The organism is Streptomyces sp. NPDC036815, from assembly GCF_055609205.1.
The window spans coordinates 1-57,109 of the sequence record NZ_JBVJPW010000015.1 but is presented as its reverse complement, the minus strand read 5'-3'; the positions used below and the strand labels follow the sequence as shown (position 1 = coordinate 57,109).

The window sequence follows — 57,109 nt, the reverse complement described above, 5'->3', positions numbered from 1 at the left end:
GCGGCGGTAGAAGCCCTGCGGCCCGTACAGGGCGGCCTCCGTGGCCTCGCGCCAGCCGCGTGGGGCGCCCCGCCGCGGTTCGTCGTTGTCGTTCGTCACAGCCCGCAGGCTAAGGGGGCCTCCACCTTGGGGAGTACATGTGCTCGACAGGGATCGGACCTTCGGTTGACCCGGGCGTACCGGTGGGTTGCCTACGCTGGGTTACGTGCAGCGCCTCTACGACTTCCTCCGCAGACACCCGACCTGGGTCGACGGCTTCTGGGCCTTCGTCCTCCTCGGGATGTCCGGGATCGGTCTGGTGGCCATGGCCGAGGGCGGGGGCCGGGATCCGAGCGTCGTGGCGATCCCGGTCACCGTCGGCCTCTCCCTGGTGGTGGCGCTGCGTCGGCGGGCACCGGAGAAGATGCTGGTGCTCGCCGCGGTACTCGGCTTCTTCCAGCTCGTCTTCGACGTGGAGAAGATGCCCGCGGACTTCGCGATGCTGGTGATCATCTACACGGCGGCGGCCGTCGGGGAGACGTGGGCCTCGCGGTTCGCCCTGGTGGGCGGCTTGTGTGCGGCGCCGCTCGCGACGATGCGCTGGCCATCGGAGGACATAGACGCCTTCGGCAACGTGCTCATCACGATCTTCCAGATCGTCCCGTTCGCGCTCGCCTGGGTCCTCGGCGACTCCATCCGCACCCGCCGCGCCTACCTTGCCCAGCTGGAGGAGCGCGCCGACCGTCTGGAGCGGGAGCGCGAGGCCCAGTCGAAGGTCGCGGTGGCGGCCGAGCGGGCGCGCATCGCCCGCGAGCTGCACGACGTCGTCGCGCACAACGTGTCGGTGATGGTGGTGCAGGCGGACGGCGCCGCGTACGTCCTGGACGCGGCGCCCGACCAGGCGAGGAAGGCCCTGGAGACCATCTCGGGCACCGGCAGGCAGGCGCTGGCCGAGATGCGCAGGCTGCTCGGCGTGCTGCGCACCGGTGAGCCCGAGGAGAGCGGCGAGTACGTGCCGCAGCCCGACGTCGAGCAGCTCGACGAGCTCATCGAGCAGGTGCGCACGGCCGGTCTGCCCGTCGACTACAAGGTGGAGGGCACCCCGCGCCCGCTGCCCAGCGGCGTGGAGCTCACCGCGTACCGCATCGTGCAGGAGGCGCTCACCAACACCCGCAAGCACGGCGGGGAGAACGCCGGGGCGAGCGTGCGCCTGGTCTACTTCGACGACGGCCTCGGGCTGCTGGTCGAGGACGACGGCAAGGGCGCCCCGCACGAGCTGTACGAGGACGGCGGGGCCGACGGCAGCGGGCACGGTCTGATCGGCATGCGGGAGCGTGTCGGCATGGTCGGCGGCACGCTGGACGCGGGACCCCGCCCGGGGGGCGGCTTCCGCATCAGTGCGCTGCTGCCGCTCAAGCCTGCACACTGACACTCTCACCGAACTTCCCGAAGGGACCCCTTGATGTCGATCCGCGTGATGCTCGTCGACGACCAGGTGCTGCTGCGCACCGGGTTCCGGATGGTGCTCGCCGCCCAGCCGGACATGGACGTCGTCGCGGAGGCGGGCGACGGCGTGGAGGCCCTGGAGGTGCTGCGCGCGACCGAGGTCGACGTGGTGCTCATGGATGTGCGCATGCCGAAGCTGGACGGCGTGGAGGCGACCCGGCGCATCTGCCAGGACGCGAACCCGCCGAAGGTGCTGATCCTGACCACCTTCGACCTCGACGAGTACGCCTTCTCGGGGCTGAAGGCCGGTGCGTCCGGCTTCATGCTCAAGGACGTGCCGCCGGGGGAGCTGCTGGCCGCGATCCGCTCCGTGCACAGCGGCGACGCGGTGGTCGCGCCGTCCACCACGCGACGCCTCCTCGACCGCTTCGCCCCGATGCTGCCGAACACCGGCGGGCAGCCCCAGCTCAAGCAGCTGGAGCGCCTCACCGGTCGGGAGCGCGAGGTGATGATCCTGGTCGCCCAGGGCCTGTCGAACGGCGAGATCGCGGCGCGGCTCGTCCTCTCGGAGGCGACCGTCAAGACGCACGTCGGACGCATCCTGACCAAGCTGGACCTGCGGGACCGGGTGCAGGTGGTGGTCCTCGCGTACGAGACGGGTCTGGTGCGGGCCGGGGGCGTCTAGGCCCTTCGCCGCCGGTCGGAGCTCTCCTAGCGCAGCACGCCCTCGATGAAGTCGCTGCCCAGGCGGGACACGACGCCGATGTCCAGCTGGTGCTGGACGTAGCGGCCGCGGCGGCGCGTGGTGATCAGACCGGCCTTCTTCAGGACGCTCAGGTGCCGGGATATCTCCGGGGCCGTCATGCCGTGCGCGTCGGCCAGCTCGCTCGTCGTGTACGCCCCGCGCGCGAGGTGGCGGCACAGCCGCATCCGCACCGGGTGGGCGAGCGCGGACATGCGGCGGGTCAGCTGCTCCACGGTGGGCGGGTCGGTGAGGCCGGGGGAACTGATGGGGTACGTGATCGACGCCTGCCAGCCCTTGCGGTGCAGCACCCACAGGTGCGGCCAGCCGAGGCTGGTCGGGACGATCGTCAGGCCGCCCGAGCCCGTGGTGGTGCGGCCGTCGCTGATCTTGTCGACGGTGATGAGCCGCTCGTCCTCGTCGAGGGAGACCGCCGTGGACATGGCCTTCAGGGCCTCGGCGAGCCCCTTGCGCCGCAGCAGCTCGGTCTTGTGCCGGGCGTCCGCGGCCAGTTGATGGCTCACCCGGGCCCAGGTGTCGGCGAAGAAGGCCTCTTCGCAGTCCTCCAGGAGTGAGCGGAACCACGCGCGGACGACCGGCGGATCGTCGAGCAGCCGCTTGGTGAAGCGCACCTGGTGCGGGCCGCGGGCGGCCGCCAGGTCCAGCGCGCGCCGCTGCACGGCGGGGTCGGCGAGGATCCTGCGGTCCGGCTCCGCGTACGTCGACTGGCAGGTGAACTCCAGGGCCGCGTCCACGAACTGTTCGTCGGTCAGCTTGTCGAGCTGGTCGAGCTCCTCCGCGAGCGTGGCCCCCGGCCTCTCGTTCCGCCCGGGGAGCCCCGCGAACGGCGTGAAGACGTCCGAGAACGTCGTGCGCCACAGGAAGTCGGCCTCGCACATGCGGTCCGCCAGGCACGGGTCCAGGCGCGTGGAGACGGCTGTCGCCCAGCCCTGGAGCCCGGGGTGGTGGCCCGGTTCGGACAGCGCGTGCAGCGCCATGCCGAGCTCGGCCAGGGGCGAGGGAACGACGTGGATCCGCTCCTGGGGAAGCCCGGTGATGTCGATGCTCACGCTCATGGCCCCATGGTGCACCGCGCCACCGACAGCGCGGCCGTCGATTGACGAGCGCCGTCAATCGACGCGACGCGGGCGGTGCGGCGGGAGCAGGCTGTGGTCATCGAGAGGCACGGCAGCGCCGCCGTGACCGTCACCCCCTACCGGTGGCCACCCCGTTCCGCACTCCGTCTCCACACCCCGTCCCGCACTCCTTTCAGTAGTCCCTCCAGCAGGCCTCCTACGCCCCTTTCGTGGCTCATCGATGTCCGTTAAGTACCATTTATTCCGAGAGGTGTTCCGTCATGAGCGTCACCCAGCAGTTCCTCCTCGACAGCTACCGCGCCGCGCAGCACGGCCAGCCGACGCCGCCCGCGCCCGGCCGGGACGACTGGCAGGCCGTCCGCGAGGTCCGCGAATACGAACGCTTCCGCGCCGTCGTGGCGGAACGCCCCGCCCACGGCAGGTTCCGCGCCGCCCTGGCCCGGTTCTTCCGCGGCGACAGGCTCAGCGCGGGATCCGTCGCACGAACTCCGCGACCGCTTCCCTGACGTCGTCGGCCGTCCACTTCAGGCCCTCCTCGGTCACGGTGACCTCCGTGACCGAGAGGCCGGGCGGCCCGTCCGGGAACCAGCGCCCGAACAGCAGGGTGCCGGTCTCCTCGGCCTGCCCCAGGCAGGCCTCGCTCAGTACGTCGGAGGCGTACGGCAGCCACACCTGGAACTGATGCGTGTGCGGGCGCCCGGGGTGCACGCGCGACCAGGGCACCCCCGCCGCCGCGAACCCCTCGCGCAGCCCGTCGGCGACCACGCGCGCGTGGGCGACATACGCGGGCAGCCGGGGCAGCGTGCGCTCCAGGCCGAGCAGGGCCGACACCGCGGCGGGGAACTGCTGGAACACCTGGCCCCCGTAGCGGTGGCGCCACGCCCTCGCCTCCTCGACGAGCGTGCGCGGACCGGCCAGCGCGGCGCCGCTGAGCCCTTCGAGGGACTTGTAGAAGGACACGTACACGGAGTCGGCGAGCCCGGCGATCTCCGCGAGGCCCCGGCCGAAGTGCGTCGTGCACTCCCAGAGCCGGGCACCGTCGAAGTGCACGACGGCGTCCCGTTCGCGGGCCGCCGCCACGACCTCCTCCAGCTCCTCCCACTCCGGCAGGACGAAACCGGCGTCCCGGAGCGGCAGTTCGAGCATCAGTGCCCCGAAGGGCTCCCCGAAGTCCCGCACCTCGTCCGCCGTGGGCAGCCGCGGCTCGTCCGTCGGATGCACCGTGCGCAACCCGCTGACCACGGAGAAGGCGCCCCCCTCGTGCAGCTCGGGGTGCGCCTTCGGATGCAGGGCCACCGTCGCGTTCCCCGTACGGCCCGCCCAGCTGCGCAACGCGACCTGCTGGGCCATGGTGCCGGTCGGGAAGAACGCGGCGTCCTCCTTGCCGAGCAGCCGCGCGACCTCGCCCTCCAGAGTGGCGACGACGCCGTCGCCGTAGACATCGACGGGCTCGTCCGGGCCGACGACCTCGCACGCCGCGGCCGCCCGGGCCGACAGGCGCTCGGTGAGCGGGACGTGCAGCGGGGCGCGGTGCAGGGTCCTGGCCGCGCCCAGGGCGGCGGCTCGGCGGCGGGCCGACTGCTGGTCGTACGCGTCCGCATCCCGCGGTTCCGGCTGCTCTTGGGGTGCGCTGTGGGAGGGCATCCTCCGAGCATGGACCGTCCCGCCGGAACCGGTCACATGAATGACCACAGCCTGTGGACAGTGCAGGACGCGCCCCCGACCGATCGCGTTAACATGACGAGAAATCGTCCGGTACCCCGAGCGGACTGGAACGGAAGGCGCCGCCGCGTGAACGCATCGCATCAGCCAGACCCGCGGGACCGCCCCGCGAGGCTCACCGTGGGAGTCGTGGGAGCGGGCCGCGTCGGCCCCGCGCTCGCCGCGGCGCTGCAGCTCGCCGGGCACCGCCCGGTGGCCGCGTCCGGGGTGTCCGACTCCTCCGTACGACGAGCGGCGGCCCTGCTGCCCGACGTCCCCCTCGTGCCGCCCGCCGAGGTCCTCGACCGCGCCGACCTGGTGCTCCTGACCGTCCCCGACGACGCCCTGCCCGGCCTCGTCGAGGGCCTCGCGGAGACCGGGGCCGTGCGCCCGGGCCAGCTGCTCGTGCACACCTCCGGGCGGTACGGCACCAAGGTCCTGGAGCCCGCCCTGCGCGCGGGCGCCCTGCCGCTCGCGCTGCACCCCGCCATGACGTTCACCGGCACCGCCGTCGACGTGCAGCGCCTCGCCGGGTGCTCCTTCGGCGTGACCGCGCCCGAGGAGCTGCGGCTCGCCGCGGAGGCCCTGGTCATCGAGATGGGCGGCGAGCCCGAGTGGATCGCCGAGGAGAACCGCCCGCTCTACCACGCGGCCCTCGCCCTGGGCGCGAACCACCTGGTCACCCTGGTCGCCGAGTCCATGGACCTGCTGCGCGACGCGGGCGTCGCCGCCCCGGACCGGATGCTGGGCCCGCTGCTCGGCGCCGCCCTGGACAACGCGCTGCGGTCGGGCGACGCGGCCCTCACGGGCCCCGTCGCGCGCGGCGACGCGGGCACCGTCGCCGCGCACGTCACCGAGTTGCGCAAGCACGCCCCGCAGACCGTCGCCGGGTACCTGGCGATGGCCCGCGCCACCGCCGACCGCGCCCTCGCCCACGGCCTGCTCAAGCCCGAGCTCGCCGAGGACCTCCTCGGCGTCCTGGCCAACGGTGGGACCGGCACCGAAGGGGGCGAGCGATGACCGCCGCCCTGCTGCACACCGCCGAATCCCTCCGCACGCGCGCGCGTGCGGGCCGCCGCGCCGTCGTCATGACCATGGGCGCCCTGCACGAGGGACACGCCTCACTGGTCCGCGCCGCGCGCCGCCTCGCCGGGCCGGAGGGCGAGGTCGTCGTCACGGTCTTCGTGAACCCCCTGCAGTTCGGGGCGGGCGAGGACCTGGACCGCTATCCCCGCACCCTCGACGCCGACGTCAAGATCGCCGAACAGGCGGGCGCGGACGTCGTGTTCGCTCCCTCCGTGGACGAGGTCTATCCGGGTGGCGAGCCCCAGGTCCGGATCGCCGCGGGCCCCATGGGCACCGTCCTGGAAGGCGCCACGCGCCCCGGCCACTTCGACGGCATGCTCACCGTCGTCGCCAAGCTGCTCCACCTGACCGGCCCCGACGTGGCGCTGTTCGGGCAGAAGGACGCCCAGCAGCTCGCCCTGATCCGCCGCATGGTGCGCGACCTCGACTTCCCCGTGGAGATCGTCGGCGTCCCCACCGCCCGCGAGGACGACGGCCTGGCCCTCTCCAGCCGCAACCGCTACCTCTCCCCGGCCGAGCGGCGCACCGCCCTCGCCCTCTCCCAGGCCCTCTTCGCGGGCCGCGACCGGCACGCCGCGCAGGAGGCCCTGCGCGCGCGGGCCGCCAGCGCCCCCGCCACCCGCGCGCGTGCGGTCGCCCTCAGCGAGCTCGGCGAGTCCCGCGCGGCGGCCGACGCGCACGCCGTGGCGCACTCCGCGGAGCCCTCCGCGACGGGCGGCCCCGCCGCCGTCGTCGCGGCCGCCCGGCTGGTCCTCGACGAGGCGGCCCGCCTGCGGCCCCCGCTGGAGCTGGACTACGTGGCGCTCGTGGACCCGGCCGACTTCAGCGAGGTCCGCCCCGGACACCGCGGCGAGGCCGTCCTCGCCGTGGCCGCCAGGGTCGGCTCGACGCGACTGATCGACAACATCCCGCTGACGTTCGGAGCCGCCGTATGAGCGCGCACCGCACGCGTCCGAGCGCAGCTCTCGTACGCCCGAACGGAGTCACCGCATGACCACCACCGGAATACGGCTGTACGCGCCCGCCCCCGGCTGGTCCCTCGAAGCCGACGTCGTGGTCGTCGGCTCCGGAGTGGCCGGACTGACGGCCGCCCTGCGCTGCTCGGCCGCCGGCCTGAAGACGGTCGTGGTGACCAAGGCCCGCCTGGACGCCGGCTCCACCCGCTGGGCGCAGGGCGGCGTCGCCGCGGCGCTCGGCGAGGGCGACACCCCCGAACAGCACCTGGACGACACCCTCGTGGCGGGCGTGGGCCTGTGCGACGAGGAGGCCGTGCGCATCCTCGTCACCGAGGGACCCGGTGCCGTACGCCGCCTCATCGAGACCGGCGCCCACTTCGACACGGACTCCGAGGGCGCCATCGAGCTGGCCCGCGAGGGCGGTCACCACCGCCGCCGCATCGCGCACGCGGGCGGCGACGCGACCGGCGCGGAGATCTCCCGCGCCCTCGTCGAAGCCGTCCGCGCGCGGGGCATACCCACCGTGGAGAACGCGCTCGTCCTCGACCTCCTGACGGACGCCGAGGGCCGCACCGCGGGCGTCTCCCTGCACGTCATGGGGGAGGGCCAGCACGACGGCGTGGGCGCCGTCCACGCCCCCGCCGTGGTCCTCGCGACCGGCGGCATGGGGCAGGTCTTCTCGGCGACCAGCAACCCCTCCGTGTCCACGGGTGACGGCGTCGCGCTCGCCCTGCGCGCGGGCGCCGAGGTCTCCGACCTGGAGTTCGTGCAGTTCCACCCCACCGTGCTCTTCCTCGGCGCGGACGCGGAGGGCCAGCAGCCGCTGGTCTCCGAAGCGGTCCGGGGCGAGGGCGCGCACCTCGTGGACGCCGACGGCGTGCGCTTCATGGTCGGACAGCACGAGCTGGCCGAGCTCGCGCCGCGCGACGTCGTCGCCAAGGGCATCACGCGCCGCATGCAGGAAAAGGGCACCGAGCACATGTACCTGGACGGCAGGCACTTCGGCGCCGAGATGTGGGAGAACCGCTTCCCCACGATCCTCGCCGCCTGCCGCGCCCACGGCATCGACCCGGTCACCGAGCCCATCCCCGTCGCCCCGGCCGCGCACTACGCCTCCGGCGGGGTCCGCACCGACCCGCACGGCCGCACCACCGTCCCCGGCCTGTACGCCTGCGGAGAGGTCGCCTGCACCGGCGTCCACGGCGCCAACCGGCTCGCCTCCAACTCCCTCCTCGAAGGCCTGGTCTACGCCGAGCGCATCGCCGACGACATCGCCGCCCAGCACGCGGAGAACGCCCTCCACGCGCGCGTGCCCGCCCCCGTGACCCAGGCCGAGTCCCCGGCGCACCCCCTGCTGCCGCCCGAGGCCCGCTTCACCATCCAGCGCGTCATGACCGAGGGCGCCGGAGTCCTGCGCTCCGCCGAGTCCCTCAGCCGGGCCGCGGCCGAGCTGGCGCGCACCCACGCCGAGGCCGCGGGCGCCCTCGCCGAGCACGGCAAGACCGCCGAGCCCGGCGTCGACACCTGGGAGACCACCAACCTCCTGTGTGTGGCCCGCGTCCTGGTGGCCGCCGCCCAGCGCCGCGAGGAGACCCGCGGCTGCCACTGGCGCCAGGACCACGCCGACCGCGACGACGCGGCCTGGCGGCGCCACATCGTCGTACGCCTGAATCCCGACCGGACGCTGGCGGCCACCACGACCGCGACCTCCGACTTCCCTCCGACCCGTCCCAGTCCCCAGGAGCAGTGACCGTGAGCACCCCCGACGACCTCCCCCTCGCCACTCCCTCAGCCGCAGGCGGTGGCTGCGGCGACGCCTGCGGCTGTGGCGGTGGCGACACGTTCGACCCCCTGGAGTGCGGCCTCGACCCCGCCCTCGCGCTGCTCCTGACCGAGGCGGGCCTCGACCCCCTGCAGATCGAGGACATCGCGCACATGGCCATCGAGGAGGACCTGGCCGGTGGCGTGGACGTCACCACGGCCGCGACCATCCCCGAGGACGCCGTCGCCACCGCGGACTTCGCCGCGCGCCAGGCGGGCACCGTCGCGGGCCTGCGCGTCGCCGAAGCGGTCCTCTCCGTGGTGTGCGAGGAGGAGTTCGAGGTCGAGCGGCACGTGGAGGACGGCGACCGCGTCGAGGCGGGCGACGTCCTCCTGAGCGTCACCACCCGCACCCGCGACCTGCTCACCGCCGAGCGCAGCGCGCTCAACATCCTGTGCCGCCTCTCCGGCATCGCGACCGCCACGCGCGCGTGGGCCGACGCGCTCGACGGCACGAAGGCGAAGGTCCGCGACACCCGCAAGACGACCCCGGGCTACCGAGCCCTGGAGAAGTACGCGGTACGCATGGGCGGCGGCGTCAACCACCGCATGTCGCTCTCCGACGCGGCCCTGGTCAAGGACAACCACGTCGTCGCGGCGGGCGGCGTCAGCCAGGCCTTCAAGGCCGTGCGCGAGCAGTTCCCGGGCCTGGCCATCGAGGTCGAGGTCGACACGCTGCACCAGCTGCGCGAGGTGGTCGAGGCGGGCGCCGACCTGATCCTCCTGGACAACTTCACACCCGGCGAGACGGCGGAGGCCGTCGCCCTCGTCGACGGCCGCGCCTTCCTGGAGTCCTCGGGCCGCCTCACCCTGGAGAACGCCCGCGCGTACGCCGAGACGGGCGTCGACTACCTCGCCGTCGGCGCGCTCACCCACTCCTCCCCGATCCTCGACATCGGCCTCGACCTGCGGGAAGCGGTGCGGGACTGATGCTGCTGACCATCGACGTAGGCAACACCCACACCGTCCTCGGGCTCTTCGACGGCGAGGACATCGTCGAGCACTGGCGCATCTCCACGGACGCGCGCCGCACCGCCGACGAACTGGCCGTGCTGCTCAACGGCCTGATGGGCATGCACCCGCTGCTCGGCGACGACCTCGGCGACGGCATCGACGGCATCGCCATCTGCTCGACGGTCCCCTCCGTCCTGCACGAGCTGCGCGAAGTCACCCGCCGCTACTACGGGGACGTCCCCGCGGTCCTGGTCGAACCCGGCATCAAGACCGGCGTCCCGATCCTCATGGACAACCCCAAGGAAGTCGGCGCCGACCGCATCATCAACGCGGTCGCGGCGGTCGAGCTGTACGGCGGACCGGCGATCGTCGTCGACTTCGGTACGGCGACGACGTTCGACGCGGTCTCCGCTCGCGGGGAGTACGCGGGCGGGGTCATCGCCCCCGGCATCGAGATCTCCGTGGAGGCCCTCGGCGTACGCGGCGCACAGCTCCGCAAGATCGAACTGGCCCGTCCGCGCAGCGTCATCGGCAAGAACACGGTGGAGGCCATGCAGGCGGGCATCCTGTACGGCTTCGCGGGCCAGGTCGACGGCGTCGTGAACCGGATGGCGCGCGAGCTGGCCGGCGCGGGCGGCGACCCCGACGACGTGACGGTGATCGCCACGGGTGGGCTCGCGCCCATGGTGCTCGGCGAGGCGTCGGTCATCGACGAGCACGAACCGTGGCTGACACTGATCGGTCTCCGCCTCGTCTACGAACGGAACATCTCCCGTACCTGACCGATTGACGATGGCCATGTGTGCATAACCCTCCGCCTTCTGCAAGAGTCTGCGCAGGGACGGGACTTGAGCGGGTGTAGGGCGGGTTGGGGCGGATGAGGCGCACGAGACGGTGGGGCTCTGCGGTTGTCGCGATGGCGCTGATGGCAGTGATCGGCGGCCCGGCGACCGCGGCGCGGGCCGCCCAGCCGGCCGATCCGGCGCTGGCCGGGGCGAGTGCGGGGATCCTGCCGTGGCTCGCGGTGGCGGCGGTCGCCGCGCTCGGCGTGGGTGCGGTGGCGTACGCCTTGGCGCGGCGCCGTGCGGATTAGCCCTCCCGGGTGGGGTGGGTGTGGGCCGGGCCGTCGCTCCGCGGCGGAGAGGGGTGGGCTGGGTGCTTCCCCCGCTTTTCCGTGGCGGTTCCAACAGGGCCGCCGCTTCGCGGCGGGTGTAGCCCGCCCACCCACCCGTTTGCCCCGCGACGTTCAGCGGGAGTAGGGGCCAGCCCCTTCCGTCCGTCAACGCGCCGTGAATTGGCGTTAAGCCGATTTTGTCCGTTTGGCGCGTATCGTCAGTCCATGCCCACGCCATACGGATCCCGGGGCGGGATGGCCTTCAGCGCGGAGGAGCTGCGTGTGCTCCGTCGCGCTCTGGCGCTCGCCCTGCACCCCAGTCCCGCCCGCGACGAGGACGTCAAGGACTGCCTTCGTCTCGCCGAATCGGTCGACGAAGCGGCGCGCGAGGGGGCCAGGCTGCGCGCCTTCCTCGTGGCCGACCTCGCCCGCTACCGCGCGGCCCTGCCGGGCACCGCGACCGGCTACCTCGCCCTCCTCGACGACGTCCTCGCCACCGGCTACGAGCCGGGCGCCGACGACCTCGCGGCGCTGCGCGCCCTGCGCGGCAACCCCGTCGCGGCCGCCCTCCTGGAGCGCTGCCGCGTCCTCGCCGAACGGTCCGTGCGCGCCCGTCTCGCGGGCCGCGCCGTCCCCGTACGGGAGCGCGCCGCCGTCCCGGCCCCCGCCTCCCGCACGACCCGCCTCCTCGCCCTGCCCGGCGGCCGCGGTGGCCACGGCGGGTCCGGTGCCAAGAGCGACCCGGCGGAGCGCCGCCCGGCCCCCGCCCCGACGCCACCCCGCCCGGTCCCGACACCGGCGGAGGTGTTCCCGCCCAAGCGCCGCCCCGAGACGCCCGCGGACCCGCCGCACCGGCTCGCCGCGGGCTAGCTACCCTGGGGGCATGGACTACGTTTCCGCGCTCGTGCCCCCCGTAGTGATGGCCGTGTTCTTCACCGGGCTCATCGTGACGATCGTGAAGACCCAGGGCGGCGCCAACAAGGCCAAGGAGGACGCGGCCGTCGACGCCGCGATCACCCGCGCCGAGGCCGTCCGGCAGACCCCGAAGACCGGCAGCGCCTGACCCGCCGCGCACCACCGCGCACCCCCGGGCCCGCCCGCCCCGCACCGGCGGTCACCCGGCGTGCCCACCCCTGCACCAAGGCGTACGACTCACGTGCCTTTCGAGTCGTACGCCCTTTTTGTTGCATAAATTAGGGGTACGCCACGTCCCTCACGCATCACGCCAATAGTGACGTCTCCCACTATTGTTCAGCTGTGCCTCGTCCATTGGGAGAACTCGAAGACTCAGTCATGACGCGGGTGTGGAAGTGGAACCGCCCCGTGACCGTTCGAGAAGTCCTGGAAGACCTTCAGGAGGAACGGTCCATCGCGTACACGACCGTGATGACCGTTTTGGACAATCTCCATCAGAAGGGCTGGGTGCGCCGCGAAGCGGAAGGCCGTGCCTATCGATATGAGGCGGTCTCCACTCGCGCCGCCTACGCAGCCGCACTGATGAACGAAGCCTGGTCGCAGAGCGACAACCCGGCCGCGGCTCTCGTCGCCTTCTTCGGCATGATGTCGGCGGAACAGCGGGAAGCGCTGAGCGACGCCATGCGTATCGTCCAAGGCCCGGAGAACCCCGGCTCGGCGGAGCGCGCCGCAGAGCGATAGCGTCCGCTCATGCCAGCAGAGGTCCCCGAACGCAACGAACTCAGCGAACTCAGCGCAAAAGCGGTCTCGGTCCGCAGGGCGCGAACCTCCGATGTCCCGGCCGTCCGCCGGCTCCTCGACTCCTACGTCCGCGAGCGCATCCTCCTGGACAAAGCGACGGTGACGCTTTACGAGGACATCCAGGAGTTCTGGGTGGCGGAACGCGACGACAACGCGGAGTTGGTCGGCTGCGGCGCACTGCACGTGATGTGGGAAGACCTCGCAGAAGTACGCACACTGGCCGTGAACCCCGTGGTCAAGGGGGCCGGAGTGGGGCACCAGCTGTTGGGCAAGTTGCTGCAGACAGCCCGCTGGCTCGGCGTCCGCAAGGTTTTCTGTCTCACCTTCGAAGTCGACTTCTTCGCGAAGCACGGCTTCGTGGAGATCGGTGAGACTCCGGTCGACGGAGATGTCTACAGCGAGCTCCTGCGTTCCTATGACGAGGGTGTCGCGGAGTTCCTCGGCCTCGAACGAGTGAAACCGAACACCTTGGGCAACAGCCGGATGCTTCTGCATCTGTGATCGTCGCGCGGTATTCCTGGCGGCAGTCTGCCCCGGTGGCCTATGTCCGAAACGCGCATGTTTCCAGGCTCCTAGGGGTGCCTGGTCTCTCCCAGGGGTTTGTGTTTTTCCGGCAAAAGCGGTTTGCTTTCCGACGTACTGCAGTACTGCATATAACAGGGGCCGGTGAATCGGCGGCGTACGTCGTGCGGACCGGCCTCACAGTTATCGATGAAAGGAAATCCGGTGGCACAGAAGGTTCAGGTCCTTCTTGTCGATGACCTCGACGGTGGCGAGGCGGACGAGACCGTGACGTTTGCGCTGGACGGCAAGTCCTACGAGATCGACCTCACCACGGCCAACGCGGACAAGCTCCGTGGCGCCCTTGAGGACTTCGTCAAGGCAGGTCGGCGCACCGGAGGCCGCGGTTCGAGCGGTCGCGGCAAGGCGCGCGCCGCCGCGTCCGGCGGGAGCCAGGACACCGCCGCGATCCGCGCCTGGGCAAAGGAGAACGGTTTCGAGGTCAATGACCGCGGCCGCGTTCCCGCGTCCATTCGCGAGGCTTACGAGAAGGCCAACGGCTGACGGCTGCGACGCCGCAACCGGACCCGGTGACAGTGTGTTGCCGCCGTGTCCACGAGTCGCACGAGACCGGAGCCCACGGCGGGGTCGCTGTGGAGCGCAGTCCCGCCGCTGCCCATCGCGGGCAGGGACGGAAGCGCGGGCAGCGTCGGCTCCACCTCACAGCCGGGCTCCGGGGGTCGCAGCCACACGGCGGCCCCCCGCGAGCCGGACCACCCCGGGGGCGTGGGCGCGATCATCCGCCCGCCCACCCCGAGCGCGGTGAGGCCGAGGGGGATGTCCCCCCACTCCAGCCAGTCGAGCAGCCCCGGCAGTTCGTCCGCGCTCCCCGCGCCCACCAGGAGCCGCATCGTCTCCCCGCGCAGTGCCACCGGAGCCCTCGGTCCGAGGTGGCGCAGCGCCGCGAAGCCCGCCTCCGCCGGCAGCTCCAGGACGTCGAAGCGCAGTCCCGTCAGGAGGCGCACCGGTCCGGGCCCGGGCGCGGTCGCCCAGCCGAGCTCGTTCTCGTACCACTGCCGCACCGTGTCGCTCTGCTCGACCGGTACACGGGGCTGAGGAACTGTGGGGGCCATGTCCGAGCAACAGCCGTGAGCGCGCGAGGGTTACGGAAGGTAGCGACTCGAATGCGTTACGTGTCCGGAAAGGGGGCGTAAGGGCGTGTTCCGCGGCGCAAGGGTGTTCGCCCGTAGCTGAGGGAACCGGGGCGCGCCGCATGGACTGTCGGTCCCGACGGGTAAGACATCCCTAGTGGGAAGGGGCGACACGCAGTCCGGGGCATGTCACGTTCGCCATCGGCGTAGTGATGGTGGGGGTAACTGCCTGGCCTGCGGGAACATCGTCTCGCACCATCGGGTTGGAGCAGTTGTCGGCGTTCGAGGTCAGGACTTCCCCTGTGAAGGGGGCCGGGTGTCGGCAGTTGGAATGAGCGGTCCCCGCTTGCGGGACTAAGCTGCGGAAGGACAGGGAGGGGACCGACCCCTTACTGCCTGACCGCTCTGAGGAGCGATTAACGATGTTCGAGAGGTTCACCGACCGCGCGCGGCGGGTTGTCGTCCTGGCTCAGGAAGAAGCCCGGATGCTCAACCACAACTACATCGGCACCGAGCACATCCTCCTGGGCTTGATCCACGAGGGCGAGGGTGTCGCCGCTAAGGCCCTGGAGAGCCTCGGGATTTCGCTCGAGGCGGTCCGCCAGCAGGTGGAGGAGATCATCGGCCAGGGCCAGCAGGCCCCGTCCGGGCACATCCCCTTCACCCCCCGTGCCAAGAAGGTCCTGGAGCTGTCGCTCCGCGAGGCCCTTCAGCTGGGCCACAACTACATCGGCACGGAGCACATCCTGCTCGGCCTGATCCGCGAGGGCGAGGGCGTCGCGGCCCAGGTCCTGGTCAAGCTGGGCGCCGATCTCAACCGGGTGCGGCAGCAGGTCATCCAGCTGCTCTCCGGCTACCAGGGCAAGGAGACCGCCACCGCCGGCGGTCCTGCCGAGGGCACGCCCTCCACGTCCCTGGTCCTCGACCAGTTCGGCCGGAACCTCACCCAGGCCGCTCGTGAGTCCAAGCTCGACCCGGTCATCGGGCGCGAGAAGGAGATCGAGCGGGTCATGCAGGTGCTGTCCCGCCGCACCAAGAACAACCCGGTCCTGATCGGTGAGCCCGGCGTCGGCAAGACCGCCGTCGTCGAGGGCCTCGCCCAGGCCATCGTCAAGGGCGAGGTGCCCGAGACCCTCAAGGACAAGCACCTCTACACCCTCGACCTCGGCGCGCTGGTGGCCGGCTCGCGCTACCGCGGTGACTTCGAGGAGCGCCTGAAGAAGGTCCTCAAGGAGATCCGCACCCGCGGCGACATCATCCTGTTCATCGACGAGCTCCACACCCTGGTGGGTGCGGGTGCCGCCGAGGGCGCGATCGACGCCGCGAGCATCCTCAAGCCGATGCTGGCCCGCGGCGAGCTGCAGACCATCGGTGCGACCACGCTCGACGAGTACCGCAAGCACCTGGAGAAGGACGCGGCCCTCGAGCGCCGCTTCCAGCCCATCCAGGTCGCGGAGCCGTCGCTGCCGCACACCATCGAGATCCTGAAGGGCCTCCGGGACCGGTACGAGGCGCACCACCGTGTGTCCATCACCGACGAGGCCCTCGTGCAGGCCGCCACCCTGGCCGACCGGTACATCTCGGACCGCTTCCTGCCGGACAAGGCGATCGACCTGATCGACGAGGCCGGTTCCCGGATGCGCATCCGCCGGATGACCGCGCCGCCGGACCTCCGCGAGTTCGACGAGAAGATCGCGGGCGTCCGCCGCGACAAGGAGTCCGCGATCGACTCGCAGGACTTCGAGAAGGCCGCTTCCCTGCGCGACAAGGAGAAGCAGCTCCTGGCCGCCAAGGCCAAGCGCGAGAAGGAGTGGAAGGCCGGCGACATGGACGTCGTCGCCGAGGTCGACGGCGAGCTCATCGCCGAGGTCCTCGCCACGGCGACGGGCATCCCGGTCTTCAAGCTGACCGAGGAGGAGTCGAGCCGCCTGCTGCGCATGGAGGACGAGCTCCACAAGCGCGTCATCGGCCAGAAGGACGCCGTCAAGGCGCTCTCGAAGGCGATCCGGCGTACGCGTGCGGGTCTGAAGGACCCGAAGCGCCCCGGCGGCTCGTTCATCTTCGCGGGCCCGTCCGGTGTCGGTAAGACCGAGCTCTCCAAGGCGCTCGCCGAGTTCCTCTTCGGCGACGAGGACGCGCTGATCTCCCTCGACATGTCGGAGTTCAGCGAGAAGCACACGGTCTCGCGCCTCTTCGGTTCGCCCCCCGGTTACGTGGGCTACGAAGAGGGCGGCCAGCTGACCGAGAAGGTCCGCCGCAAGCCGTTCTCCGTCGTCCTGTTCGACGAGGTCGAGAAGGCCCACCCGGACATCTTCAACTCGCTCCTGCAGATCCTGGAGGACGGTCGCCTGACCGACTCCCAGGGCCGGGTCGTCGACTTCAAGAACACGGTCATCATCATGACGACCAACCTCGGCACCCGGGACATCTCGAAGGGCTTCAACCTCGGCTTCGCGGCCCAGGGCGACACGAAGTCCAACTACGAGCGGATGAAGAACAAGGTTAGCGACGAGCTGAAGCAGCACTTCCGCCCGGAGTTCCTGAACCGCGTGGACGACGTCGTCGTCTTCCCGCAGCTCAGCCAGGACGACATCCTCCAGATCGTCGACCTGATGATCACCAAGGTGGACGAGCGCCTGAAGGACCGGGACATGGGCATCGAGCTCTCCGCGTCCGCGAAGGAGCTGCTCTCGAAGAAGGGCTACGACCCGGTGCTCGGCGCGCGTCCGCTGCGGCGCACGATCCAGCGCGAGGTCGAGGACACCCTCTCCGAGAAGATCCTCTTCGGCGAGCTGCGCCCCGGCCACATCGTGGTCGTCGACACGGAGGGCGAGGGCGAGACCGCCACGTTCACCTTCCGTGGCGAGGAGAAGGCGGCGCTGCCCGACGTGCCGCCGATCGAGTCGGCCGCCGGTGGCGGTGCGGGCCCGAACCTGAGCAAGGACGCCTAGCCTCTCAGGGCACGCTTCACTGGGGCTGCTCCGGAACCGTTCCGTACGGTTCCGGGGCAGCCCCTTTTTGCGCGCAGGGCGCAGGCGGTGGCGTGGCACTCAGGCCGTGATCGTGACGCCCTCCGGCACGTTCCGTACGCGCGGCAGGCGCGGGTTGACGCGCAGGACCCGCAGGTGGGGGAAGTGCGCAAGCCACGCCATGTCCGGGTCGGGCAGCTCGGCGTTGACCCACAGGTGCGTGAGCCGGTCGGGGACCAGGCCGGACAGGAGCTCGTCGGTGCGCATGATGCCGGCCACCTGGATGCGCGGCCGCCCGCCGAGCCCCCGTAGCGCCGCGAGTTCGGCCGCGTCGGAGACGGGGAAGTACAGGCCCTCGGGACCGAGGTGGGCGATGATCTCGCGCGCGTACCGCTCGGTGTCGAAGTGCCGCCAGGGGCGGGCCAGTTCCGTGCGGATGGCAAGCGACGAGCGGGTGCGCAGCCGGGCGAGGTAGTCGATCGCCGCGTCGTCCTGGACGCGGGTCGCGGTGATGGCGAGGAGCAGCGCCTGCTGGTCGCCGGGGACCTGCTCGGGGTCCGGCAGCTGTTCCAGGACGATGGGGCCCACCCAGCCGAGGCTGCGGGCGCCCTGCTCGGTGGTGGGGCGCAGGAGGTTCTTCGTGCGCCGGTGCACGAGCTCCTGCATCGCCGGGTCCAGCTCGCTGACGTGTTCCAGGCAGGCGGCGGCCATCAGGCGCCGGTGGTTGACGTGCGGCCTGCGCAGGCCGGGGGCGGCGGCGAGCAGGCGCTCCAGGAATCCGGCGCACTCGTCGGGGCGGGCGTGGGCGGCGGCCATGCGGATGACCTCCTCCCACTCCGGCTGGTGGGCGTGGTCCACCAGGGTGTGCAGGTGGCCGCGGGCCACGATCTCCTTGGCGGCCAGGTAGTCCTGGAAGGTCCGGTGGATGAAGTCGACGGAGACGCCCGCCTGTTCGCGCAGCAGGCCGGTGCGGTGCAGCAGGTGGCGGAAGATCTTCTCGCCGTCGCCCGCGGCGCGGGCCGACGGTATGGCGGGCAGCGCCCTGTCGAGGACCTCGACGACGCGGCGGCGCGGCAGCTCCGAGAGCCCTTCCGCGAGCATGGCGTGCGCGAGCTTGCGAAGGAGCAGTTCGCGGGCGCCCTGCTGCAGGCGCACGTCGTCCGCGTACAGCACGTCGCGTTCGGGGTCGCGGCGCTGCAGGAGCATCTCCAGGGCGGCGTCATAGAGCTCCTTGCGGCCCTTGGGCAGCGAGCCGGAGCGGTCGCGGTTGAGGGCGCATATCAGCCCGCACATCAGCGGGTTGGTGGCGAGCTGGCGCAGCTCGCGGTAGATCCGTACGGAGTGCAGGAGGCGCTGTTCGTACTCCTTGAGGTCCTCGCGGTCCGGCTGCTCCCCGTACTGGTCGTCGCCCATCGCGGCGGTGTGCCAGTCGCGGATGAAGCGGGTGACCTGGTCGCGGGACATGGGGGCCAGGGACAGTTCGGTGAAGCCCTCCTCGGCGAGGCGCTCCTGGGAGAGCCAGCCGTCCTCCACGGCGGAGGGGCGCGAGGTGACCAGGCAGGCGGTGCCGGAGAAGATGCGCAGGAGCCTGCGGAGCTGGTCGCGCAGGGCGCCGCGGGTCTCCTCGGGGGCCTCGTCGATGCCGTCCACGAGGAGCAGGGCCCGGCCCGCGAGGAGCGTGCGCACGACCCATCCCTCGGGCGCCTGGTCCGCCAGCGGGTGCCGTACGGCGCGCAGGAAGTCGTCCGGGGCGGGGAAACCCTCGCGGGCGAAGCGGCGGACCGGCAGGACGAAGGGCACCCGGGCGCCCTCGTGTGCGGCGGCCACGGCGAGCCACTGCACGAGGGTCGTCTTGCCGGAGCCCGCGACGCCGCGCAGCAGGACCCGCTCGTGGCCCTCCAGGGCCCGGTCGGCGAGGAGCACCGTGCGCTGCTGCCCGCCCGTCACGGGCGGCCCGCCGGTGTTCTCCTCGGCCTGGAGGCTGAGGTAGGTGTCCTCCAGGGGCCAGCGGTCGGGCGCGTTCGCGAAGTCGACGCCGACGATGGTCAGCCAGCCGTGCTGGCGCACGACTTCTTGCGCGTACGCGGCCTCGAAGTCGGCGTCCTCCCGGGAGGGTTCGGGCCGGCGGACCGCCGCGGCCGCCTCGGCGTCGCTCAGGTCGACGAGCTGCCGGATGCGGCTGGCGCGCTCGGCCAGGTGCCGCTGGATGTACGGGGAGCGGCGCACGAGGTGGTGCAGGACGTGCAGGCAGACGGCGACGAGCAGTTCGTCGTGGAACCAGGCGGCGCCGGGGCTCAGGCGCCGGTCGGCGCCCTGGACGGCGCCGCGCAGCCGCCGGGCGTAGTCCTGCGGGCCCAGGCGCACGGCGTCTGCGTCGGTGAGGTCGAGCTCCCCGACGGCGAGCAGCGTGCGGGTCAGGACGTCGGCCACCTCGGGCAGCTCGCGGGTGGGCGTGGAGTGCGTCTCGGCGGCGAGCTGGATGAACTCGGCGGCGGTGCGGTGCACTTCGTCCGGGTCGGCCGGGGCGTCGGGACCCCGCCAGGTGGCGATGGCGGCGATCAGGTCGGGGCCCTTGGGAGGCCGGGGCGGGACGCGGAACAGCCGTCGCACGAGGGGTGCGGACAGGGCCGAAGGGGTGCGTACTACGGGCTCCATGGGCATCGGGGTCCCTGGGTCGGGTCGTGCCGTAGTCGGGTCTTGCCTCAGAGGCCAAGCGTAGGTCAAGTGTCGGTGGCGGCAGGGCAGTTGAGCCGTACGCCCGGCGGTATCTGCTGCGCGACCGTGACGCTCACCTCGGTTTCCACCTCGACCTCGGCGAGGCGGGGGAAGCCGGAGAGCCAGCCGAGCCCTTCGACGGGGTGGGGCGCGTCCAGGGCGATGCGGGTGAGCTGCTCGGGCACGAGGAGCTCGACGAGGTCCTCGACACGGTAGGCGCCGACGACCTGGATGCTCGGCCAGCCGCCGATGGAACGCAGCGCGCGGAGGTCCTCGGGGCCGTGCACGGGGACCATGGGCCGCCGGGTGAGGTGCGTCAGGACCTCCCGCAGGTAGAGCTCGCGGTCGAAGACCGACCAGGCCGCCGCGAGGACCAGCTGGACCTTGTGGTCCGGGTGGCCGCGGAAGCACGTCAGGTAGTTCAGCGCGGCCGGGGTGCCGACCTTGGCGGCGACCAGCGGTACCAGATAGGCGCGGTCGCCGTTGACCTGCTCGGGCTCGGGCAGCAGGTCGAGCGCCAGATCGCGGCCCACCTCGGCCAGGTCGAAGGCCTCGCGCTCCGACTGCGGCGGCACCAGGGCCCGCAGACCCTCCTCCACCATCTCCCGCACCGCCGGTGCCACCTCCGCCGCGTAGGGCAGCGAGGCCGCCGCGAGCAGTCTGCCCCGCGCGGTGTCCCGCTCCATGAGGCGCCGCAGCATCTGCTCCGCCTCCCTCGGCCGCGCGTGCGCGACGGCCAGCAGGATGACGTCCTCCCACTCCGCCCGGTCCGCGTGGTCGAGGAGCAGGTCGAAGTCCAGCTCCTGCACGGCGAGACGGGAGCCCAGATAGTCCTGGAAGGTGCGGTGCAGGAAGTCCACGCGGCCGTCGGCGGGCTCGCGCAGCAGGCCCGAGCGCAGCAGCAGCGAGTCGTAGATGTCCTCGCCGCCGCCGTCGAGGCCCATCGAGGGCGCGGCGTCACCGAGGATGTGCACGGCGTCCGAACGGTCCATCTCCGCACGGCTGTTGCGGATCAGCCACCACGCGAGCTTCTGGAGCAGATGCACCTGGGTGGCGAAGGAGAGGCGCGCGTCGTACGAGGGGTGGAGTCCCCGCTCGACGTCCCGGCGCTCCAGGAGCATCGTCAGGGCGGCCTGGTACAGCGACTTCCTGTCCTGCGGAAGGAAACCGCGCCGGTCCCGGTGCAGGGCGCAGAGCATGCCGCACATCAGCGGGTTCGTGGCGAGCCGGTTCAGTTCGGCGGCCTTGCGCACCGTGCGCAGCATGGCGGCGCCGACCTGCTCGTCGGCCCCGGCGGCGTGGTGCCAGCGCCGGACGAACGTGGCGACGTCGTCGTGGGCCATCGGGGAGAGCGTGAGCTCCGCGAAGCCGGTCGCGTCCAGCCACTTGTCCGGGACGGCGGAGGGGCGCGTCGTGACGAGCCACAGATTGCCCGGGAACGTACGCGTGAGGTCCCGCAGCCACCGCCGGGCCGCCGTACGCCGGTCCTCGGAGATCTCGTCCATCCCGTCGACGAGCAGCACGCCGCGCTGCGCCCGCAGCACCCGCTCCACCCAGCCCGCGGGCTGCTCCCCGGCGACGAGGCACCCGACCGCCGTCAGGAACTCGCTCGGCAGGGGCAGTTCGACGCCCGGCCGCACGATCCGCCGCATCGGCAGCACGAACGGCACGCGTCCGATGAGATGACTCAGCCCGTGCGCGTACGTCCGGTCGGCCGCCGTGACCGCGAGCCACTGCACGAGCGTGGTCTTCCCCGACCCCGCGACGCCGCGCAGCAGCACGTGGTCGTGCTGGGCGAGAACCCGCTCGGCGGCGACCCGGGCCCCGCCCTCCTCCGGCCGCTCCCGGGTCGCCTCCAGGCTCAGATAGGCGGCGTCCAGCGGCCACTCGCTGGTCCCGGCGTAGACGTCGAGCCCGTAGATGGTGAGCGTGCCGTGCCGCTCCGCGATGTAGTCCGCGTACCGCGCCTCGAACCCGGCGTCCTCGCTCGACTGCGAAGGCAGCCGTTCGAGCAGCACGTCGACGGCGTTGACGAGCCGCGCGAGCTGCTGGCTCTGCGCGGTCTGCTGCCGGGCGATGTAGGTGGAGCGCTGCGTGAAGAAGTTCAGGATGTGCAGGGACGCGGTGTGCAGCAGCCGCTCGTAGAACAGCTCGGCGTCGGCACTGAGCCGGATGATGGAGACCGAGATGCTGGCCCGCTCCCGCAGCTTGCGGGCGAATTCCTCGGGCCCGAGGGCGACGGCTTCGAAGTCGTCGATGGTGAGGGTGCCGAGGGCGCTCAGCGAGAGCGCGAGAGCGTTCCTGACGGCCACGGCCTCGACGGCCTCCACGGGCCGCTCGCCGGGCCCGGCCGCCTTCAACGCCCTGCGGACGAGCTCGTCCGCGACCTTCTCGACGTCCTTCGGGGTGACGTCGCGCTTCTCGCCCTTGAACGACACGAGCGCGGAGATCCGCACGGGCTTGGCGACGAGCCCCGCGCCGGGCTGCTCCTTCACGAAGAGCTTCTTCACGAGCGGCGCGACGGCGCTGGACGCGAGTCGGGCACCTAGGGCTGCGGGGTCGACCATGTGTTGAGGGTAGGGCAACGGGCGCTTTTTCAGGGGGAGTTACGTGGTGAGCGGGGAGTGCCGTCGGACGGCGGTGGGGCCGTAGACGTGTACGTCGATGTGGGTGGGCATGGTGTCCAGGCCTACCGCCACGGCGGGGACCGTCAGTTCCGACAGGGCCGGGTGGTGGGCCAGGGCGGAGACATCGAGGGGGGCGTGCCGGTCGGGGCTGCCCTGGGGAGGTTTCTGCAGGAACAGACGCTTGAGCCCCGGTGCGAGCGTGCACAGGCGGGAGGCGGCCGCCGGCCACGACGGGTCGGGGACGAGTTGCAGGTCGACCAGGCCGGGCAGGGCCAGGTCCGACGGGGCGAGCGTGAGGGCGTGCGCCGGCAGGTGCAGGGCGAGGGGTCCTGGGAGGGCGGCGAACACCTCCCAGTCCGTCGCGGACAGCGGGTCGTCGTCGCCGAAGGTCACCCGCTCCAGCGTCGGCCACCGGGTCGCGAGGTACAGGTCGGCGAGGGAGGCCCGGGAGTCCACGAGGCCGAGGAACCGCAGGGGGGCCTCGGCGGGGAACGGCGCCAGGCTCCACGGCTCGTACGCGCCGACGACGCTGAGCCCGTCGAGGTGGTCCAGGGCGCTCAGGGCCTCCGCTGTCAGCAGGGCCGGCGGGAACCTGTTGAGCAGGAGGAAGGTGGGCGCGCAGGCCGCTATGAAGCGGGAGGCGACCTCGGGGGTGACTCCCGGCCTGATGTCCAGTCTCCGCGGGCGCAGGCCCAGCCGTTCGAGCTCGGCGATGTGCTCGTCGGTGCGCAGGGTGAAGTGCATGTCGGTGCCGTCGAGCCGGGCGATGATCTGCTCGGCGTACGCACGGCGGTCGTACCGTTGCCACCCCCACATCAGCTGGCTGCGGACCCCGAGACTCCGGTGCCGGGCGAACCGGGTGAGGAAGGGGATCGCCGCGTCGGAGTCCACGCGCGTCCCGGTGATCGTCACGTGCGTGGCCTCGTCGTCGGTCAGGCCGTCCGGGCCCGGCAGCAGGTCGAGCACCATCGGACCGACCTTCGCCAGCGCCTTCGCGTCCGTCACGTCATGCGGCGGGATCAGCGCCGCCGTCCGCCGCTCCACCTCCTCCCGCACCGCGGGCGCCAGCTCCGCCGCATGTTCCAGACAGGCCGCCGCCAGGAGATGGATTCGCCTGCGGGCCCGCTCCTGCGGGTGACGGTCCCCGTGCGCGAGCAAGTCGCCCAGGATCTCCGCCCGTTCGCGCGGCCGCGCCTGCGCCACCGCCATGCGGATGACGTCCTCCCACTGGTCGTCCGCCGCATGCCGGGCCAGGACTCCGAAGTCGCCCTCGTCGACCGCCGCCCGCGCCCCCAGGAAGTCCTGAAACGTGCGGTGGACGAAGTCGACCGTGTCCGGGCCCGGTTCGCGGAGCAGGCCGCTGCGCTGCAGGAAATGGGTGTAGACCGCCCCCGCGTCCCCGAGCGGGGCGAGCTCCGGCACCGCGGGGAGCGCGTGCGCGATGATGGACTCCGCCCGCGAACGGTCCATCACCGTACGGCCGTTGCGGATCATCCAGTACGCGAGCCGCTGCAGGAGCTGCACCTGCGGCTCCTCCCGCAACTCCGGCACCGCCATATGGCGTTCCCTGTCCCGGCGTACGAGCAGCATGGAGAGGGCCGCCGTGTAGAGGTCCTTGCGGCCCAGCGGCAGGAAGCCCCGCCGGTCCCTGTGCAGCGCGCAGATCAGGCCGCACAGGAGGGGGTTGGTGGCCAGCCGTCCCAGATCCGGCTTCGAGCGGACCGCCTCCAGGAGCTGCGCCTCGTACCCGGCGAGCGCGGCGTCCTCCTCCGGGACCCCGGTGGCCGCCGCCGTGTGCCACCGCTCGATGAACGCCGCCACCTCCGCCTTCCGCATCGCGGAGAGCGTCAGTTCCGTGAAGCCCTCCTCGGTGAGCCAGTCCCCCCGTACGGCCGAAGGGCGCGACGTCACCAGCCACCGGTTGCCGGGGAACGCGTCGATGAGGTCGCTCAGCCAGGCCCGGGTCCGCTCGCGTTCGGCGTCCGGGACTTCGTCGATGCCGTCGATCAGGACGAGGGCGCGGCCCGCCGTCAGGACCCGCGCCTCCCACCCGCGGGGCTGGGTGCCCGCCAGCGGACAGCCGACGGCGGCGAGGAAGTCCGCAGGCGCGGGCAGCCGCTCGCCGTGGCGGGTGAGGGTGCGCAGGGGGAGTACGTAGGGGACGCGGTCGGCCAGGTAGGCCATGGGCAGGGGCGGGGCGGAGGGGTCGGTGACGTCGCGGCGGGTCGCGCTCACCGCCAGCCACTGCACGAGCGTGGTCTTGCCGGAGCCCGCCTCGCCCCGCAGGAGGACCCGGTCGTGGGAGGCGAGGGCCTGGTCCGCGGGGAGCGGGGGCGTGCGCTCGGCGACCTCCACCTGTCCCGCGGAGTCGAAGCGGATCGTCTCCCCGCCTCCCGGCGCCTCCGCCTCCAGCGACATGTACGCCGCGTCCAGCGGCCACTTCCCCGGCGAGCCCGCCAGATCGATGCCGAAGATCGTCAGCTTGCTGTGCTTCTTCGCGACGTACGAGAGGTAGCGCCGCTCGAAGGCGAGGTCCTCCGCACCCGCGGTCGGCCTGCGGGCGATCAACTCGTCGACCTTCGCGATCAGTTCGTCCTGGCCCCGGCCCTGCGCGACCAGGGTCGCCGCCACGAACGTGGACCGCTGGGTGAAGAACTGCAGGATGTGCAGGCAGGCCCACTCGGTGACCGAGTCGAGGTAGCGGGCGGCGTCCTGGGACAGCCCGGCGGCGAGGGGTGAGCCCGCGGCGCGCAGGAGGTCGCGGGCCAGCTTCCGGTGGCCGAGGCGGACCGCCTGGACGTCGTCCATGTCCAGGTCGCCGAGCGCGAGCAGGACCCGGGCCAGGGCGTCGATGACCGCCTCGTCCTCGTCCGGCGGGAAGGCGCGCTCACCGGGGGAGGCGAGGGACTGCCCCACAAGCCGCTCCGCGAGACGGCGCACGTCCCGCTTGCCGAGCGTGCGCTTCTCGCCCTTGAACGACACCAGCGCCGACAGCCGGACCGGCTTCTCCACCAGCCCCGCCCCCGGCCCCTCCCGCACGAACAGCCTCTTGATCAACGGGGTGATGGCGCCGGACGCCAGGCGGGTGCCGATGACCGCGGGATCCATGGGCGTGAGCGTAGCCCCGGTCACATTCGCGGCGGGGCGGATCCCGTGAGCCGGTGACATGGCGCACAGGACCTACGTCACGTACTAGCCGGAATAGTCGACGCCGGGGGACGCGCGCTCGGGACCTTCGGCCCGCGGGTCCCGGGACTTACGTCGCGTCCCGGCGGGGGCGGCCCGTACCCGGTGGGGTGCGGAGTCCGGGGTCCGCCCGACGTGCGGTTAAACCGGCGCTACGGCCGAACATGCCGCTATCGGGCCAAGGAGGAATTGTCCGGATTTCGACGTCTCAAGGGGACTAAATGCTGCCGGACTTCTACTGCTTCGGGTAGTAGAAGGGGGGTTTGAGCATCCGTGGGGGCGGGGGTTACCAAGGGATGGCCGACCCGGCGAAGCGCGGTCCACGGGGCCGTGGGTGACCCACCCGCCCCCTTCCGCCCGCCGGGTCCGTTCATGCCCCCCTCGGTCGTCGCGTCAGGCGTCGCCGTCGTACACCCCGGAGGACATCCTCATGCTCAAGCGCACCCAGTCTCCCCGCCCCGGCTCCTCGTTCCTCGGCGCCCGTGTGGCCGTGCTCGCCCTCGGCATCGGAGCGTCGGCGGTCCTCGGCGGTGGGGTCTCGGTCGCCGCAGGGGAGACGAAGAGCGGCGGCGCGCTGCCCGGCGTCACCGTGAACCCGGTCAAGGCGCAGGCCGACGCGCAGGCCAAGAAGGCCGACGCCCAGGCGAAGAAGGCCGCCGACGCCAAGAAGGCCGCGGCCGCGCAGGCCGCCGCCTGGATCGACCCGGTCAAGAACTACACGCTCTCCGCGAGCTTCGGCCTCGGCGGCAGCATGTGGTCCCACAAGCACTCCGGCCAGGACTTCGCCGTGCCGGTCGGCACCCCGGTCTCCTCCGTGCACGGCGGCACCGTCGTCAAGGCCGGCCCGAACGGCGCCGGTGACGGCCCCGCGTACGGCAACGCCGTCGTGATCAAGCACAGCAACGGCACGTTCTCGCAGTACGCGCACCTCTCGAAGATCGACGTCCGGGTCGGCCAGAACGTCGGCACCGGCCAGCACATCGCCGCCTCCGGCAACACCGGCAACTCCAGCGGCCCGCACCTGCACTTCGAGATCCGCACGACCCCGAACTACGGCACGGCCGTCGACCCGGTCGCCTTCCTCCACTCGGTGGGCGTGAAGGTCTGACCCCAGCGGCGGACTAGGCGCCGGTGTGCGCCCGCGTCACCAGATCGATGGCGACCTCCAGGATGGCCTTGCGCTTCTCCTCGGGGTCGCCTTCGGCGTCCTTGAGCACGAACATCCCGCCGTGCATGGTGAAGAGCGCGCTGAAGCAGCGCACCTGGTCGGCCATCGGGGCGTCCGGGTCCTTGAGGATCTCGTAGAGCCCGAGCATGCGGTCCTTGAAGCTCTCGCCCGTCTTCAGGTCGCGCATCGTGGCCTGGTTCTCCTGCATGAAGCGGAAGAGCGGTGCCGCGTCGACGAGGATCGCGCTGTAGCGGCGCAGGGTCTGCTGCTTGACCTCCAGGGAGACCGGCCGCGGCTGCTCGTGGCCCCAGGCGATCAGCTCGTCGATGGGCCTCGTGAGGTCATCGAAGATGCTGGTCAGGATGTCTTCCTTGGTCTTGAAGTGGTAGTACAGCGCCGCCTTCGTGACCTCCAGGCGCTCCGAGATCTCCCGCAGGGACGTCTTCTCGTACCCCTGCTCGGCGAAGAGTTCGAGGGCCACGTCCTGGATGCGCTGGCGGGTGTTCCCGCGGCGCTGCTGCTTGCCCGTGCCTGTGCCCGTGCCCGTGCCCATCGGGTTGCTCCTCGACTCCACTGAACTTCCGTTGAACTTACTTGACGCCCGGCTAGTTACGGGTCTACCTTCCCTCAGTGTAGACAGCTAGCCGGGCGGCAAGTAAGTGCCAGGGGTCCCGGAGGTCCGGAACTGTGCGGGGAGTACGGGGAGTGGGGAACATGTCAGAGAAGACCAAGGGGAAGCCGGGGGCTCCGGTGAAGGCCGAGCCACAGCCGCGCAGCGTGCGCGTCGTGCTGATGGCCCTGATGATCACGATGCTGCTCGCGATGCTCGACAACATGATCGTGGGCCCCGCGATGCCGACCATCGTCGGCGACCTCGGCGGCATGGAACACCTGTCGTGGGTCGTGACCGCCTACACCCTGGCCACCGCCGCCTCCACCCCCATCTGGGGCAAGATCGGCGACATGTACGGGCGCAAGGGCTCCTTCCTCACCGCCATCGTCATCTTCCTCGCAGGATCCGTGCTCAGCGGCATGGCGCAGGGCATGGGACAGCTCATCGGCTTCCGCGCGATCCAGGGGCTCGGCGCGGGCGGACTGATGGTCGGCGTCATGGCGATCATCGGTGACCTGGTGCCGCCGCGGGACCGCGGCAAGTACATGGGCATGATGACCGGCGTCATGGCGGTCGCGATGATCGGCGGCCCGCTGGTCGGCGGCTCCATCACCGACCACCTCGGCTGGCGCTGGGCCTTCTACATCAACCTGCCGCTCGGCGCCGTCGCCCTCGCCATGGTGACCTCCGTCCTGCACCTGCCGAAGAAGAAGGCGCAGGGACGCATCGACTACCTCGGCGCGGCCCTGCTCACCGTGGGCATCAGCGCGCTCGTGCTGGTCACCACGTGGGGCGGCTCGGAGTACGCCTGGGACTCGGCCGTGATCATGGAGCTCATCGGCATCGGCGTCGCCTCGCTCGTCGGCTTCCTCTTCGTACAGAAGAAGGCTGCCGAACCGATTCTGCCGCTGCACATCTTCCACAGCCGCAACTTCTCGCTGATGGCCGTGATCGGCTTCATCACCGGCTTCGTGATGTTCGGCGCGATGCTCTTCCTGCCGCTCTACCAGCAGTCGGTGCAGGGGGCCTCGGCGACCAACTCCGGTCTGCTGCTCCTGCCGATGCTGCTCTCGATGATGGCCGTCTCGATGGTCGCGGGCCGGGTCACCACCGCCACCGGCAAGTACCGGGTCTTCCCGATCGTCGGCACCGTCCTGATGGTCACCGGCTTCTTCCTGCTGTCGCAGATGGACACCGGCACCTCGCGCCTCACCTCGGGCCTCTACATGGCCGTGCTCGGCGCCGGCATGGGCTTCCTGATGCAGATCACCATGCTGGTCGCGCAGAACAGCGTCGAGATGAAGGACATGGGCGTCGCCTCGTCCTCGGCCACGCTCTTCCGCACGCTCGGCTCCTCCTTCGGTGTCGCGATCATGGGCGCGCTCTTCAACAACCGCGTCCACGACGTGATGGCCGACCGCGCCGGAGCCCTCGGCGGCAAGGTCACCGAGACGTCGGCGCAGCTGGACGCGGCGAGCCTCGCCAAGCTGCCGGCACCCGTCGTGGACGCCTACCAGCACGCGGTGTCCGCCGGTACGCACTCGGCCTTCCTGCTGGGCGCCGTCATCAGCGTCGTGGCGCTGCTCGCCTCCTTCTTCGTGAAGGAGATCCCGCTGCGCGGCTCGGGACCCGCGGACAAGACCGCGGACAAGGGCCCCGGCGAGACGGCCGGGAACGCGGCAGGGGACTCCGCGCGGGCAGCGGGCAAGACGGTCGTGGAGCCCGTCTGACCCCCTGCCCCGCCCCGGCGGACAACGGCCCCCGGCGCGTCGCGCGCCGGGGGCCGTTGTCGTGGGCGGTACGGGGACGTACCGCAGGCGAGGGGGCGAAGACAGGCTTTCAGAAGCTGTCCGGCAGCTTGAGCACCGGATAGCTGCCCGTGTTCGTGGGCGCGTGCTCCGGCAGCCACAGCACGGCCACCGCGCCCTCGGAGGGCTCGTCGGGCGCCGCACCCGCCGGTCGTACGTTGCGGAAGGTGAGCCGCGCGCCGAGTACCCGCGCCTGGCCCGCCGCGATCGTCAGACCGAGGCCGTGCCCGTGCCCCGCCCGGTCCGTGCTGCCCGTACGGAAGCGGCTCGGCCCCTCGTCCAGGAGCGCCTCGGGGAAACCGGGGCCGTGGTCGCGCACCCGGACCACCCGGCCCTCGACGCTGACCTCGATGGGCGGCTTGCCGTGCTTGGCGGCGTTGGCGACCAGGTTGCCGAGGATGCGCTCCAGACGGCGCGGGTCGGTGGTGACCTCCGACTCGTGCACGACCGTCACCGTGATGTCGGCGGTCAGGATCGCCATGCGCCGGGACACGAACTCGCCGAGCGTGATGTCCTGCAGCTCGGCCCGCTCGGCCGCGGAGTCCAGCCGCGCCACTTCGAGCACGTCCTCGACGAGCGTCCGCATCGCCTGCGCCCGGTCCCTGACCAGCTCGGTCGGACGGCCGGGCGGCAGCAGCTCGGCGGCCGTCAGCAACCCGGTCACCGGCGTGCGCAGCTCGTGCGCGATGTCCGCGGTCACCCGGCGCTCGGCCTCCAGACGCTGCTTGAGCGCGTCGGCCATGGCGTCCACGGCGCGCGCCACGTCGTCGGTCTCGTCCTTCACGACACCGCCGATGGCTTCGCTGACACTCACGTCCGTCCGGCCCTGGGCGACCTCGCTCGCCGCCGTGGCCGCCTTGCGCAGGCGCCGCGACAGCTGGCCGCCGATCAGCACGCCGAGCGCGCAGCCGCCGAAGACGACCGCGATCGAGCCGATGAGCAGGGCCTGGTCGAGGTCCTTCATGACGGTGGCGCTGCGGTCGGTGAAACGGGAGTGCAGGGAGAGGACATGCCCGTCGGCGAGCGGTACGGCGGCCCAGATGTCGGGCGTGCCGTCGGGCTTCTCCTCGACGAAGGTGGCGCGGCGGCCCTTGAGGACCTTCTGCCGCAGCTCCTGCGGCAGCTCGGGATCGTCGACCTTCGTATCGAGCGGCCGGGAGTGCCGCTGGGACGGGGAGGAGTAGAGCCGCAGGGCGATCTGGATGCGCTCGTCCTGGACGTCACGCGAGTTGTCGAGCATCGAGACCCGCGCGGCGTTGTGCACGACCAGGCTCAGCGCGATCGCGACCAGGGCTCCGACCAGCGCGATCGCCGCGGCGATCTTCCAGCGCACGCCCGTGCGCAGGCTCACCCCCGTGCGCAGGCCCAGCCTCGTACGCGGGCCGAGACCCGTACGCGGGCCGAGCCCGGACCCGGACCCGAACCTCTCGCGGATGCGCTCGACCGCCCTGCGCCCCCCGTTCATATGCGCCGTCCCCCGCGTCGTCCCCTGAGTGCCACGCGTCCGTTCACGCCTTGAGCTTGTAGCCGAAGCCACGGACCGTCTCGATGCGGTCCTGGCCCACCTTCGTGCGCAACCGCTGCACGTGGACGTCGACGACACGGGTGTCGCCGCCCCAGCCGTAGTCCCACACGCGCTCCAGGAGCTTGTCGCGGGAGAGGACCGTGCCGGGCGCGGACGAGAATTCCAGCAGCAGGCGCATCTCGGTCGGCGTCAGCGCCACCGGCGCACCGCCTTTGCGCACCTCCATGCCGACCGTGTCGATCTCCAGGTCGCCGAAGTGCAGCACCCCGCCGTCCGTGTCGGCGCCGTCCTCGTGACCGGACCCCGTGGAGCCGGGGCCGCTGGCGTGGCCGAAGCGGCGCAGGACGGCACGGATGCGGGCGACCAGGACGGCGCCGTCGAACGGCTTGGTCACGTAGTCGTCGGCGCCCGCTTCCAGGCCGAGCACGACGTCGATGGAGTCGGCACGCGCCGAGAGCATGATCACCGGGACCGTCGACTCGTCGCGGATGCGGCGGCAGAGCGAGACCCCGTCCAGGCCCGGCACCATCACGTCGAGCAGCGCGATGTCCGGCTGGTCGGCGCGGAACGCCGCCAGGCCCGCGAGGCCGTCGGGCATCGCGGTCACCGCGAAGCCGTCGCGCTCCAGAGCGAGCTGGGTGGCCTCGCGGATGACGTCGTCGTCCTCGACGAACAGGACGTGGGTCTGCTCTGCCATCGGGTGCTCTCAGTCCTTTTCGGTACGGCGTGCGGTGCGGTGCGGCGGGCGGTCGGGCGTCGGCCGTCCGTCAGTCCGCGGACGGCTCGGTCGGCTCGCCACCCACCGCATTGCCGAAGTCGTTGCGCGTACGCCCCGACTCCGTGAAGCGGTTCGACGACCACCGGTAGGTGATCACTTCCTCGCCGGAGGGATAGGCCACCGAATCGCCCGACTCGTACAGCTGCTGCGTCACGACCAGCTCGCCCCGGTCGATCTCGGCGTAGACGGAGGCGGGCTCCTCGGCCTTGAAGACATTCTTGTACTCATCGCCCTGAGCGCGATACACGTAACTGCCGATGCCCACCGCGTCACCGCAGGTCAGCACATTCACGACGACATCGGAGGCCGATCCTCCGGTCAGGTTCCCGTACGACACGTCGACCGGGTACGCCTTCCCCACGCACGGCTTCAGATCACGCTTGATCGCCGGGCTGACCTTCGGGTCCTCCTTGACGAGCCGCACCGCGTCGATCTTCTTCGCCGGCACGGAGGCGGAAGGCGAGGGGGAGGGGGCCGTGGACACCACGGGCTCGCTGCCGGCCGGGCCCTCGTCGCGCGCGCCGGAGCCACCCGTCGCGCAGGCGGAGAGCAAAAGGCCGAGGGCGGCGACCGCAGCCGTCGCCGCGGTCGCCGCCTGGGCGCTTCGTCTGACCCGAGGGCCTAGGCCGCGCAACTCTCCCGCTCCTCACGTTCGAGCGCGCGGGCGTCCAGGTCGCGGCTCTCCAGCTCCTGGCGGAGCCGGGCGAGCGCCCGGTGCAGCGTGCTCTTGACCGTTCCGGCCGACATGCCGAGGGCGGCGGCCGTCTCCTCTGTGGACATCTGCTCCCAGTGTCGCAGCACGACGACGCTGCGTTGCTTGGGAGCGAGCACCTTCATGATGTCCATCAGCAGCGCGCGGTCCGCGTGCTGCTCGGTGGAGTCTTCCACGCTCGCGTCGGGCAGCTGCTCGGTGGGCACTTCCTCCAGCTTGCGGGCCCGCCACCACTCCGTACGCGTGTTGATCATGACGCGGCGCAGATAGGCGTCCGCGAGCCGCTTGTCGGCTATGCCGTCCCAGCGTCCGTACGTCCGCACGAGCGCGGTCTGCAGCAGGTCCTGGGCGTCCACGGGGTCCGGGACCAGGCGCCGGGCACTGCGCAGCAGGGCATCCTGCCGAGTGCGGACGTACTCTTCGAACTCGAGCACCTCGCCGTGCGCCATACCAAACCGCCTCCGTTCCATCCCCATTGCCGACCGCTGTCCCTGCTCCGCGGTACGGGTATGAAGTTACGGAGGCGTTGTCACGAGGTTGTGCGGAGCAGCCAGCGGCGGGCGCACGGCTGTACGTCGGTTGTGTAACAGCCGTCGCACTCCGGTGGATACCTGCGTTTTCCAGGGTCCCCGGCGCCTCGGCCGTGCGGTCGAAGGCGGCCCGGCCGCGCGGTCGGAGGCGAGCGACGGCGGACCGTCAGGTCAGCGGCAGCCGGTACAGACCGTCCGCCATCGGCTCCACCAGACCGTCCGCGACGAGCCCGTCCAGCGCGCGGGCCCGCTGCACGGGCTCACCCCACACCCGGTCGAGCGTGGCCTGCGGCACGGGCTCCACGGCCTCGCGCAGCACGGCGAGCAGCTTGCCCCGCACCTGCCGGTCCGTCCCCGCGTACGTCTGACCGCGGCGGGCGGGCCCCTCGTGCGCGGGCTTGCCCGCCGTGCGCCAGGCGCACTGCGCGGCGATCGGGCACTGCGCGCAGTTCTCGTTCTTGGCGGTGCAGACCAGGGCGCCGAGCTCCATCGAGGCGGCCGCCCAGCGGGACGCGGTGTGCTCGTCCTGCGGCAGCAGGGCGCGGGCGAGCTTGCGCTCGGCCGCGGTCGTCGCGTTCGGCGGGTACTGCACGCCGGTCACGGCCCGCGCGAACACGCGCCGCACGTTCGTGTCGAGCACGGCGTGCCGCTGCCCGTACGCGAACGACGCCACGGCCGCCGCGGTGTACTCCCCGATGCCGGGCAGCGCGAGCAACTGGCCGTGCTGGGTGGGGACGTCGCCGCCGTGCCGCTCCGTTATGGCGACGGCGGCGCCGTGCAGCCGCAGGGCGCGGCGCGGATAGCCGAGCCGGCCCCAGGCGCGGACGGCCTCGCCCGGCGCCTCCTTGGCGAGATCGGCGGGGCGGGGCCAGCGGGCCAGCCACTGTTCGTACACGGGCAGGACGCGGCTGACCGGCGTCTGCTGGAGCATGAACTCACTGACCATCACGCCCCACGGCCCGGCGTCCTCACGACGCCACGGCAGATCACGGGCGTGCGTGTCGAACCACGCGATGACGGGGGTGTGCAGGGCCTCACCGGCGGACTCGGGAACGTCTCCGGAAGCGGAACCGGGACCGTGAGCAGAGCCGTGAGAGGGGCTGGGGACGGGGCCGGGGCCGGGTGCGGGGCCGTTCGGCATGGGCTTCGTGGGCGCAGTCATGGCACATCCGATCCTGCCACGGGCCCGCCGGGCCGCGGGACAACCGCGCGGTTGCCTTCGGGGGTTTTACGGGGTGACACACCCGCCTGCCGCGCCGGACGCGGCGCTCCGGCGGCTCCCGGCCGCCGCTGTCCGGCCCCCTCGCGATGACCTGACGATCGGCAGAGGCGGCGGCGGCCGCACGGCACGTAGCGTCAGTGGGATGGGCGGAACGGGGGAGTGAGGCGAGTGGTGCGAGTGGGAGGGGCGCTCGGAGGAGTGGGCGTGGGCGCGGGGGTGCGGAGACGTACGAGGGGCGTGCTGCTGTGGGCGGCGCTGTCCGTACCCGTCCTGACCGTGAACCGCCTCGGCCTGAACGAACCCCGCCCCGCCGCACAGCAACTCACCGCCCTGGCCGTCCTCGCGGCCGCCACCACCGTCCGGCGCACCCGCCCCCTCCTCGCCTTCGTCCTCGCGGCCGCCCTCGGCCTCCTCACCGCCCCGTCCCTCTTCACCCTCGCTTACGGCCCGGCCCTCGCCCTCCTCGCCCTGCTCCTGGGCCGCCGCGCGGCCCACGCGCGCCCCGCGCTGCTCGTCTTCGCGGGCATCGCCCTCGCGGGCACCGTCAAGATCGCGGTACGGGACGTCGACCCGGCCGTGGAGTGGCTCGTCCTCATGGGGACCCTGCTGTTCGGCGCGGTCTTCCCGTGGCTCGCGGGCCGCTACTGGCGCCAGGGCCGCGAGCTGGCCGCCGCCGGCTGGGCCCGCGCCGACCAGCTGGAGCGCGAGCAGCGCATCGTCGCCGACCGGGCCCGGCTGCGCGAACGGGCCCGCATCGCCCAGGACATGCACGACTCCCTGGGCCACGAGCTGAGCCTGATCGCCGTACGGGCGGGCGCCCTCCAGGTCGCCCCCGACCTGCCGGACCCGCACCGCGAGGCCGCCGCCGACCTGCGTGCCGCCGCCTCACAGGCCACCGACCGGCTGCACGCGATCATCGGCCTGCTCCGCGAGGACGGCGACGAGCAGGCGCCGCTGGCCCCGGCGGGCGAGAGCGTCGGCGCACTCGTGGCCCGCGCGGCGGAGTCGGGCCTGGACATCACGTACACCGACGACGAGCGCCGGCACGGCACACAGGGCGAGGCGGCGCACCGCGACGCGACCCGCGCCACGGTCCACCGCACCGTCCGGGAAGCCCTCACCAACGCCGCACGACACGCCCCGGGCGCCCACGTCGCCGTGACGGTGACGCGCGAGGACCGTGCGACGACGGTCACGGTCACCAACGGGCGCCCCCGCAAGGAGGCTTCACGCCCCCTCCCGTCAGAGGGGGCGCCGCCCGGCTCGGTGCCGCCCGCGCCCGCGTCCGGCGGCGGCTCGGGCCTGCGCGCCCTGCGCGACCACGTCACGGACCTGGGCGGCACCCTCGACGCGGGCCCCCACGGTCACGGCTTCCGGGTCACGGCCCGCCTCCCGGACCGGCGAACCGCCCCCGTGCCGCCCGCGCCCGCCGGGACCCGCATCGCGTACGCCCGGCGCCGCACGGTCCTGGCGTTCGGCGCCGCCGTCACCACGGGTGCGCTGCTCGTCGGGGGAACCTTCGCCTGGTACGCGTACTCGCGCCGGCACTCCGTCCTCACCCCCGCCGACTACGCGCGCCTGCGCGTCGGCGAGAGCCGCGCCGACGCGGAGCGCGTGCTGCCGGACCGGAGCGTCGCCGACCCGCCGGCCGAGCGCGCCCCGACCCCGCCGCCCCCGGCCGCCGACTGCGCGTACTACCGCGCGAGCGGCGAACTCTTCACCGCCGTGACGCACTTCCGGCTCTGCTTCGGGGGCGACGGCACGAAGAACGCCGACCGCCTCGTGGACAAGGCCGTCATCCCCACGGCAGGCGAGGCCGACGAGACCGAGACCGACGAGACCGTCACTGACGAGAAGGACAGGAACCGAGCACGGTGAACGAGGACCCGGATATGAACCTGGACAGGGACGTGGACATCGACAGGCGCGGGAGCGGGGGCGGGCGTGGGGGCGGGGGCGCCGCGGCATCCCCCGCCATCCGCGTCCTGCTGGCCGACGACGAGGCCATGATCCGCGCGGGCGTACGCGCCATCCTCGCCGCGGGCCGGGACATCGAGGTCGTCGCGGAGGCGGGCGACGGCCGCGAGGCGGTGTCGCAGGCGCAGGCCCACCGTCCCGACGTGGCGCTGCTCGACATCCGCATGCCCCGCCTCGACGGCCTCGCCGCGGGGGAGGAGATCGTCCGTACGGTCCCCGGTACGGCGGTCGCGATGCTGACGACGTTCTCCGAGGACGCGTACATCGCGCGCGCCCTGAGCGGCGGGGCCACCGGCTTCCTGCTGAAGTCCGGCGATCCGCACGAACTCATCGCGGGCGTCCGCGCGGTGGCGGGCGGCGCCGCGTTCCTCTCGCCCAAGGTCGCCCGGCACGTCATCGACGGCTTCGGCGCCCGGCGCATGGGCCGCGGCGCCGAGGCCCGGGCCCGCGTCGGGACCCTCGCCCCGCGCGAGCGTGAAGTGCTCGGCCTGGTCGGGGCGGGCCTGTCCAACCCGGAGATCGCGGCCCGGCTGCATCTCGTGGAAGGCACGGTCAAGGCGTACGTGAGCGCGGTCCTCGACCGGCTCGCGGTCAAGAACCGCGTTCAGGCGGCGATCGTCGCGTACGAAGCGGGGCTCGTCCCGGAGACGGACTGACCGGACGGGCCCCGCGGCGGTGTCAGCAGCGGGCTCAGCGCCAGTGGGAGTCGTGCGAGTCGTCGCGGCGGAAGGACATCGTCGGCTGGTCGTAGGCGGCCGGATCGTAGGCGGCCGGATCGTACGCGGCCGGTTCATGAGCCGCGGCCGGAGCGCCGTACGGGGCCGGGGCGGGGGCAGTGGGACGGAAGGGACCCGGGCCCGCGAACCACTTCACGATCCCCGTGGACGACCCGCGCATCGCCAGCGTGACCCGCGCCACCGCGCGCGTGCAGATCCGCACGAGCACGAACACGACCAACGCTCCGAACAGCAGACCCACCACCACGTCGTGCGGGTAGTGCACCCCGACGAAGACCCGCGAGAAGGCCATGAGCACGGCCATCGGCACGGTCAGCGCCGCGATGCGCGGCCACGCGAGCGCGAGGCCGACGGCGGCGGCGCCCGCGATCGTCGAGTGGTTGCTGGGGAAGGACCAGTCGCCGTGCGGCGGGCACTGGACGAGCGGGTTCAGGGCGCCGGTCACCGCCCGGCAGGGCCGCTCCTCGTCGATGGCGGACTTGGCCAACTCGCTGCCCACGTACGCCACCGCGGTGGCGAGGGGAGCGAGCACCGCGATCGCCAGAGCACGGGGTTCCCCGCGCCGGGCGCGCCACCAGGCGACGATGAAGAGCACGCCGAAGAGCAGCAGGCCGAGCTCCGTCCACACCTCGGCGAGGTGCTGGAACCACGACGGCGTGTCGTGGGCGAAGTCGGTGATGTCGCGGTAGAGGTCGTCCGTCATGGTGTCCATGATTGCGGACGGTACGGAGTGGGGCCGAATCGTCACACCTGGCGATCGACCCGTCACAGACCCTGCCGATGGACAGGGGGCTGGGCGGGAAAGTGGGCCCGGGAGGCGGTCGAGGGGGGTTCCGGGCCGGTTCCGGGATGATGATCCGCAAACTTTGTCGCTCAAGGCGGCGGGTGGGGCAGGAGAAGCAGCGGATCTCTCGTAAGGTTTGGGCGTGGGATCTCTGCGCAATCCGGTCGGGCCGCTTCCCTCCACCATCTACTGGCGTCGGAGGGCCGTTCTGCTGTCCGTACTCGGCCTGCTGGTGCTCCTTGTCGTCTGGATCGCCACCTCGGGTGGCGGCGGCGGCAGGAACGACGCCGACGGGCCGGGCGGCAACGGACCCGCCACGTCCATCACCCCCGGCCCCACCGATTCGGGGCCCGCGATCAGCGAACACCCGGGCGGGCGGGACGAGTCGAGCGAGGGCTCAGGCTCCGGCTCGGGCGGTTCCGGCGGATCGGGTTCGGGCGGCTCCGGCGGTTCGGGCGGCGGCTCCGGTGGTTCCGGAGGCTCGGAGGGGTCGTCGGGCGGCGGTTCCGGCGACGACGCCAAGGGCGGGGGCGGCAGCGGTGGCGGCGGCTCGGGCGACCGGCTTCCGGCGGGTTCGCGACTGCCCAACTGCACCGGCGGCGCCGTGAAGTTGAAGGTGCGCAGCGTCAAGAACACGTACGCGATCGGCGAGAAGCCCAAGTTCGAGCTGATCGCGGAGAACAGTGGCGGCAAGGCCTGCAAGGTCGATCTCGGCGGCAAGGGAACCGTGCTGACGATCACTCAGGCGGAGGACGACGACGCGTTCTGGTCCTCGGCCGACTGCCCGTCCGGCAACGGAAGCCTGTTGCTGCGCGTGCCGGCGGACGGACGGGTCACGCACTCGGTGCGGTGGGACCGACGGGCCAGCGAGGAGCAGTGCGCCACGCCTTCGGCGGGGGTGGCGGGGGCGGGGACGTACCTCGTCGAGGCGAAGACGCCGGGGCTGGGGACGGCCCGCACGTCCTTCGTCCTCAAGAAGGACTGACGCGCAAGCGGGCGCCGAGTCCTCATCGAGGGTGGGCGGGTGGGGAACCCGCCGCGGAGCGGCGGGCCACAGAGATCCGGAGCAGGGCGAGCCCTGATCCCCGGGCGCGGAAAAGAAGGCCCGTACCCCGGCCCCCGCCCCCTAGCCGAAGGCTAGACGTACCGCTCCAGGATCGAAGACTCCGCCAACCGCGAAAGCCCCTCCCGCACGCTCCGCGCCCGCGCCTCACCGACGCCGTCCACCGTCTGGAGGTCGTCCACACTGGCGGCGAGCAGCTTCTGCAGGCCGCCGAAGTGTTCGACGAGGCGGTCGATGATCGCGCCGGGCAGGCGGGGCACCTTGGCGAGGAGGCGGAAGCCCCGCGGGGAGACCGCGGAGTCCAGTGCCTCGGGCGAGCCCGTGTAGCCCAGGGCACGCGCGACCGTGGGGAGTTCGAGGAGCTCCGCGTGGGTGAGGGAGTCCAGCTCGGCCAGCGCTTCGTCGACCGTGCGGGACCGCTTGGCCGTGGGCTCGGGCACATAGTCCCGGACGACCAGCTCTCGCTCGGGCTCGACGCCGGCGATCAACTCGTCCAGCTGGAGGGCGAGGAGACGCCCGTCCGTGCCGAGCTCGACCACGTACTCGGCGATCTCCGTGGCGATGCGCCGCACCATTTCGAGGCGCTGGGCGACCGCGGTGACGTCCCGCACCGTCACCAGGTCCTCGATCTCCAGCGCGGAGAGCGTGCCCGCGACCTCGTCGAGGCGGAGCTTGTACCGCTCGAGGGTGGCGAGGGCCTGGTTGGCGCGGGACAGGATCGCCGCCGAGTCCTCCAGGACGCGCCGCTGCCCGTCCACGTACAGCGCGATCAGCCGCATGGACTGGGAGACGGAGACGACGGGGAAGCCGACCTGCTTGCTGACGCGGTCCGCCGTGCGGTGCCGCGTGCCCGTCTCCTCCGTGGGGATCGTCGGGTCCGGCACGAGCTGCACGCCCGCGCGCAGGATCTTGGTGATGTCCTTGTCGAGGACGATGCCGCCGTCGAGCTTGCAGAGCTCGCGCAGGCGCGTCGCCGTGAACTCGACGTCCAGGATGAAACCGCCCGTGCACATCGACTCGACGGTCTTGTCCCAGCCGAGGACGATCAGTCCGCCGGTGTTGCCGCGGAGGATGCGTTCGAGTCCGTCCCGCAGTGCCATACCGGGCGCGACGGCGCTCAGGGAGGCGCGCATCAGCCCATCGGCACCGGAGCTTGAACCCGGCTTGCCGGGAACCGCTGCCCGGTCGTTGGCTGCCACTGCACTCCCTCGGTCGCAGGTTGTCCAAGCCTCTGCCGGCACCTTGTTCCGTACGCGGCCGCATACGGAACTTCGTACGGATGGGCGAGACCAGGGCAAAGTCTACCGGCGCTCTTCGCCCTCTCGTGGGGCCTCTCGGCGACGGGACGCGGGAAGGACGCGGAGGGCGTCCCCCATGTCGGCGACTTCGATGACCTTCATACCGGCGGGAACCCTGCCGGGGTCGGCCGGTACGAGGGCGTGGGTGAAGCCGAGCCGGTGCGCCTCGGCCAGTCTGCGCTGGACGCCGGTGACCCTTCTGACCTCGCCCGCCAGGCCTACTTCTCCGATCGCCACGAGGTTCTTGGGCAGGGGAGTGTCGCTGGCGGCGCTGGCCAGGGCGAGGGCGACCGCGAGGTCCGCGGCGGGCTCGGTGAGCTTCACGCCGCCGACCGTCGCGCTGTAGATGTCGCGCTTGCCGAGGGCCGTGATCCGGCCGCGCTGCTCCAGGACGGCCAGCATCATCGAGACGCGGGAGGTCTCCAGACCGGAGGTGGTGCGCCGGGGGCTCGGGATCTGCGAGTCGACGGTGAGTGCCTGGACCTCGACGACCAGCGGGCGGCGGCCTTCGAGGGTGACGGTCAGGCAGGTGCCGGGGACGGGCTCGGCGCGGCGGGTGAGGAAGAGGCCGCTGGGGTCGGCGAGCCCGGTGATGCCCTCGTCGTGCAGTTCGAAGCAGCCCACCTCGTCCGTCGTCCCGTACCGGTTCTTGACGCCGCGGACGAGGCGCAGGCGCGCGTGCCGGTCGCCCTCGAACTGCAGGACCACGTCGACGAGATGCTCCAGGAGGCGGGGGCCCGCGATAGCGCCGTCCTTGGTGACGTGGCCGACCAGGAGGGTGGCCATGCCGCGCTCCTTGGAGGCGCGGATCAGCGCGCCGGCGACCTCGCGGACCTGCGCCATGCCGCCGGGCGCGCCGTCGATCTCGGGCGAGGCGACCGTCTGGACGGAGTCGAGGATCAGGAGCGAGGGCTTGACGGCGTCCAAGTGGCCGAGAACGGCGGACAGATCGGTCTCCGCCGCCAGGTACAGGTGGTCGTCGATCGCGCCGATGCGGTCGGCGCGCAGCCGGACCTGGCTCGCCGACTCCTCGCCGGTCACGTAGAGCGTGCGGTGCTCCTCGCTCGCCGCCTTGGCCGCGACGTCGAGGAGGAGGGTGGACTTGCCCACGCCCGGTTCGCCCGCGAGGAGCACCACCGCGCCGGGGACGAGGCCGCCGCCGAGCACCCGGTCCAGCTCGGGCACGCAGGTGGAGCGCGCGGTGGCGCGGCGCACGTCGACGTCGCCGATGGGGACGGCGGACGAGGTGACCCGGCCGGGGGCGGTGGTGCGGACCGCGGGCGCGCCGTACTCCTCGACCGTCCCCCAGGCCTGGCACTCGGGGCAGCGGCCGAGCCACTTGGCCGTCTGCCAGCCGCACTCCGTGCAGCGGTAGGACGGCCGGTCCTTGGTGGATTTCGTACGGGCAGCCATGGTCGGAACCGTAGCCGAGCCCACTGACAACGCGGCCCGGCGCCCGCTCCAGCCGCTGCCTCGGCCACCTCGGGGCAACGGAATCAGGAGTTCCTGTCCCCTTTCGAGGGATCTGTTCACCCGTAAGGATTAAATGTGCTCCAGGGGGAAGAAGGGACCTGCATCATCCGCATAACTTCGCACGGGTGATGAGCAGCAGGCCGGAAACTTCCGCGAACGCAACCGGCGCACACCGGGCGCACCGAGACGCGCGCAAGCGCGTGGTGCCCCGCCCCGCGCCCCGGACCGCGCTGCCCGCGCGCTACGAGCCGTTCCTGGACGGCCTGTTCACGTACTGCCTGTCCGTCCTCTGCGACCACGACGCGGCGACCGCGGCCCTGGGGGACGTGCTGCACCTCGCCGAGCGCCGGGGTACGCGCGGCCCGGAAGCGGAAGCCGACCTCAAGGCCTGGCTCTACGCCCTCGCCCGCTGGGTGTGCCTGCGCCGACTGGCCGCGGCCAAACGCGGCGGGGAGGGCCGCCACGCGCAGGGCTCCGGCAAACCGGCGCCCGCGAAGCACGCCTCGGCGACCTCGGCGTCGAGCGGCACCCCTGAATCGAACACCCCCTCGGGCACAGCCCGCTCGGGCACGGCCGCCCCGGGCACGGCCGCCCCGGGCACGGCCGCCCCCAGCACCGCCACCCCGAGCGCACCCACCACCCCCTCCGCCTCCCCGGACGCGTCGGAGGAGACCGCGCGGCAGCACCGCCGTGAACTGGCGCAGCTGGCCTGGCCCGAGGCCGCCGGCACCACCCCCGAGCAGCGCGAGGCCCTCGAACTCGCCGTGCGCCACCAGCTCACCCCTGCCGAGGTCGCCGCCGTCCTCGGCATGGACCTCACCAAGGCCCGCGGCCTGCTCGCCTCCGCCGCCTGCGAGGTGGAGCGGACCCGCGCCGCCCTCGCCGTCGTGGAGACCGGCAGCTGCCCCATCGTGGCCCGCCTCACCGGCGACAACCAGCTGCTGCTCGGCACCGCCCTGCGCCGCGAGCTCGTCCGGCACGTCGACGACTGCCCGCGCTGCCGCCGCACCGCCGAGCGCGCCGGTTCGAGCGCCTGGCCGGGCACGGCCGTCAGCCCGGCCGCGCTCCCCGTCGTCACGGCGCCGCGAGCCGCCCTCCACGTGGCGATGGCGCACGTCCCGCGCGCGCGGGGCGGCGCTCCGCGCTACGACCGGCGCGGCTTCCCGATGGACCCCAAGGACCACGCCGCCCGCCGCGACCGCTTCCGCGCGCGTGCCGTCACGACGACGGTCGTCGCCACCGTGGTGGCCGCCCCCGTGCTCGCCCTCTGGGCCGCCTACCGGGGGGCGCCGCTCACCGGCGAGGGTCACGACGGCCGTTCGGTCACCGCGAGCGAGGACGGCGCCGGAGGCCTCGGCAGCGACCGCGCGCGGGACAGCTACGAGAACGCGGGCAACGCCCGCAAGGGCCCCGAACCCCGCTTCACCGCGGGCAGCCGCTCACCCGACGTCTCCGTGGAGGTCATCAGCGGCGGGTCGTCGTCCCGTTCGACCGGGCCGGGCCGCCTCACCGTGGAGGCGCAGCCCAGCGGCGACACGACACTCATCACATTGACCGCGTCCGGCAGCTCACCGGTGCACTGGTCGGCGAGCGAGAACGCGTACTGGCTCTATCTGAGCCGCTCCTCGGGGACGCTCGCGCCGGGCGAGTCGGTCACCCTCCGGGTGTACGTCGACCACAGCCGCGAGCCGGCGGGACACTGGAGGGCGCGGGTCTCCATCGCCCCTTCCGGAGCGGTCGTCTCGATCGACGGGTACGGGGACGGGCGCCCTCCGGGCCACCCGGGGCCGGGCCCCGGACCGGGGCCGCGGCCCAAGCCCACCGACCCGGGCCCGTCCCACCCGCATCCGACCGACCCGGGCCCCTCGGACCCCGGCCCGTCCGACCCGGGGCCGTCCGACCCCGGGCCCACGCCCGCGCCCTCGGACCCGACGCCCGCACCCTCGGACCCGGGCGACTCGCCGCCGCCGGGCGACGGCGGGCCGAGCCCGAGCTGAGTGCCGTGCAGGACGGCCGGCCCCGGCCCGCCGGGGACCCGGCTCACCGCGGACGGATCACCGGGATCCGGCGGAAGGACCCGCTGGATCCGCCGGATGCGGCGCCAGCAGCGGCAGCTGGGAGGCGAGCCGCTCCTCGCACAGCTCCACGAGCCGGTCGTACCCCTCCTTGCCCATCAGCTCGAGCAGCTCGGGGCCGTAGGACACGTACACCGGGTCGCCCGCGCCGTGCGCCGACGTCGCCGACGTGCACCACCAGTGCAGGTCATGACCGCCGGGGCCCCAGCCCCGCCGGTCGTACTCGCCGATCGACACCTGCAGGACGCGCGTGTCGTCGGGCCGGTCGATCCAGTCGTAGGTCCGCCGCACCGGCAGCTGCCAGCACACGTCCGGCTTGGTCTCCAGCGGCTCGCGGCCCTCCTTGAGCGCCAGGATGTGCAGCGAACACCCGGCGCCGCCCGCGAATCCGGGCCGGTTCTGGAAGATGCACGAGCCCTTGTACGGACGGGTCTGGCGGTCGCCGTCCTCGTCCGTGGCGACCCAGCCGGTCTCCCGGCCCACGTCGTGGTGCTGCCAGATGTCGGGCGTGAGCCGCTCGACGAACCCGGCGACCCGCTTCTCGTCGTCCTCGTCCGAGAAATGGGCACCCAGGGTGCAGCAGCCGTCGTCCGCACGGCCCGCCTGGATCCCCTGGCAGCCGCTTCCGAAGATGCAGTTCCACCGGGAGGTCAGCCAGGTCAGATCGCAGCGGAAGACCTGCTCGTCATCCGCGGGATCCGGGAACTCCACCCAGGCGCGGGCGAAGTCGAGACCCTTCTCGTCCGGCTCCGGAGTGCCGGACTTGCCCTGCTTGGGCAGCTTGGCCGGTGTTCCCGACTTGCCCGGCTTCTCCGCCTTCTGTGGCTTTCCCTGCTTCGTCGGCTTCTCCGACGCGGCCTGCTTGGTCGACGACTTCCCCGACTTCGATTTGTCGGTCTTCGCCTTTTTCGTCTTTGGCACGTCTCCAGGGTATGCGCGCGGCCGACCGCCCGGGGCCAGCCGAACGCCCCACGCGGCGTAGCGTTCCGTACATGAGACTCGGTGTCCTCGACGTGGGGTCGAACACGGTGCATCTGCTCGTGGTCGACGCCCATCCCGGTGCGCGCCCGCTGCCCGCACACTCGCACAAGGCCGACCTGCGCCTCGCCCAACTCCTCGACCCGGCAGGGGCGATCGGCCCCGAGGGCGTCGACCGCCTGGTGGCCGTCGTCCGCGAGGCGATGGAGGCCGCCGAGGACAAGGGCGTGGAGGAAGTGCTGCCGTTCGCCACATCCGCCGTGCGCGAGGCGAGCAACGCCGACGCCGTGCTCGCCCGCGTCAAGGACGAGACCGGCGTCGACCTGCAGGTCCTCTCCGGCGAGGAGGAGGCCCGGCTGACCTTCCTGGCCGCCCGGCGCTGGTTCGGCTGGTCCGCGGGCAAGCTGCTCGTCCTCGACATCGGCGGCGGCTCGCTGGAGATCGCGTACGGCCTGGACGAGGAGCCGGACGCCGCGGCCAGCCTGCCGCTCGGCGCGGGCCGCCTCACCGCCGCCTGGCTGCCGTCCGACCCGCCGGAGGCCTCCGACGTGAAGGCGCTGCGGCGGCACGTGCGCGCCCAGATCGCCCGCACGGTGGGCGAGTTCGCCCGCTTCGGCGCCCCCGACCACATCGTGGCGACGTCGAAGACGTTCAAGCAGCTCGCCCGTCTCGCGGGGGCCGCCCGCTCGGCCGAGGGCCTCTACGTACAGCGGGAGCTGAAGCGGAGGTCCCTGGAGGACTGGGTTCCGCAGCTCGCCGCGATGACCACGGCGGAGCGCTCGGAGCTGCCCGGCGTCTCCGAAGGGCGGGCCGGACAGCTGCTCGCGGGGGCGCTCGTCGCGGAGGGCGCGATGGACCTCTTCGGGGTCGAGACCGTGGAGATCTGCCCGTGGGCGCTGCGCGAGGGAGTGATCCTGCGCAGGCTCGACCACCTCCCGGCGCGGTGAGCGGACGGCCGCATGAGTGCTGAGCGTGCCGGGCAGGAGGCCGCCCGCCCCGCCGGGAAGGTCCCCGACCAGGGCGGCAGGAGGCCACCTCCCCGGCGCCCGGACCGGGCCCGTACGCTGTCCTTCGTGGCAGAACCAGTGGTGCGCATCCCGGATGCGAAGGTCGCCCTGTCGACGGCCTCGGTCTATCCGGAGTCGACGGCGACGGCCTTCGAGATCGCCGCGCGCCTGGGGTACGACGGCGTCGAGGTCATGGTCTGGACCGACCCGGTCAGCCAGGACGTCGAGGCGCTGCGCCGCCTGAGCGACTACCACCGCATCCCGATCCTCGCCGTCCACGCGCCCTGCCTCCTCATCACGCAGCGCGTCTGGTCCACGGACCCCTGGGTCAAGCTGCAGCGCGCGAAGGCCGCCGCCGAGAAGCTGGGCGCCTCGACCGTCGTCGTGCACCCGCCCTTCCGCTGGCAGCGGCAGTACGCGCGCGACTTCGTCGACGGAATCTGGCGGATGGCCGACGAGACGGACGTCCGGTTCGCGGTGGAGAACATGTACCCCTGGCGCTACCGCGACCGCGAGATGCTCGCGTACGCCCCCGACTGGGACGTCACCAAGGACGACTACCGCCACTTCACCGTCGACCTCTCGCACACCGCGACCGCCCGCACGGACGCGATGGAGATGATCGACCGCATGGGCGACCGGCTCGGCCACGTCCACCTCGCCGACGGCAAGGGCTCGGCCAAGGACGAGCACCTCGTCCCGGGCCGCGGCAACCAGCCGTGCGCCGAGCTCCTGGAGCGCCTGGCGGCCACCGGCTTCGACGGGCACGTCGTCATCGAGGTCAACACCCGGCGCGCGATGTCCAGTGCCGAGCGCGAGGCCGACCTCGCCGAGGCGCTCGCCTACACGCGGCTGCACCTGGCGTCGGCCGTGCGGGTGCCCCGCTCATGACCCGTGGCGCGCAGCCGGAGGCCACCGCCCCGCGCCGCCGCGGACGCCCGTCCCGTACGCAGTCGGAGACCGCACCCGCGACGCGCGACCAGATCCTGCGGGCGGCCCGCGAGGAGTTCTCCGAACGCGGATACGAGAAGTCGTCCGTGCGCGGCATCGCCAAGGCCGCAGGCGTCGACCCGGCCCTCGTACACCACTACTTCGGCACCAAGGAGCAGGTCTTCGAGGCGGCCGTCACGGTCGCCTTCGCGCCCGCCCTCCAGGCGCCCGCCGCGATCGAGGACGGCCCGGTCGACGGGGTCGGCGAGCGCCTGACCCGCTTCGTCCTCGGCGTCTGGGAGAACCCCGCGACGCGCGCCCCGCTGCTCGCCATCGTGCGCTCGGCGATGAACAACGAAACGGCTGCCGCGGTCTTCCGCCGCCTCATCGCCACCCAGCTCCTCGGGCGCATCGCCGACCGCCTCGACCTGCCGGACGCGGAGCTGCGGGCGGAGCTCGCCGCCGCGCAGCTGGTGGGCATCGCCATGCTGCGGTACGTGATCAAGGTCGAGCCGCTGGCGTCGGCGGACGCGGAGCAGATCGTGGCGCGGGTGGCCCCGGTGGTGCAGGGGCATCTGACGGGGGCGTGAGCCCGGCGCGTACTCCGCGGAGGGCGTCTGGAGCGCGATCGCTCACCGAGACGATCGTCCCGGCATGCGGACAGCTTGTCCAGATCCTGGAGCGGCGGCGTACGCTCGACAGCAGTCTTGTCTCTCCGTAGATCGCCGATTTCCTGAAGGAGCGAGCGACGATGCCCGAGCTCAGGTCCCGCACAGTCACCCACGGCCGCAACATGGCGGGCGCCCGCGCCCTGATGCGCGCCTCCGGTGTACCCGGGGCCGACATCGGGCGGAAGCCGATCATCGCCGTGGCCAACTCCTTCACGGAGTTCGTGCCCGGCCACACCCACCTGCAGCCCGTCGGCCGCATCGTCTCCGAGGCGATCCGCGAGGCCGGCGGCATCCCCCGCGAGTTCAATACGATCGCCGTGGACGACGGCATCGCGATGGGCCACGGCGGCATGCTGTACTCCCTGCCCTCCCGCGACCTGATCGCGGACTCCGTGGAGTACATGGTGGAGGCGCACTGCGCCGACGCCCTGATCTGCATCTCCAACTGCGACAAGATCACCCCCGGCATGCTGATGGCGGCGCTCCGCCTCAACATCCCGACGGTCTTCGTATCCGGCGGCCCGATGGAGGCCGGCAAGGCCACCCTGGTCGACGGCACGGTCCGCAAGCTCGACCTGGTCAACGCGATCAGCGACGCGGTCGACGAGAGCGTCTCCGACGAGGACATCCTCCGCATCGAGGAGAACGCCTGCCCGACCTGCGGCTCGTGTTCCGGCATGTTCACCGCCAACTCGATGAACTGCCTGACCGAGGCCATCGGCCTCTCCCTGCCGGGCAACGGCTCGGTGCTCGCCACGCACACCGCCCGCAAGGAGCTGTACGAGCGCGCGGGCGCCACGGTCGTCGACATCACCAGGCGCTACTACGACGGTGACGACGCCTCCGTCCTGCCGCGCAACATCGCCACCCACGCCGCCTTCGAGAACGCCATGGCCCTCGACATCGCCATGGGCGGCTCGACGAACACGATCCTGCACCTGCTCGCCGCGGCCCGCGAGGCCGAGGTCGACTACGACCTGGGCGACATCGACGCCGTCTCGCGCCGCGTCCCCTGCCTGGCGAAGGTCGCGCCGAACGCCGCGCCCACGACCACGTACTACATGGAGGACGTGCACCGCGCGGGCGGCATCCCCGCCCTCCTCGGCGAGCTGTACCGCGGCGGCCTCCTCAACGAGGACGTGCACACCGTCCACGCGCCCTCCATCAAGGAGTGGCTCGGCGCCTGGGACATCCGCTCCGGCACCGCCTCGCAGGAAGCCGTCGAGCTGTGGCACGCGGCCCCCGGCTGCAAGCGCTCAGCCGAGGCGTTCTCGCAGTCCGAGCGCTGGGACACCCTCGACACGGACGCCGCGGGCGGCTGCATCCGCGACGTCGCCCACGCGTACTCCAAGGACGGCGGCCTCGGCGTCCTCAAGGGCAACATCGCCGAGGACGGCTGCGTGGTGAAGACCGCGGGCGTCGACGAGTCGATCTGGACGTTCGAGGGCCCCGCGGTCGTCTGCGACTCGCAGGAAGAGGCCGTCGAGAAGATCCTCAACAAGGTCGTCAAGGAAGGCGACGTGGTGGTCATCCGCTACGAAGGCCCCAAGGGCGGCCCCGGCATGCAGGAGATGCTCTACCCCACCTCCTTCCTGAAGGGCCGCGGTCTCGGCAAGACCTGCGCCCTGGTCACCGACGGCCGGTTCTCCGGCGGCACGTCGGGTCTCTCGATCGGCCACGCCTCGCCCGAGGCGGCCTCCGGCGGCACGATCGCGCTCGTCGAGGACGGCGACCGGATCCGCATCGACATCCCGGCCCGCTCGATCGAACTCCTCGTCCCCGAGGAGGAGCTGACCGCCCGCAGGAAGGCCCTGGGCGGCGTGTACGCACCCAAGGCCCGCGAGCGCAAGGTCTCCGCCGCCCTGCGCGCGTACGCGGCGATGGCGACGAGCGCCGACAAGGGCGCGGTCCGGGACGTGTCGCTGCTCGGCTGAGACCCGAAACCTTTTGGGGCGCGGGCGCGTCCTTGGTGTGAGAACACGCCGAGGCGCGTCCGCGCCGCTGTGTACGGGGGAGAGCACCGTGAGCGAGAACGTCATCACACCCGAAGTCGCCGACGAGCCCATGACGGGCGGCGCCATCACGGGCGGCGCCATGACGGCGGACCAGGCCGTCGAGGCCCTGGCCGCCAGGACCTACCCGCTCGCCGCGGACGTCAACGTCCGCTCGGGCCCCGGCACTTCGTACGACAAGGTCGGCCGCCTGCGCGCCGGCACCCGCGTCTCCATCGCCTGCCAGAAGCCCGGCGAGACGGTCACGGGCCCGACCGGCACCTCGAACATCTGGGACCGGATCGGCAGCGGCCGCTACATCTCGGACACGTACGTCCGCACGGGCAGCGACGGGTACGTGGCACCGCGCTGCTGACACCCGGGTCGGCGGTCGGGACGGGCCGCGGGGCCGCCGCGGTCGAGGCGGGGCGGGGCGACCCGCGTCAGCCGGACCGCGGCGGCTTCGACGCGTCGTAGGCGAACACCGTGTTCTTGGCGGCCGCCACGACCACCACGCCACCGGCGACGGTCGCGCGCGGGCTGGCGTTCTGCTCGCCCGCCAGGCCATCGGCGCGCGGATCCGTGGTCGCGAGCACCTCGCCCTCGCGGGTGGAGAGCGTCACGACCCGGCCGCTGGCCGAGCTGAGGTACAGGGCGCCGTCACCCGCGGCGTCCCCGCCCACCGGCCCCGACAGGCCCTCGACGCCGGTCTGCCGGTCCCACTTCTTCCAGCCGGTCGCCGGGTCGAAGGCGGTGACGGTGCCGGTCTGCCCGCTCACGACGACGGTGTTGTTCGCGAGGCCGGGCGTCCCGTAGTACACCTTCGACAGCCGCGAGTACGTGACCTCGTGCGTCTTCCGGTCGACCCGCGTGATCCCGTCGTAGCCGAACGTCTCCCAGCCCTTGCGCCGGGTGTGCAGCAGGACGAGGCCGTCGCCGGTGGTGCCGACCGGCTGGACGGGGCCCTGGAGGGAGATGGCCCTGCCGAGCGTGCCCGAGTTCATGTCGACGACGTGCAGGGTGGGGTGGCGCACCAGGCCGGCCTCGATCTCGGAGCGGGGCGCGCACATCGCGTACAGCAGGGTGCCGCCGGCGGGCACCGGGGCGCACGCCCGGCCCGCGGGGAACGGCTGCTTCCAGCGCACGTCGCCGGAGTGCGCCCGCCGGGCCTCGAAGCGGGTGTTGGACGCGTCGACCGTCACGACCGTGGAGCCGACCACCACGGCGTCCCTCGTACGGCCGCCCGTCACGGCCGCCGACTGCGCGCCGGACGGCACCGACCACAGCTCCCTGCCCTTGTCGGCGTCGACGGCGACGACCTCGGTGGGCGGGTCGCCCGGCTCGTCCTCGGCCGCGAAGCGGTAGCCGAGCACGGTGTCGCCGGTCACGCCCACCAGGTGCATGCCCTGCACCGGGACGCCGGGGCTCTTCTCCGTCCAGACGCGGGAGCCGTCGGAGAGCCTGAGCCGGGTCGCGACGACCCCGCCGCCTCCGCAGAACAGCGCGTCGCCCCGCGCGACACAGCGCAGCTCGTCCGGGATGTCCTCGCGGCCGCCCGGCACGGTCTTGTGCCACGGCCGGAACCCGCCCGGCAGCTTCGCCCCGGCCGCCGCGATGTCGGTGCCCTTGTCCGCCGTAGCGCCGTTCCCGTCCGATCCGACGGCCCGCACCACCGCTACCCCGCCACCGATCGCGGCCACGGCCACGGCGGCGGCGAGCACGGGACGCCAGCGGCGGCGCAGCCGACGGCCGAGGAGGGTGCCGGAGTCGGGCGTGGGAGCGGCGGCCGGGGACGGGGTCTTCCGGGACGGTCCGGCCGGACCCGGCACCGGCGTGTGGTCGTCCGTCGACAAGTGGTGCTGCGTGTCCGTCTCGCGGATGCTGCGCGGCGGTTCGGCGGGTCCCGTCGTACCGCCCAGGTCGTAGGGGAGATCCCGCAGCCGTACGAGGAGTTCGTCCGCCGAGGGGCGCTCGTCCGGGTCCTTGGTGAGGCACGGCTCGACCACCGCGCGCAACGCCTCCGGCACCTGCCCCAACGACGGCGGCTCGTGCACCACTTGATAGGCGGTCATGTACGGGCTGTCCGCGTCGAAGGGGCCCTGCCCCGTCGCCGCGTAGACCAGCAGGGTGCCCAGCGAGAACACGTCGGAGCGCGGTCCGACCCCGCGCGGCGCCTGCAACTGCTCCGGCGACATGAAAGGCGGCGTGCCGATCACCCGCCCCGTCATCGTGAGCGTCTGCTGGTCCGCCGCGCGCGAGATGCCGAAGTCGATGACGCGCGGGCCCTCGGGGGAGAGGACCACGTTGGACGGCTTGAGGTCCCGGTGCACGACCCCGGCCCGGTGGATGTCGCGCAGCGCCTCCGTCAGGCCGATGGCCAGCGTGCGCAGCGCGGGGCCGCCGATGGGGCCCTTCTGGGCGATGTGCTGGGCGAGGGTGTGCCCCTCGATGAACGTCGTGGCCATCCACGGGTGTTCGGCCTCGGGGTCGGCGTCGATCACGGCCGCGGTGAAGGCGCCGCTGACCCGGCGGGCCGCGGCCACCTCCTGCCGGAAGCGGATCCGGAACTCCTCGTCGTCCGCGAACTGCCGGTGGATCAGCTTGATCGCGACGGGGCGCCCGGACGCGGTACGCGCCAGGAACACCGTGCCCATGCCGCCCGAACCGAGGCGTGCCTCCAGCGGATAGCCGCCGATCTCTTCCGGGTCTCCTCCGCGGAGAGTCATGCTCACCGGCCTCCCCGTGTACCCCAGTACCCCTATGACGTCACGTCCATTACGGCACGCCTTCCGCCGTCCAAACTAGTCGCCGGGCGGTGTGGCCTGGCAAGGAGGGGGACGAAAAGGGCGTGCCCGGGTTTCGTGGCCGCCCGGCACGGCAGGCGATAATCAAACGGTGAGCGACGAACCCGGCACCCACGGCCCCTCCACCGGCACGACCGGTGCCTCCGGCACGCCGGATGCTTCCCGGACGGGGGCCTCCGGTGCGGCGGATGCTTCCGGTACGGCGGGCGCCTCCGCTCCGTCCGGCACCGCCGCCGGGCCGCGGCCCGAGCCCATCCGCTTCTTCGGCACGACCTGGGTCGAGCACGACGGCGGTTACGGCGCCCGCCGCGTCGCCGTCGCCGTCGGCTCGCTGCTCGCGGCGGTCGTCGGCTGCTTCGTCCTGCGCTTCGCCTACGAGGGCCTGGCCATCGCGGCGGTGGGCCGGTTCGTGAACCTGCTCGTCGTCGTCATGTTCGCGATCTGCAGCGCCATCGCCTTCCGCCGTGCCTGGGACGGTTTCTCCCGCCGCCACGACGCGGCGTCGCAGGCCTCGGCGCGCGGCCTGATGACGATCGGCTTCGTCGGCGTCCTCCTCGCCCACTTCTTCCGCTCCCTGAAGGAGGCCCCGGGCGAACAGCTCCACCGCGAGGAGTACGAGGCGGCCCGCGAACAGTACGAGAAGCGCACGGCGCGCCGCACGGGCAACCCCACCCGCAAGAAGAAGCGGAAGCGCTGAGGCGCCCGGGGCACGGTTCCCGGGCCGCGGGATCCGGCCCGGCGGCGCATCGGGCTGCGGGGCTCCAGGTCGTACGCCTGGGGTATGCCTCGTGGCCGCGTACCCGGATCGCGGGCCGACCGCACCAGTGCCCTGACGCCCGCCCTCGACTCCCGCAGCGACCGCCTCCGCTGGAGCCGTTGCCGTTGCCGTTGCCGTTGCCGGAGCCGCCTGCTTGCCCCGCGCCCCGCCTTGACGGGCCCGGGTGGCGGGAGGAGTATTCATCACATGGTGAATAAACGAGGATCGGCACCCGGACCCGAGACTTCGGCACCCCCGCCCTCGGCGCGCGCGGACCGCACCGAAAGCCCGTCCGACCCGGACGCGAGCCTGTCCGACCCCAACGCCAGCCCGGCCGAGCCCAACGCCAGCCCGGCCGTCCTCGCCGAGAACCTGACCGCCGTACGCGGCCCCCGCACCGTCCTGCGCGGCCTCGACTTCACCGTTCCGCGCGGCCGGATCACCGGCCTCCTCGGCCCCTCGGGCTGCGGCAAGTCGACGCTCATGCGCGCGATCGTCGGCACCCAGGCCAAGGTCACCGGCGTTCTGGAGGTCCTCGGCCACCCCGCGGGAGCCCCCGCCCTGCGTTCCCGCATCGGGTACGTCACCCAGAACCCGTCCGTCTACGACGACCTGACCGTCCGCCAGAACCTCGACTACTTCGCGGCCGTCCTCGACCCGGGCCCGGGCGCCGCCGCCGAGCGCCGCCACGACCACGTCGCCCGCGTCCTCGACGACGTCGCCCTCACCTCGCACGCCGACTCCCTCGCCGGCAACCTCTCCGGCGGCCAGCGCAGCCGCGTCTCCCTCGGCGTCGCCCTCTTCGGCACCCCCGAACTCCTCGTACTCGACGAACCGACCGTCGGCCTCGACCCCGTACTCCGCCGCGACCTGTGGGACCTCTTCCACGCCATCGCCACCGACCGCGGCGCCACGCTCCTCGTCTCCTCCCACGTCATGGACGAGGCGGAACGCTGCCACCGCCTCCTCCTCATGCGCGAGGGCGAACTCCTCGCGGACGAGACCCCCGACGCCCTGCGCACCCGCACCCACTCCGAAACGGTCGAAGCGGCCTTCCTGCACCTCGTGGACGAAGCGACCGCCACGGACACCCCGGCCGCCACCACCGGTGCCGGGGCCGGTGCCGGGGACGACGCCGACCGACCGGCCCCGCCAGGAAGCAGCCCCCGATGAACGCCTACCGCACCCTCGCCACCGCAGCCCGCGTCCTGCTCCAGCTCCGCCACGACGTGCGCTCCATCGCGCTGATGATCCTGGTCCCGTGCGTGATGCTGCTCCTCCTGCGCTACGTGTTCGACGGCAGCCCGCAGACCTTCGACTCCATCGGCGCCTCGCTCCTCGGGATCTTCCCGCTCATCACGATGTTCCTGGTGACCTCGATCGCCACCCTCCGCGAACGCACCTCCGGAACCCTCGAACGCCTCCTCGCCATGCCCCTCGGCAAGGGCGACCTCATCGCCGGCTACGCCCTCGCCTTCGGAGCCGTGGCCGTCGTCCAGTCGACCCTCGCCACGGGTCTCGCCCTGTGGGCCCTCGGCCTGGACGTCACCGGCTCCGCCTGGCTGCTGCTCCTGGTCGCCCTGCTCGACGCCCTCCTCGGCACCGCGCTCGGCCTCTTCGTCTCCGCCTTCGCCGCCTCCGAATTCCAGGCCGTCCAGTTCATGCCGGCGGTGATCTTTCCCCAGCTCCTGCTCTGCGGCCTCTTCACGCCGCGCGACCGGATGCAGCCCGCCCTGGAATGGATCTCCAACGTCCTCCCCATGTCGTACGCCGTCGACGGTATGAACGAAGTCCTCCACCACCCCGAGATCACCGGCGACTTCCTCCGCGACGCCGTCATCGTCGCCGCCTGCGCCGTCCTGGTCCTCGGCCTCGGCGCGGCCACCCTGCGCCGCCGCACGGCCTGACCCACCCCGCTCCCCGGTGTTCCGCCCACCGGACAGCGCCGCTGCCGCCGACGCCCCAATGCGAGGATGGCCCTCGGACGACGCAACCCCGGAGGCCACCGCCCATGAGCAGCAACACGCGCCAGAAAGTCGCCGTACTCGGCACCGGAAAGATCGGTGAAGCCCTGCTCAGCGGCATGATCCGCGGCGGCTGGGCGGCCGCTGACCTGCTGGTCACCACCCGCCGCCAGGAACGCGCCGACGAACTCCGCACCCGCTACGGCGTCACCCCCGTCAGCAACGCCGACGCCGCCAAGCAGGCCGACACCCTGATCCTCGCCTGCAAGCCGCAGGACATGGCGAAGCTGCTCGACGAACTCGCCCCGCACGTCACCCCCGACCGCCTGATCATCAGCGCCGCCGCCGGAATCACCACCGCCTTCATCGAAGAGCGCCTGCCCGAGCGCACGCCGGTCGTCCGCGTCATGCCGAACACCCCCGTCCTCGTCGACGAGGGCATGTCCGTCATCTCCGCCGGCAGCCACGCCTCGGGCGACGCCCTGGCCCACGCGGAGGCCATCTTCGGCGCGGTCGGCAAGACGCTCCGGGTCCCCGAGACCCAGCAGGACGCCTGCACCGCCCTCTCCGGCTCGGGCCCCGCCTACTTCTATTTCCTCGTCGAGGCCATGACGGACGCGGGCATCCTCCTCGGCCTGCCCCGCGACAAGGCCCACGACCTGATCGTCCAGGCGGCGATCGGCGCGTCCGTCATGCTCCGCGACAGCGGCGAGCACCCGGTGAAGCTCCGCGAGAACGTCACCTCCCCCGCGGGCACGACGATCAACGCGATCCGGGAACTCGAGAACCACGGAGTGCGCGCGGCCCTCATCGCCGCCCTCGAAGCGGCCCGCGACCGCAGCCGCGAACTCGCCTCCGGCAACAACACCTGACGCGCGCTACGCCCTCCGCCCGACGTCCGGGGCGTCCGGGCCGGCGCCCGTCGCCCCGACCGGAGCGCCTACCGCACCTCTCCCGCCGGTGGCAGCAGTCCGATCGCCCGGTAGGCGCCGTCCACCGTCGGCTTGGCCATTTCCCTGGCCCGCTCAGCTCCCCGCCGCAACACCTCCTCCAGGTACGCGGGGTCCGCCACCAGCTCCTTGTGCCGTTCCTGTACGGGCCTGAGCAGTTCCACCACGGCCTCGGCGGTGTCCTTCTTCAGTGCGCCGTACGACTCGTACGCACCGCTCAAGGCTTCCGGGTTCCCCCCTTGGCACGCCGCGAGGATCTCCAGCAGGTTCGATACCCCCGGCTTGGCGGCCCGGTCGAACGCGACTTCGCTCCCGCTGTCCGTGACGGCCCGCAGGATCTTCTTGCGCACGACCTCCGGCTCGTCGAGCAGATAGATGATCCCGGCCCCGGCCTCGTGGGACTTGCCCATCTTCGACGTGGGGTCCTGCAGGTCCATGACCCGCGCCGCCACCTTGGGCGGCGTGGCCCGCGGCACCACGAACGTCTGTCCGTAGCGCTGGTTGAACCGCACCGCCAGGTCCCGCGTCAGCTCGACGTGCTGGGTCTGGTCATCACCGACCGGCACCTCGTCGGCCGCGTACGCCAGGATGTCCGCCGCCATCAGCACGGGATAGGTGAGGAGCGACAGCCGCACACTCCCGCCCCGCGCCTGCTCAAGGACGGACTTCTCCTTGTACTGGATCATCCGGCGCATCTCGCCGTCCGTCGCGACGCACTCGAGGAGATACGAGAGCCGGGCGTGCTCGTCCACATGGCTCTGGGCAAAGACGGTGGCCCGCTCCGGATCGATCCCGGACGCCAGCAGCAGCGTCGCCGCCTGCCGACTGAGCCTGCGCACCCGCCCTGGATCGTGCTCCACGGTCAGGGCGTGCAGGTCGACGATGCTGAACAGGGCGTCGGCCCGGTACTGGTCCACCTCGGCCCACTGCCGGATGGCTCCCAGGTAGTTGCCCAGGGTCAGGTGCCCGGTCGGCTTGACCCCGCTGAAGATCCTCGTCATCTCTCCACCTCCTGGTCAGGACCGCCGGCCCGGCCGCCGGGCTCCAGGTCCTCCAGGGGGAGAAACAAGAACGGCCGCCGAGGCGGCGGCCGTTGAGTACATGCGTATGTACGGCCGCCCTCAGGCGGCCCACCACAGTTGGGCGTACGCACGTGTAGTCACGTGCTCCAGAGTAGACCTGCCAGGAGGCGCTGTCCTGGAGTTGACACGCCTGGGGCTGCTACGTAGTGTTCTCCGAGTTGCCCGACGTGAGCGTCGACCACTTGGTCGGTCCCCGGGCGGCCATTCCGCAAGAACCATTCAAGCGATCGATGTCGTGTGCCCTTCCGGGACTCGTCTTCGGCTCGTCTTCATGCGTATTTGCGAAATGAGGAATCGGCGTTCGAAAGGGCGCCTCCCGATTAGGTCGGGAGCCAGGATTCCGCTAAAGTCTCACTCGTCGGAACGGCCCAACAGCCGCGAAGACAAACCCACTTCGACTGGGAGTCAGGCCCGAAAGGATCTGATAGAGTCGGAACCGCCGGAAAGGGAA

At 72.4% G+C, this 57,109-nt stretch carries 49 protein-coding genes (1 of these 49 cut by a window edge); 30 read left to right on the top strand and 19 right to left on the bottom strand.

Annotated features, from left to right (window positions below):
* On the bottom strand, positions 1–99 hold the beginning of the coding sequence (locus ACZ69I_RS26855) for an SAM-dependent methyltransferase (protein WP_470835163.1). 912 nt of this gene lie to the left of the window's left edge; the window shows 99 of its 1,011 coding nt (coding positions 1–99); the start codon lies at positions 97–99; its stop codon lies beyond the left edge, outside the window.
* 106 nt (positions 100–205) lie between these two features.
* Between ACZ69I_RS26855 and ACZ69I_RS26850 the strand changes: the two genes are divergently transcribed.
* Together ACZ69I_RS26850 and ACZ69I_RS26845 are read left to right on the top strand one after the other, a co-directional pair.
* Entirely contained in the window at positions 206–1,408 is a 1,203-nt protein-coding gene (locus ACZ69I_RS26850; protein WP_470835161.1) for a sensor histidine kinase, read from the top strand.
* A 33-nt stretch (positions 1,409–1,441) separates the two neighbouring features.
* On the top strand, positions 1,442–2,110 hold the full coding sequence (locus tag ACZ69I_RS26845) for a response regulator transcription factor (protein ID WP_467674006.1): 669 nt from the start codon (positions 1,442–1,444) through the stop codon (positions 2,108–2,110).
* 26 nt (positions 2,111–2,136) lie between these two features.
* On the opposite strand, the gene ACZ69I_RS26840 is transcribed toward ACZ69I_RS26845, so the two are convergent.
* Positions 2,137–3,243 (bottom strand): DUF5937 family protein, encoded by a 1,107-nt coding sequence (locus ACZ69I_RS26840; RefSeq protein WP_467674004.1) that lies wholly within the window; start codon positions 3,241–3,243, stop codon positions 2,137–2,139.
* Positions 3,244–3,524: 281 nt separating this feature from the next.
* Between ACZ69I_RS26840 and ACZ69I_RS26835 the strand changes: the two genes are divergently transcribed.
* Positions 3,525–3,770: a hypothetical protein gene (locus ACZ69I_RS26835; protein WP_470835157.1), complete on the top strand. Its 246-nt coding sequence runs from the start codon at positions 3,525–3,527 to the stop codon at positions 3,768–3,770.
* On the opposite strand, the gene ACZ69I_RS26830 is transcribed toward ACZ69I_RS26835, so the two are convergent.
* Positions 3,727–4,908 (bottom strand): threonine aldolase family protein, encoded by a 1,182-nt coding sequence (locus ACZ69I_RS26830; RefSeq protein WP_470835155.1) that lies wholly within the window; start codon positions 4,906–4,908, stop codon positions 3,727–3,729. The two genes, ACZ69I_RS26835 and ACZ69I_RS26830, sit on opposite strands and share 44 nt — an antisense overlap.
* A gap of 93 nt (positions 4,909–5,001) precedes the next feature.
* Between ACZ69I_RS26830 and ACZ69I_RS26825 the strand changes: the two genes are divergently transcribed.
* From ACZ69I_RS26825 to ACZ69I_RS26775, 11 genes are all read left to right on the top strand, one after another.
* Positions 5,002–5,985 carry a Rossmann-like and DUF2520 domain-containing protein gene (locus ACZ69I_RS26825; RefSeq protein WP_470835154.1) on the top strand — a complete coding sequence of 328 codons (984 nt, stop codon included), beginning with the start codon at positions 5,002–5,004 and terminating at the stop codon, positions 5,983–5,985.
* On the top strand, positions 5,982–6,986 hold the full coding sequence (panC, locus tag ACZ69I_RS26820) for a pantoate--beta-alanine ligase (RefSeq protein WP_470835153.1): 1,005 nt from the start codon (positions 5,982–5,984) through the stop codon (positions 6,984–6,986). Before ACZ69I_RS26825 ends, panC begins: the two co-directional genes overlap by 4 nt.
* A gap of 55 nt (positions 6,987–7,041) precedes the next feature.
* Positions 7,042–8,757: an L-aspartate oxidase gene (locus ACZ69I_RS26815; protein WP_470835151.1), complete on the top strand. Its 1,716-nt coding sequence runs from the start codon at positions 7,042–7,044 to the stop codon at positions 8,755–8,757.
* Positions 8,758–8,759: 2 nt separating this feature from the next.
* Positions 8,760–9,758, top strand: a complete 999-nt coding sequence (gene nadC / locus ACZ69I_RS26810; protein WP_467673992.1) for a carboxylating nicotinate-nucleotide diphosphorylase — start codon at positions 8,760–8,762, stop codon at positions 9,756–9,758.
* Positions 9,758–10,564 (top strand): type III pantothenate kinase, encoded by an 807-nt coding sequence (locus tag ACZ69I_RS26805; RefSeq protein WP_467673990.1) that lies wholly within the window; start codon positions 9,758–9,760, stop codon positions 10,562–10,564. The genes nadC and ACZ69I_RS26805 overlap by 1 nt, the downstream gene beginning before the upstream one ends.
* A gap of 134 nt (positions 10,565–10,698) precedes the next feature.
* A complete protein-coding gene (locus tag ACZ69I_RS26800) occupies positions 10,699–10,875 on the top strand; it encodes a hypothetical protein (RefSeq protein WP_470835150.1) in 177 nt (58 codons plus the stop codon).
* 246 nt (positions 10,876–11,121) lie between these two features.
* Positions 11,122–11,766, top strand: a complete 645-nt coding sequence (locus ACZ69I_RS26795) for a hypothetical protein (RefSeq protein WP_470835149.1) — start codon at positions 11,122–11,124, stop codon at positions 11,764–11,766.
* A 13-nt stretch (positions 11,767–11,779) separates the two neighbouring features.
* Complete coding sequence (locus ACZ69I_RS26790) at positions 11,780–11,959, top strand: hypothetical protein (protein ID WP_389722032.1); 180 nt, start codon at positions 11,780–11,782, stop codon at positions 11,957–11,959.
* A gap of 206 nt (positions 11,960–12,165) precedes the next feature.
* A complete protein-coding gene (locus ACZ69I_RS26785) occupies positions 12,166–12,552 on the top strand; it encodes a BlaI/MecI/CopY family transcriptional regulator (protein WP_470835148.1) in 387 nt (128 codons plus the stop codon).
* A 9-nt stretch (positions 12,553–12,561) separates the two neighbouring features.
* Positions 12,562–13,113 carry an amino-acid N-acetyltransferase gene (locus ACZ69I_RS26780; RefSeq protein WP_470835146.1) on the top strand — a complete coding sequence of 184 codons (552 nt, stop codon included), beginning with the start codon at positions 12,562–12,564 and terminating at the stop codon, positions 13,111–13,113.
* 225 nt (positions 13,114–13,338) lie between these two features.
* Positions 13,339–13,677, top strand: a complete 339-nt coding sequence (locus ACZ69I_RS26775; RefSeq protein ID WP_389722028.1) for a histone-like nucleoid-structuring protein Lsr2 — start codon at positions 13,339–13,341, stop codon at positions 13,675–13,677.
* On the opposite strand, the gene ACZ69I_RS26770 is transcribed toward ACZ69I_RS26775, so the two are convergent.
* Positions 13,656–14,246 carry an SCO3374 family protein gene (locus tag ACZ69I_RS26770; RefSeq protein WP_467673979.1) on the bottom strand — a complete coding sequence of 197 codons (591 nt, stop codon included), beginning with the start codon at positions 14,244–14,246 and terminating at the stop codon, positions 13,656–13,658. The two genes, ACZ69I_RS26775 and ACZ69I_RS26770, sit on opposite strands and share 22 nt — an antisense overlap.
* Positions 14,247–14,686: 440 nt before the next feature.
* Here ACZ69I_RS26770 and ACZ69I_RS26765 point away from each other — a divergent pair, with 440 nt between their 5' ends.
* Positions 14,687–17,215, top strand: a complete 2,529-nt coding sequence (locus ACZ69I_RS26765) for an ATP-dependent Clp protease ATP-binding subunit (protein WP_467673977.1) — start codon at positions 14,687–14,689, stop codon at positions 17,213–17,215.
* Positions 17,216–17,314: 99 nt separating this feature from the next.
* Here the strand turns inward: ACZ69I_RS26765 and ACZ69I_RS26760 are convergent, their stop codons facing one another.
* The 3 genes from ACZ69I_RS26760 to ACZ69I_RS26750 all read right to left on the bottom strand — a co-directional run bounded on the left by ACZ69I_RS26760 (position 17,315) and on the right by ACZ69I_RS26750 (position 25,683).
* Positions 17,315–19,888, bottom strand: coding sequence for an NACHT domain-containing protein (locus ACZ69I_RS26760; protein WP_470835144.1), 2,574 nt, complete (start codon positions 19,886–19,888; stop codon positions 17,315–17,317).
* 65 nt (positions 19,889–19,953) lie between these two features.
* Positions 19,954–22,515 (bottom strand): NACHT domain-containing protein, encoded by a 2,562-nt coding sequence (locus ACZ69I_RS26755; protein WP_470835142.1) that lies wholly within the window; start codon positions 22,513–22,515, stop codon positions 19,954–19,956.
* 39 nt (positions 22,516–22,554) lie between these two features.
* Entirely contained in the window at positions 22,555–25,683 is a 3,129-nt protein-coding gene (locus ACZ69I_RS26750; protein ID WP_470835141.1) for an NACHT domain-containing protein, read from the bottom strand.
* Between the two features lie 508 nt (positions 25,684–26,191).
* Between ACZ69I_RS26750 and ACZ69I_RS26745 the strand changes: the two genes are divergently transcribed.
* A complete protein-coding gene (locus tag ACZ69I_RS26745; protein WP_470835139.1) occupies positions 26,192–26,869 on the top strand; it encodes a M23 family metallopeptidase in 678 nt (225 codons plus the stop codon).
* Between the two features lie 13 nt (positions 26,870–26,882).
* On the opposite strand, the gene ACZ69I_RS26740 is transcribed toward ACZ69I_RS26745, so the two are convergent.
* The gene (locus ACZ69I_RS26740) at positions 26,883–27,482 is read right to left on the bottom strand and encodes a TetR/AcrR family transcriptional regulator (RefSeq protein ID WP_470835137.1); all 600 of its coding nucleotides are present in this window, start codon (positions 27,480–27,482) and stop codon (positions 26,883–26,885) included.
* Between the two features lie 161 nt (positions 27,483–27,643).
* Here ACZ69I_RS26740 and ACZ69I_RS26735 point away from each other — a divergent pair, with 161 nt between their 5' ends.
* On the top strand, positions 27,644–29,272 hold the full coding sequence (locus ACZ69I_RS26735) for an MDR family MFS transporter (protein ID WP_470835136.1): 1,629 nt from the start codon (positions 27,644–27,646) through the stop codon (positions 29,270–29,272).
* Between the two features lie 109 nt (positions 29,273–29,381).
* Here the strand turns inward: ACZ69I_RS26735 and cseC are convergent, their stop codons facing one another.
* From cseC to ACZ69I_RS26710, 5 genes are all read right to left on the bottom strand, one after another.
* A complete protein-coding gene (cseC, locus tag ACZ69I_RS26730; protein ID WP_470835135.1) occupies positions 29,382–30,815 on the bottom strand; it encodes a two-component system sensor histidine kinase CseC in 1,434 nt (477 codons plus the stop codon).
* Between the two features lie 43 nt (positions 30,816–30,858).
* Positions 30,859–31,572, bottom strand: coding sequence for a two-component system response regulator CseB (gene cseB / locus ACZ69I_RS26725; RefSeq protein ID WP_470835134.1), 714 nt, complete (start codon positions 31,570–31,572; stop codon positions 30,859–30,861).
* 70 nt (positions 31,573–31,642) lie between these two features.
* On the bottom strand, positions 31,643–32,287 hold the full coding sequence (locus ACZ69I_RS26720; protein ID WP_470835132.1) for a hypothetical protein: 645 nt from the start codon (positions 32,285–32,287) through the stop codon (positions 31,643–31,645).
* Entirely contained in the window at positions 32,275–32,814 is a 540-nt protein-coding gene (locus ACZ69I_RS26715) for a SigE family RNA polymerase sigma factor (RefSeq protein ID WP_055567865.1), read from the bottom strand. Before ACZ69I_RS26715 ends, ACZ69I_RS26720 begins: the two co-directional genes overlap by 13 nt.
* A gap of 247 nt (positions 32,815–33,061) precedes the next feature.
* On the bottom strand, positions 33,062–34,057 hold the full coding sequence (locus ACZ69I_RS26710) for an HhH-GPD family protein (protein ID WP_470835131.1): 996 nt from the start codon (positions 34,055–34,057) through the stop codon (positions 33,062–33,064).
* Between the two features lie 264 nt (positions 34,058–34,321).
* Between ACZ69I_RS26710 and ACZ69I_RS26705 the strand changes: the two genes are divergently transcribed.
* On the top strand, positions 34,322–35,995 hold the full coding sequence (locus ACZ69I_RS26705) for a sensor histidine kinase (protein ID WP_470835129.1): 1,674 nt from the start codon (positions 34,322–34,324) through the stop codon (positions 35,993–35,995).
* Between the two features lie 14 nt (positions 35,996–36,009).
* Positions 36,010–36,750: a response regulator transcription factor gene (locus tag ACZ69I_RS26700; protein ID WP_470835127.1), complete on the top strand. Its 741-nt coding sequence runs from the start codon at positions 36,010–36,012 to the stop codon at positions 36,748–36,750.
* Between the two features lie 34 nt (positions 36,751–36,784).
* On the opposite strand, the gene ACZ69I_RS26695 is transcribed toward ACZ69I_RS26700, so the two are convergent.
* Positions 36,785–37,543 carry a phosphatase PAP2 family protein gene (locus tag ACZ69I_RS26695; protein ID WP_470835126.1) on the bottom strand — a complete coding sequence of 253 codons (759 nt, stop codon included), beginning with the start codon at positions 37,541–37,543 and terminating at the stop codon, positions 36,785–36,787.
* Between the two features lie 214 nt (positions 37,544–37,757).
* Between ACZ69I_RS26695 and ACZ69I_RS26690 the strand changes: the two genes are divergently transcribed.
* A complete protein-coding gene (locus ACZ69I_RS26690) occupies positions 37,758–38,600 on the top strand; it encodes a hypothetical protein (RefSeq protein ID WP_470835124.1) in 843 nt (280 codons plus the stop codon).
* Between the two features lie 152 nt (positions 38,601–38,752).
* On the opposite strand, the gene disA is transcribed toward ACZ69I_RS26690, so the two are convergent.
* Positions 38,753–39,877, bottom strand: a complete 1,125-nt coding sequence (gene disA, locus ACZ69I_RS26685; RefSeq protein WP_467673950.1) for a DNA integrity scanning diadenylate cyclase DisA — start codon at positions 39,875–39,877, stop codon at positions 38,753–38,755.
* Between the two features lie 102 nt (positions 39,878–39,979).
* Positions 39,980–41,389: a DNA repair protein RadA gene (radA, locus tag ACZ69I_RS26680; RefSeq protein ID WP_470835123.1), complete on the bottom strand. Its 1,410-nt coding sequence runs from the start codon at positions 41,387–41,389 to the stop codon at positions 39,980–39,982.
* 188 nt (positions 41,390–41,577) lie between these two features.
* Here radA and ACZ69I_RS26675 point away from each other — a divergent pair, with 188 nt between their 5' ends.
* Positions 41,578–43,446 (top strand): BACON domain-containing protein, encoded by a 1,869-nt coding sequence (locus ACZ69I_RS26675; RefSeq protein WP_470835121.1) that lies wholly within the window; start codon positions 41,578–41,580, stop codon positions 43,444–43,446.
* Between the two features lie 57 nt (positions 43,447–43,503).
* Here the strand turns inward: ACZ69I_RS26675 and ACZ69I_RS26670 are convergent, their stop codons facing one another.
* Entirely contained in the window at positions 43,504–44,445 is a 942-nt protein-coding gene (locus ACZ69I_RS26670; RefSeq protein WP_467673944.1) for a DUF3109 family protein, read from the bottom strand.
* 71 nt (positions 44,446–44,516) lie between these two features.
* Here ACZ69I_RS26670 and ACZ69I_RS26665 point away from each other — a divergent pair, with 71 nt between their 5' ends.
* The 5 genes from ACZ69I_RS26665 (at position 44,517) to ACZ69I_RS26645 (ending at position 49,477) form a co-directional block, all read left to right on the top strand.
* Entirely contained in the window at positions 44,517–45,449 is a 933-nt protein-coding gene (locus tag ACZ69I_RS26665) for a Ppx/GppA family phosphatase (RefSeq protein ID WP_467673942.1), read from the top strand.
* A gap of 126 nt (positions 45,450–45,575) precedes the next feature.
* Entirely contained in the window at positions 45,576–46,400 is an 825-nt protein-coding gene (locus ACZ69I_RS26660; RefSeq protein WP_467674813.1) for a sugar phosphate isomerase/epimerase family protein, read from the top strand.
* Complete coding sequence (locus ACZ69I_RS26655; protein WP_470835118.1) at positions 46,397–47,029, top strand: TetR/AcrR family transcriptional regulator; 633 nt, start codon at positions 46,397–46,399, stop codon at positions 47,027–47,029. Before ACZ69I_RS26660 ends, ACZ69I_RS26655 begins: the two co-directional genes overlap by 4 nt.
* 161 nt (positions 47,030–47,190) lie before the next feature.
* Positions 47,191–49,044, top strand: coding sequence for a dihydroxy-acid dehydratase (gene ilvD / locus ACZ69I_RS26650; protein WP_470835116.1), 1,854 nt, complete (start codon positions 47,191–47,193; stop codon positions 49,042–49,044).
* 130 nt (positions 49,045–49,174) lie between these two features.
* A complete protein-coding gene (locus ACZ69I_RS26645) occupies positions 49,175–49,477 on the top strand; it encodes an SH3 domain-containing protein (RefSeq protein ID WP_470835267.1) in 303 nt (100 codons plus the stop codon).
* A 67-nt stretch (positions 49,478–49,544) separates the two neighbouring features.
* On the opposite strand, the gene ACZ69I_RS26640 is transcribed toward ACZ69I_RS26645, so the two are convergent.
* Positions 49,545–51,827: a protein kinase domain-containing protein gene (locus tag ACZ69I_RS26640; RefSeq protein ID WP_470835115.1), complete on the bottom strand. Its 2,283-nt coding sequence runs from the start codon at positions 51,825–51,827 to the stop codon at positions 49,545–49,547.
* A 169-nt stretch (positions 51,828–51,996) separates the two neighbouring features.
* Between ACZ69I_RS26640 and ACZ69I_RS26635 the strand changes: the two genes are divergently transcribed.
* The 4 genes from ACZ69I_RS26635 (at position 51,997) to proC (ending at position 55,498) form a co-directional block, all read left to right on the top strand.
* A complete protein-coding gene (locus tag ACZ69I_RS26635) occupies positions 51,997–52,602 on the top strand; it encodes an EamA/RhaT family transporter (RefSeq protein ID WP_470835114.1) in 606 nt (201 codons plus the stop codon).
* Positions 52,603–52,869: 267 nt separating this feature from the next.
* Positions 52,870–53,835: an ABC transporter ATP-binding protein gene (locus ACZ69I_RS26630; RefSeq protein ID WP_470835112.1), complete on the top strand. Its 966-nt coding sequence runs from the start codon at positions 52,870–52,872 to the stop codon at positions 53,833–53,835.
* Positions 53,832–54,569: an ABC transporter permease gene (locus tag ACZ69I_RS26625; protein WP_470835111.1), complete on the top strand. Its 738-nt coding sequence runs from the start codon at positions 53,832–53,834 to the stop codon at positions 54,567–54,569. Before ACZ69I_RS26630 ends, ACZ69I_RS26625 begins: the two co-directional genes overlap by 4 nt.
* Before the next feature lie 104 nt (positions 54,570–54,673).
* Positions 54,674–55,498, top strand: coding sequence for a pyrroline-5-carboxylate reductase (proC, locus tag ACZ69I_RS26620; protein WP_467673928.1), 825 nt, complete (start codon positions 54,674–54,676; stop codon positions 55,496–55,498).
* A 68-nt stretch (positions 55,499–55,566) separates the two neighbouring features.
* Here proC and trpS read toward each other — a convergent pair whose 3' ends face one another.
* Entirely contained in the window at positions 55,567–56,577 is a 1,011-nt protein-coding gene (trpS, locus tag ACZ69I_RS26615) for a tryptophan--tRNA ligase (RefSeq protein WP_470835108.1), read from the bottom strand.
* Positions 56,578–57,109 lie beyond the last annotated feature (532 nt).

Bases quoted from the DNA above. Each gene is read 5' to 3' on its own strand.
- ACZ69I_RS26845 (WP_467674006.1), top strand. From the start codon at position 1,442: ATGTCGATCCGCGTGATGCTCGTCGACGACCAGGTGCTGCTGCGCACC.
- ACZ69I_RS26840 (WP_467674004.1), bottom strand. From the start codon at position 3,243: ATGAGCGTGAGCATCGACATCACCGGGCTTCCCCAGGAGCGGATCCAC.
- ACZ69I_RS26835 (WP_470835157.1), top strand. From the start codon at position 3,525: ATGAGCGTCACCCAGCAGTTCCTCCTCGACAGCTACCGCGCCGCGCAG.
- ACZ69I_RS26830 (WP_470835155.1), bottom strand. From the start codon at position 4,908: ATGCCCTCCCACAGCGCACCCCAAGAGCAGCCGGAACCGCGGGATGCG.
- ACZ69I_RS26825 (WP_470835154.1), top strand. From the start codon at position 5,002: ATGACGAGAAATCGTCCGGTACCCCGAGCGGACTGGAACGGAAGGCGC.
- panC (WP_470835153.1), top strand. From the start codon at position 5,982: ATGACCGCCGCCCTGCTGCACACCGCCGAATCCCTCCGCACGCGCGCG.
- ACZ69I_RS26815 (WP_470835151.1), top strand. From the start codon at position 7,042: ATGACCACCACCGGAATACGGCTGTACGCGCCCGCCCCCGGCTGGTCC.
- ACZ69I_RS26805 (WP_467673990.1), top strand. From the start codon at position 9,758: ATGCTGCTGACCATCGACGTAGGCAACACCCACACCGTCCTCGGGCTC.
- ACZ69I_RS26800 (WP_470835150.1), top strand. From the start codon at position 10,699: ATGGCGCTGATGGCAGTGATCGGCGGCCCGGCGACCGCGGCGCGGGCC.
- ACZ69I_RS26795 (WP_470835149.1), top strand. From the start codon at position 11,122: ATGCCCACGCCATACGGATCCCGGGGCGGGATGGCCTTCAGCGCGGAG.
- ACZ69I_RS26790 (WP_389722032.1), top strand. From the start codon at position 11,780: ATGGACTACGTTTCCGCGCTCGTGCCCCCCGTAGTGATGGCCGTGTTC.
- ACZ69I_RS26780 (WP_470835146.1), top strand. From the start codon at position 12,562: ATGCCAGCAGAGGTCCCCGAACGCAACGAACTCAGCGAACTCAGCGCA.
- ACZ69I_RS26770 (WP_467673979.1), bottom strand. From the start codon at position 14,246: ATGGCCCCCACAGTTCCTCAGCCCCGTGTACCGGTCGAGCAGAGCGAC.
- ACZ69I_RS26765 (WP_467673977.1), top strand. From the start codon at position 14,687: ATGTTCGAGAGGTTCACCGACCGCGCGCGGCGGGTTGTCGTCCTGGCT.
- ACZ69I_RS26760 (WP_470835144.1), bottom strand. From the start codon at position 19,888: ATGGAGCCCGTAGTACGCACCCCTTCGGCCCTGTCCGCACCCCTCGTG.
- ACZ69I_RS26755 (WP_470835142.1), bottom strand. From the start codon at position 22,515: ATGGTCGACCCCGCAGCCCTAGGTGCCCGACTCGCGTCCAGCGCCGTC.
- ACZ69I_RS26750 (WP_470835141.1), bottom strand. From the start codon at position 25,683: ATGGATCCCGCGGTCATCGGCACCCGCCTGGCGTCCGGCGCCATCACC.
- ACZ69I_RS26745 (WP_470835139.1), top strand. From the start codon at position 26,192: ATGCTCAAGCGCACCCAGTCTCCCCGCCCCGGCTCCTCGTTCCTCGGC.
- ACZ69I_RS26740 (WP_470835137.1), bottom strand. From the start codon at position 27,482: ATGGGCACGGGCACGGGCACAGGCACGGGCAAGCAGCAGCGCCGCGGG.
- ACZ69I_RS26735 (WP_470835136.1), top strand. From the start codon at position 27,644: ATGTCAGAGAAGACCAAGGGGAAGCCGGGGGCTCCGGTGAAGGCCGAG.
- cseC (WP_470835135.1), bottom strand. From the start codon at position 30,815: ATGAACGGGGGGCGCAGGGCGGTCGAGCGCATCCGCGAGAGGTTCGGG.
- cseB (WP_470835134.1), bottom strand. From the start codon at position 31,572: ATGGCAGAGCAGACCCACGTCCTGTTCGTCGAGGACGACGACGTCATC.
- ACZ69I_RS26715 (WP_055567865.1), bottom strand. From the start codon at position 32,814: ATGGCGCACGGCGAGGTGCTCGAGTTCGAAGAGTACGTCCGCACTCGG.
- ACZ69I_RS26710 (WP_470835131.1), bottom strand. From the start codon at position 34,057: ATGACTGCGCCCACGAAGCCCATGCCGAACGGCCCCGCACCCGGCCCC.
- ACZ69I_RS26700 (WP_470835127.1), top strand. From the start codon at position 36,010: ATGAACCTGGACAGGGACGTGGACATCGACAGGCGCGGGAGCGGGGGC.
- ACZ69I_RS26695 (WP_470835126.1), bottom strand. From the start codon at position 37,543: ATGGACACCATGACGGACGACCTCTACCGCGACATCACCGACTTCGCC.
- radA (WP_470835123.1), bottom strand. From the start codon at position 41,389: ATGGCTGCCCGTACGAAATCCACCAAGGACCGGCCGTCCTACCGCTGC.
- ACZ69I_RS26675 (WP_470835121.1), top strand. From the start codon at position 41,578: ATGAGCAGCAGGCCGGAAACTTCCGCGAACGCAACCGGCGCACACCGG.
- ACZ69I_RS26665 (WP_467673942.1), top strand. From the start codon at position 44,517: ATGAGACTCGGTGTCCTCGACGTGGGGTCGAACACGGTGCATCTGCTC.
- ACZ69I_RS26655 (WP_470835118.1), top strand. From the start codon at position 46,397: ATGACCCGTGGCGCGCAGCCGGAGGCCACCGCCCCGCGCCGCCGCGGA.
- ilvD (WP_470835116.1), top strand. From the start codon at position 47,191: ATGCCCGAGCTCAGGTCCCGCACAGTCACCCACGGCCGCAACATGGCG.
- ACZ69I_RS26645 (WP_470835267.1), top strand. From the start codon at position 49,175: ATGACGGGCGGCGCCATCACGGGCGGCGCCATGACGGCGGACCAGGCC.
- ACZ69I_RS26640 (WP_470835115.1), bottom strand. From the start codon at position 51,827: ATGACTCTCCGCGGAGGAGACCCGGAAGAGATCGGCGGCTATCCGCTG.
- ACZ69I_RS26630 (WP_470835112.1), top strand. From the start codon at position 52,870: ATGGTGAATAAACGAGGATCGGCACCCGGACCCGAGACTTCGGCACCC.
- ACZ69I_RS26625 (WP_470835111.1), top strand. From the start codon at position 53,832: ATGAACGCCTACCGCACCCTCGCCACCGCAGCCCGCGTCCTGCTCCAG.
- proC (WP_467673928.1), top strand. From the start codon at position 54,674: ATGAGCAGCAACACGCGCCAGAAAGTCGCCGTACTCGGCACCGGAAAG.
- trpS (WP_470835108.1), bottom strand. From the start codon at position 56,577: ATGACGAGGATCTTCAGCGGGGTCAAGCCGACCGGGCACCTGACCCTG.